The organism is Cryobacterium sp. TMS1-20-1, from assembly GCF_004402355.1.
GTDB lineage: Bacteria > Actinomycetota > Actinomycetes > Actinomycetales > Microbacteriaceae > Cryobacterium > Cryobacterium levicorallinum.
The window spans coordinates 114075-170187 of sequence record NZ_SOGF01000052.1 but is presented as its reverse complement, the minus strand read 5'-3'; the positions used below and the strand labels follow the sequence as shown (position 1 = coordinate 170187).

The window sequence follows — 56113 nt, the reverse complement described above, 5'->3', positions numbered from 1 at the left end:
CGGGGTTTATGAGGGCCGACGCACCGCGGACATCCGCTCTGAGATACCCGGCTGGACCGTGTGGGGTAACCCAATTGTGGGCGGTGAGACCGTTGATGAGGTGGGGGCGCGAGCCGACCTCGCGATCGAGGAATGCCTCGCCGCAGAGGGCCGCGTCGCCGTTTTCGCCCACGGGCATTTTCTGCGCATCATGACCGCGCGCTGGATGGGGCTGCCGGCAATCGCCGGCAAGAACCTCAGCCTCGGCACTGCGACCGTCTCCACCCTCGGCTGGGAACGCGAGAACCGGGTGCTGCAGATGTGGAACGACGCCTGCCACCTGAGCTCGATGGACCCGGTCGTCTGACGCTGCACGGACCAATACCCCTAGTCTGGGGTTAGACAGATTCTATGCGTTGGAACCGTTGTCGTCGGTGCGTGCGAACAAACATACGAGTAGCATGCCCGGAGGGATCGATCGCGGGGGTTCGGGGGGCGCCTTCTACCCGCGAGCCCGATCAACCAGAGAAACCCGATGTACAGCATCGGTGGCCACGCCAGCGCGTGGCCCTGCCCCGGCCCGCACCGTGCGGGTCCTTCGAGAGGGAAATCACATGAGCACGTTCACACAGCTTTCACCGTCGCGCAAGCGACTTCTCGGCGCCCTGCTCGCCGTTGCAATAGTCGGCGTCGGCAGCATCGGAGTCGGCGGAGCCGTCGCCGACGAGACTGCACCACGAGCCGCCGTCGACCTCGGCGAGGCCGGGACTTTTGCCGTCCTGTCGAAGTCCGGAATTACGGATGTCTACGCCTCGACCGTCAGCGGAAACGTCGGTTCCAGCCCCATCACCGGTGCCGCTATCCACCTCACCTGCCCCGAGGTACTCACCGGAACGATCTACTCCGTGGACGCCGAAGGCCCCTCGTGCAAGGTGACCAACGACACCTATCTCACCACGGCCGTTAGCGACCTCGAACTCGCGTACACCGATGCCGCCGGCCGAACGACCCCCGACTTCATCAACCTGGGCGCCGGCGAAATTGGTGGTCTGACTCTCACTCCCGGTCTGTACAAGTGGGGCACCGATGTGAACATCTCCACCGATGTCACACTGACCGGATCCTCGACCGACGTGTTCATCTTCCAGATCTCCAAGGACCTGCAGCAAGCCTCAGCCCAGAACGTGATTCTGGCCGGCGATGCGCAGGCGAAGAACGTGTTCTGGCAGGTGGCCGGGTCCGTCGCGATCGGTACGACCGCACACTTCGAAGGCACCATTCTCAGCCAAACGATGATCGCTATGAAGACCGGAGCGAGCATCAACGGTCGACTGCTGGCTCAGACGGCCGTCACGCTGCAGAGCAACACGGTCACTGCGCCCGTCGAGTAACGAGCAGGTGCGGGCGTGGGTGACGTATCGTCCCCACGCCCGCACCGGTTCAGCGCACCGGCACCCAGGTACCCTTCACGCGCTCGGTGACCAGGGACGCCCGCAACTCGGCGACGACGCGCAGGTCCGCCACCACGTGGGCGCCGATCCGCAGGGCCGACGCCGCGTCATCCGCTGTGAAACGCACGATGACCCTGGCCGCACCGGCAACGATGGTGAGGTCGGAGGCCTCCACCGTGGTGAATTCGGCCGCCGCCGCTGCGGCCCGCGGCACGACCGAGGCGGGTTCCGTTCCCGGGTGCAGGGAGTCGATACTCATGGTGACGCGATAAGAAGGCATGGTTTCAGGGTACGGGTACTGCTTTACTGATTGGGTCCCTCATCCCCAAGTTCGGAGACCCATGACTTTCACGGCCACGATCGTTGCCCAGGTTCAGCGCACCAAGCCCGATGCCCTCTGGGCCATCGCGACCGCACTCAGCCGAGAGGTCAGTGGTACATCGGCCGCGGACGCGTTCATCGCACTGCCGGACGGCGGTCGGGTCGAGGTGGAGATTGCCAAGTTCGGCGAAAGCCTGCCGTTGGCGATCGACGTCGTCGATACGCGCGGCGCGGCCGAGGCGCGGGCATCCGCTCAGAATATTCTGGACCTGCTGGAGCAGTCCACCGGCTGGCAGGTTGACCACCTGCACGACTGAAACGGATGTCCACCCGCGGCACACAGGCGCGCCGCCTAGGATCGTCGGCATGACTGAAACCCCTCCCCCCGCTGCTCGCATCACGATGTATGGAGCCCAGTGGTGCGGCGACTGCCGTCGTTCCAAGTCACTGCTCGACCGCCTCGAGGTGGACTACGACTATGTCGACCTGCTGCTCGTCGAGGATGGCGCCGACCGCGCCCGCGCCATCAGCGGCCGCACCAACATTCCGGTCATTGTGTTTCCCGACGACACGCACATGGTGGAGCCGAGCGACGCCGAGGTGCGCACGAAGCTCGTGGCGCTCGGCCGCATCAGCTGAGGGGTCTCACCCGCGTGCTACTGTCATAAATCGCAGTTACCAACGGGGGTCGCACCATGCACGCATCCATCACCCAGCCGACTCGACGCCTTCCGCTCTCGTTGTGGGTGAGCATCGTTCTGTTCGTGTTGTACAGCGTTCTGGGCATCGCCGTGTGCGTGTCACTCCCGACCGACCCCCGCCTGCTGGTTGCGCTGCTGACCGTGTCGCCACTGTTGTTCATCGGCATGGTCGTCTCGGTGGTTGACATCGTGCGCACCAGAAAGCGCGGCGACGCCGGGCAGACCTATACCCGGTTGCAGTGGGGTGGCCTCATCCTCTTGGTTGTGGCGATGCCGCTCTGGCTGGCCATTGCCATTCTGATCGTCTCGCTGATCTAGTGCGCTCCAAAGAGTTTTTCTACCGTTAACAGCCTGGGTCCTGGCGCGTCACCGCGAGCATGCTCGGCGACTGGATCAACAACTTGCCGTCGCGCGGCTGAGACGGCGGATCGCCGACAACACAGCGCTGGAGCACCCTCGAACGGATGCTCCAGCGCTTCAGCGGGCTAGTCGGTCAGCGGCGCACGATGGAGCGCAGCAGCCGCACGGCTACCGACAGGGACGCCATATCGTCCTGCGCGAGGGAGTTGACCTCCTCGAACACGCTGCGCGCCCGGCCGAGCTGTTCGGCGTTGAGTGCTTCCCAGGTGAGGAGCCGCTCGTCGGGGGTGCCGGCATCCGTTTCATCGAGCACGGACCTGGCCATGTCGGCGACCGTGGAGTACAGGTCGTCGCGCAGGGCAGCACGGGCGAGGGCCTGCCAACGGTCCTTGCGGGGCAGCTTGGTGATGCGCTCCAGCAGGTTATCGACACCGAACCGGTTGTACACCGCATAGTAGATGGCCGCGACTTCGGTGACCGGAAGGTTGGACCGGGCGGCGACCTTGGCCACGTCCAGCAGCGCGTACGCCTCGAAGAGTTCCGACCAGCGGCGGCCGAGATCGTCGGGCAGGCCCCATTCCCTGGCCTGCTCCTGCTGGGTTTCGAGGCGTTTGAGGTCGGCGCCCTGCAGGTACTCCCCGAGGTGCTCGCGCATCAGCGCGACCTGCGGCTGGTACTTTGCGATCACACCGGCGACGGGCATATTGCCCCCGTGGTTAACCTGCCAACGCACCGCACGGTCGAGCAGCCGGCGAATGTCGAGGTGAATCGCCGTCCACTTCGCGGTCGGGAACGATGACGGCAACGCGTTGAGCTCGTCGACCATCTCGTCCAACTCGAAAATCTCCCGGAGGGCCACAAAGGCCCGCGCGATCGTCGCCTGGTTCGCCGACGTCTCCTCCATCGTGCGGAACGCGAAGGTGATGCCGCCCAGGTTGATCATGTCGTTCGCTACGACCGTCGCGATGATCTCCCGGCGAAGCGGATGCGTATCCAACTCGGCATCGAAACGTTCAGACAGGTGCGTCGGGAAATACCGGCGCAGGGTGCTGCCGAACCACGGGTCATCGGCCAGATCGCTGTCGCGCAGCGCGTTGGCCAGTTCGATCTTGGCGTAGGCCGCCAGCACGCTGAGCTCGGGGCTGGTCAGCCCCTGGCCCTGGTCGAGGCGCTCGCGTAGCGTGGCCGTCGTCGGCAGTGCCTCAAGCTCACGCTGCAGGTCGCCGGATGCTTCGAGCCAGTTCATCAGGCGCTCGTAGCTCGGGCTCCAGTTGTTGACGAGGACCCGGTCGTTGAGCAGCAGAATGTTCTGATCGACGTTATCGACCAGAACCAGGCGGCCGACCTCGTCGGTCATCTCGGCCAGAAACTCGGCCCGTTCGGCGGGGTCGAGCTTGCCGGCGGCGACCATACGGTCCACGAAGATCTTGATATTGACTTCGTGGTCGGAGCAGTCCACTCCGGCCGAGTTGTCGATCGCGTCCGTGTTGAGAATGACGCCATTGAGGGCAGCTTCGATGCGCCCGAGCTGGGTGAAGCCGAGGTTTCCGCCCTCACCGACGACCTTGACTCGCAGGTCCTTGCCGTCGACGCGAATGGAATCGTTGGCCTTATCGCCAACCTGCGCTGCGGTCTCGGTGCTGGCCTTCACGTAGGTGCCGATTCCGCCGTTGTAGAGCAGATCGGTCGGGGCCAGCAGAATTGCGCGCAGCAGCTCCGGCGGGCTCAGGTGCGTCGTGCCCTCGGGCAAACCGAGCACGACCTGTACCTCGGCCGAGATCGGAACAACCTTGGACTGGCGCGGAAAGACGCCGCCGCCGGCGCTGATCAGGTCGGTCGCGTAGTCGGCCCAGGAGGAACGCGGCAGTTCGAACAACCGCTTGCGCTCGGCAAAGGAAAGCGCCGGGTCGGGGGTCGGGTCCAGGAAGATGTGGCGATGGTCGAAGGCCGCGACGAGCTTGGTGTGCTTGGAGAGCAGCATGCCATTGCCGAACACGTCGCCGGACATGTCGCCGACGCCGACCACGGTGAACTCCTCGGACTGGGCGTCGACGCCGAGCTCGCTGAAGTGGCGTTTGACCGACTCCCATGCGCCCTTGGCCGTGATGCCCATCTCCTTGTGGTCGTATCCGACCGAACCGCCAGAGGCGAAGGCGTCGCCGAGCCAGAAACCGTACTCTGCGGCGAGTTCGTTGGCGATATCCGAGAACGAGGCTGTTCCCTTGTCGGCCGCGACGACGAGGTAGGTGTCCGCGTCATCGTGGCTGACCACGCGGTTCGGCGGAACAACCCGTTCACCCTCGGGCGTTGCCACGAGGTTGTCAGTCAAATCGAGCAGCCCGCGCACGAAGGTTTGGTAGCTCGCGATGCCCTCGGCCATCCACGCCGCCCGGTCCAGTGCCGGATCTGGCAGCTTCTTGGCGAAGAATCCGCCCTTGGCGCCGGTCGGCACAATGACGGCGTTCTTGACCGTCTGCGCTTTGACCAGTCCGAGCACCTCGGTGCGAAAGTCCTCGCGGCGGTCGGACCAGCGCAGGCCACCCCGGGCAACCTTGCCGAACCGCAGGTGCACGCCCTCGACGCGCGGCGAGTACACCCAGATTTCGTACATCGGTCGCGGTGAGGGCATCTGCTCGATCTGCGACGGATTGAGTTTAATGCTCAGATACGGCTTGTACTGGAAGAAGTTGGTGCGCAGCGACGCTTCGATCAGCGTGATCAGGGTGCGCAGCACCCGGTCGGCGTCGAGGGTCGCGACCTGCTCCATGGCCAGGGTGAGCTGGTCGCGCACGTCGGCGACGCGCAGCATCCGCTCATCGTCGGCGAGATCTGGGTCGAATCGGGCTTCGAATAGTGACACCAGGCCACGCGTAACGGCCGGGTTGGCGAGCAGGGCGTTGGCGACGAAACCGTAGGAGTTGGTGTTGCCGATCTGGCGCAGATATTTGGCGTAGCTGCGCAGGATGACGACGCGGTGCCACGGCAGGCCGTCCTGCAGCACCAGGCGATCGAGGCTGTCGGACTCGATGGCTCCGCTGATCGCAGCACCGAACGAGTCGGCCAGCAGGGTCCCGGTCGCGATCGGGTCGACTCCGGCCGGGTAGTGCAGGCCCAGGTCGTACAGGTAGAAGCGGCGCCCGTCAGCGGTTTCGATGTCGAACGGCACCTCGTCGAGGACTTCGATGCCAAGGTTCTGCAGAAACGGCAGAATCTGGCTGAGGCTCTTCGGCTCGGTCATGTACAGCTTGATGCGGGCGTCTTCGGCGGGGTCACCGACACTGTGAGGCCGGTAGACGTGCAGTCCAGGGCGGGTGCGCGGGTCAGCGGATGCTCTCACCGGCGCAGCGCAGGCCTCGAACCGCCCGATGTCTTCGAGGGCATCGGCAATTTCATAGTCGACCCGGTAGCTATCGGGAAAAGCTTCAGCCCAGACAGCGGCCAGGCGCTCGGCTTCCTCGACCGAGTGTGTTTCGCGGAGTTCGTCGCTGATCCCCTCGGGCCAGGACCGCACGGCCATGGCGAGACGGTGTTCCAGGGCGGCGGCGTCGACTGTGTCGGCGGCGACATCCTTGGGCAAGCGGATGCGATAGAACAGTCGCGCGAGTGCCGATTCGGTCATGCGCGCTTCGAAGTCGAGGGCCTCCGAGTGGAAGGTCTCCTGCAATTCCTTCTCAATGCGCAGCCGCACGGCAGTGTTGTAGCGGTCACGCGGCAGGTAGACCAGGGCCGACATGAACCGGCCGTAGATGTCGGGGCGCAGGAACAGCCGGGTGCGTCGGCGCTCCTGCAGACGTTGGATGGCGAGCGATGCGGTGATCAGGTCGGGGACTTCGATCTGGAACAATTCGTCACGCGGGTAGGTTTCCATAATGCCGAGCAGGTCTTTGCCGCTGTGCGACTCGAGCGGAAAACCGACCTCGGTCATGACGGCCTTGACCTTTTCGCGCAGCACCGGCACGGCCGTGACCGAGCTCGTGTAGGCGCTCGCGGCGAACAGGCCGATGAAGCGCTGTTCTCCCTTGACCTGACCGGCGGCGTCGAAACTCTTGATGCCGATGTAGTCGAAGTAGGCGGGGCGATGCACGGTGGAGCGCGAGTTGGCCTTGGTGATCACCAGGGCGGTGCGCTCGCGCGCTTTCTGCCGGCCGGCATCCGTTAGATGCTGAATCTGGTGACGATCGTCGGCGGAACGCAGCAGGCCAAGGCCGCTGCCGTCGATCAGGGTGAGGACGTCTTCGCCGTCCCGCGTCTCGAGGTTGTATTCGCGGTAGCCGAGAAAGGTGAAGTTGCCCTCGTCGAGCCAGTGCAGCAGCTGCTGGGTTTGGGCGAGGTCCTTGACCTGATCGGCGCCGACGACCTTGTCGAGGGCGTTTGCGATCTGCATCGCCTTGGTGCGCATGAGCGGCCAGTCCGCGACGGCGGCGCGAACATCGCCGAGAACGGCTGTCACGCCAGCCACCAGCAGGGCCTGCTCCTCGTCGCTCGCACTGTCGATCTCAATGGCGATCCACGATTCGAGGTGCGAGGCGTCATCGCCGGTGGCGATCAGGTGGGCAATATTGGGCATCGCCGAGGTATCACCGCTGGAGACGCCAACACCGGCCGGAATGCGGTTGATGTCGACGAGTTCGTTGCTGGCCTTGCTGCGGGCCACGATGAGCAGCGGGTGCACGACGAGGTGGATGGCGGAGTGCTGGCGCACCAGCTCGGCGGTGACCGAATCCACCAGGAAGGGCATGTCGTCGGTGACGATATAGATGACGCTGCGTCCGGGCTCATTCTGAATCTCGACCGATGCCGTTTTGGGCACCCGGTACTGCGCGACCTTCCAATGGGCTCGCGCTCGGGCTTGCAATACTGGCGGGGAATAGTGCGCCGCGTCTTCGTCCGTCAAATGCTCATAATAATCAGTTATGAACGACTCGAGTGTGGGGTCTACCGGGGCTAGACCCGTAGGGGTGAAACCAGACGACATCGAAAAAACGCCTCCATCAAATATCTGCGCGGGGCTCCTGCAACGGGTACTTCGGTGTACCCCGTCGAACTCAAACGTGGAGTTCCCTTACTTTCTCATCGTAGCGCTGGCCCCAGCGCCCCAGCCGTGCCGCCGCAGAACCTGCGGCGGCACGAAAGAACTGATGAGCGGCACGATCTTCGCTACGGTTTGTGTCGACGGCGGTCGGTCAGTACCAGCCGACGGACTGCGAGTGCGACCAGGCCGCACACGGCGTTCCATAGGAGGAGGCCTTGATATAGCCCAGGCCCCAGCTGATCTGCGTCGTGGCGTTGGTGGCCCAGTCGGTGCCGGCCGACGCCATCTTACTGCCCGGCAGCGCCTGCGGAATGCCGGTCGCACCGCTGCTGGAGTTCAGGGCCGAGTAGGACCAGCCCGATTCCTTCTGCCACAGCCGGTCGAGGCAGCTGAACTGATCCTCGCCCCAGCCATACTGGGAGGCGGCCATTGAACGCGCTGTGGCGCGGGCACCGTCGACGGTATTGCCGCCCGCGAGGGACTCCATTCGAGCGGCTTCAGCGGCGGCGGCCGCAGCGGCCTCGGCTGCAGCAACTTCGGCTGCGACCCGGTCGACTTCGGCGGTGGCCGCCGCAACTGCGACGGTCTGCGTCTTCGCCTGAGCCGTGAGGTCTTCGAGCTGGTCGATCGGCATGATCTCGTAGCTGGCGAGCGAGCTGGCTACCGAGGTGAGGGTGGAGGCATCCACTTTGCTCACGCTGGCGGCAATGACCAGGTTGGCTTGCGAGAGGGCAGCGGATGCGCTGTCGCGGCTGAGTGCCTCGCCGCGCTGGGCGTAATAGTCGAGTTGTTCGATCTGGCGGCCGGTGCTCTCGGCGAGTGCGGTCGTGGCTGCAATGCTGTCTTGCTTGGCATCAGCCGACTGGGCGGCGAATCCGCTGCCGGCGACGAGGCCGGTGACGACCAGCACGGCACTGGCGGCGAAGATAATCTGGTGCCCGCGTTTTGGGGAATTGCGGACCGTACGGGCATGGGAAGTTTCGGAGTTTTTTTGGCGCATATCCTTCATCGGGAGCGAGAACTCGGCGCTAGGTACGCCGGCTCGCCGGGTTTCGGGCTCGCGCGCTTCGGGTCGGCGCGGGCAAGGTCGCTAGCTTGCACCGCTTTTTTGAACGAAACCTCACGATTTTCTCCGAATACCCTGACTTTCGGTCACGATCGCTCAGCCGTGACATACTTTGCGACCCGCGCGGCACTCGATGGCTCCACGAACGCCTGTTTCGAGCGGTTAGGCGCGGGTGCAGTCGAGAGCGAAAGGGGACCTATTGGACCGATCCCACAGGAGGATGATTCAGTTCTGCAGGAATCAGCAAGAACCCTGCGCGAGCGGACGCCGTTCGGAGCTGAAAATCAAAAGCAGCCATGCTCCGACAATCCGAATCGACTTCGCGGGCGACTTTCGCTGTCGCTAGTTGCACGGCGTCGTAGGCGCGCAATCCATGGATCTCAGTCAACCGCGCGGCGTCATCCAGGATGCCGGATGTGATTCGGATGGGTGCCAACACGGCATCCGCTCCGAATAGATCATTTTCAAACAACCTGACCAAGATCAACGTGTCGCTGGCCGGGAGGCCGTTCGTGCGGCTTTTCCGCCATAGCGCGGCGGGTACTTCGACACGGCAGAGCTGACTGACAGTGACTGCCTCCAGAGAGCGAACCATCTCGCTGCCGACCTCGTCGGCGTACAACTTGACGATGGCGGACGTATCGGCGAAGACAGTCATTCCCGCATCGTGGAGACTATTTCGGAAAGCGGAACACCCGAACCGGCCGCGGCACGCGCCCGCGCGATCTCATCGCCAGACGGACGAGGCCCGTTCGGCGTTCCCGTGGCAAGCAGACCAGCTGCACGAAGCCGATTTCTTAGTCGTGCTGCGAGGGGATCGCTCTCATCGCTCTGTGCCGCCACAGTCATCACCCTGTTCAGGAATTCATTCATGCTCAGACCCTCGGCCAAAGCCAGGTTTTGGACCTGCTTGACCAATTCATCGGAGGTTCGCCACGTCACCTGTGCCATACACCAATTCTAGCTCCAGTGCAGGCATGCCTGCACTGGAGCTCCGCGGCTGTCGTCATTGGGTTTTGGGCTGAGGACGGAGCAGCACGCGGCCCTGGATCCGATCGACCCGACGCTCGATCACGGTGCCGACCGGCCAGAATTCGGCAAAGCTAATGAGTTCGTCGACAATTTCGCTCACGGTGCGCATGTAACAACACAGGCACCATCCGCGGGCATCAAAACTGGCCGCAAGGGCATTTTCATAGTCGATGCGGGTGAGGTCGGGGAGGTCCGTCACCAGCGCGGTTGTCGTTCCACGATCCGAACTCAGCCCACGAAACGATCGGCCGCACGGGCACTTGCCGTCCGGCTTGCGCCGGCTCTCGGGACATGCGTCGAGCATCCAGACCAGCTCACCCTCGACGCAGTCTGCGTAATCACTTCGGCGAGCGCCCTGTGTTGCCTTTGTAGCTACCAGCACGAGCATTGCCTTCTCCACATTCTCGGCACGAGTGTCTCTGAGTAGATACTGACGACGTTAGAGGCACCCACCTACATTGCTGAATGGCACCACAAATGCCGGCGAAGGTTCGGCGGCATAACTCCTGTATCTCCAGGCAGCCGCGCGATGTCAAGCTGTGTGGAGTCACTTGGCTTAGTTTTTGACGATTTTGTCGGGACGATGATTGATCCCGACGATGCCGGCTGGGGCTGGGGTTGTGGGTCGTGCACGGAACCGTTCTGGATGCTTGCGGTGGTATCTCTGCAGAGCGAGGTCGCGCTTGAAATGGGCCCGTCGCCACGAGCCATCGTGGACTTCCTGCGGCGAGAACAACGCGAAACCGGAGTGTTTTTGGCTGGTGTTATACCAAGGCACGTAGTCGTTCAAGTGGTCGCGAGCGGACTCAAGGCTGTCGAACCCCCGTGAAAATCTCACCGACGCTGACCGACGCTGACCGACGTGAGTGCCACGTCAACAGAGACTCGATCCAACCAGGCCAGCACCACAGGATGCGGGCTCGAACGAAGCGGCTCAGATACAACGTTGGCATCAAGCACGATCATGAGAGATCGAGTTCGCGACCCGTCGTGCGCGCCGGCAGGTTCAGGTCGTCCCCGCGGAATTCCGCGGTCGCAGCTACCCATGCTCGGGCCAAGTCGCCGCCGATCACCGCGGCGCTCAGAATGGCTCGGACTTCCGCTTCCATGGACTGGTTGTGTGCGGCCGCGCGGACTTTCAGTCGGCGCTTTACCTCGTCATCAAGATTGCGAACGGTAATGGCGGCCATCATGACTCCCTTCCACGGAGTGCTTTCACTGCTAGCGAAAGAGCAGGAGGTAGTACAGGAGAATCAGTGAAATGCTCAATATGGCAGGACATCCCGGATCGTTCTGCACCGTTCAAACTGCCAGCCGATTCCTTCCGAATTCGACAACTCTTGCACTGCGGCTCAGACTTGAACCACCCACCGCATTCAAAGGAGAAGCCGTGTCCGTCCTCTCTGACGCCCGTGCACTTGCCGGCGACATCGCCGACCTCCGCCACCGCCTGCACCAGGAACCCGAAATCGGGCTGCAGCTGCCGCGCACCCAGGAGAAGGTGATCGAGGCCCTCAGCGGCCTTCCCTACGAGATCACGCTCGGGACCGACACCACCTCGGTGACGGCGGTGCTGCGCGGAACCGGCGCCGGCGCATCCGCTTCTCGGCCCGTAGTGTTACTGCGCGGCGATATGGATGCGCTCCCGATTCAGGAACGCACCGGGCTTTATTTCAGCTCGCGCATCGACGGCGCCATGCACGCCTGTGGGCACGACCTGCACACCTCCATGCTCGTGGGCGCGGCGACGCTGCTCGCCCACCACCGCGACCAGCTCGCCGGCGACGTCGTGCTCATGTTTCAGCCGGGCGAGGAAGGCTTCGACGGAGCCGGAGTGATGATTCGGGAGGGCGTGCTCGACGCCGCCGGGCGCCGCGCTGACGCCGCCTACGGCCTACACGTTCTCTCGGCCGGGGCCCCCAACGGGCAGTTCCTGAGCCGGTCCGGCACCCTCATGTCGGCCAGCGATGGCCTCACCGTCACGGTGCACGGGGCCGGCGGGCACGGTTCAGCGCCGCACAATGCGCAGGATCCGGTGACCGTCATCGCCGAAATGGTTACCGCCCTGCAGGTGATGGTCACGCGCCAGTTCGACATGTTCAACCCGGTGGTGATCTCGGTCGGCGTGCTGCAGGCTGGTACCAAGCGCAATATCATTCCCGAATCGGCGCGGCTGGAGGCGACCGTGCGCTCCTATACCGAGGAATCACGAGCCAAACTGGCGCGCGTCGTGCCGCGGCTGCTCGAGGGAATCGCGGCGGCGCACGGCCTCGAAGTGTCCGTGGACTACGTCACCGAATACCCACCGACCGTCACCGACGAGGGCGAAACCGCCCGGGCCGAACGGGTCGTCGGCGAACTCTTCGGCGGCGAGCGCTTCACCCGCATGGCCAACCCGCTCAGCGGCTCCGAAGACTTCCCGCGCGTGTTGCAGCAGGTACCGGGAACCTTCGTGTTCCTCTCCGCGCTGGGTCGTGAAACGGATGCCGCCGCCTTCAACCACTCCCCCACGGCCACCTTCGACGACGATGTCCTGGCCGACGGCACCGCTCTGTACACCCCAGCTGGCGTTGTCACGGGTGGCCGAGTTGGCGGGCTTGGAGTGACTACGAGACTCCAGCTGTGACTACCGCCGAGTTTCGCAGGAAGAGGAACGGAAAGCCTGGACAACCATTGGGCAAGCACCTACTAGGTGCGCCAGGGTGGTTCGGGGCTCGGGGTGTTGGCTCGGTGTGATTGGGCGGGGCGCCAGGTTTGCGTTGGGTCCCAGAGGAGTGGGCCGCGTACCTGGGGTCGGCCGTTGATCATGCGGATGGTCCAGCCGTTGGTGTCGATGGTGTGGTGGTGGAACCAGCACAACAGTGTTCCGTTGTCGACGTTGGTGGGTCCGCCTTTTGCGGCAGGGTGGACGTGGTGCACTTCGGTCCAGCGGGCGGGGATGGTGCAGCCGGGGATGATGCAGCCTCCGTCGCGCGCGGCGATCGCGGCGCGTTGTTTGGCGGTGAAACACCGCACCTTGTCGCCGAGGTAGAGAATGGCGCCGTGGTCGTCGATGATGACGCTTTGGGAGCCACCGGTGCAGATGGTTTCTTTCACTCTGCGCATCGAGATAGGCGCGTCGATGCCATCGATCCAGCCAACACCGCGGTCGTTGTCGAGGTCGCTGGCGTTGATGTGGATCATGACGTTGGGGGCGGCGCCGCCCATGGTGGGGGTTTTCGGGTCGCGGGCGGCCGCTTCGAACACAGTGCGGAGGATGTCGGCGCGTTTCTCACCCGCGGTGCGGTGGTCGCCGTCGAAGCGGGTATCGCCGGTGAACGGGTCGGCATTGAAGCGCTCACCGTCGAGGCCGGCGTCCGCGTTCGGGTCGTCGACGTCCAGGCCGTTCAACGCGGTGACGGCACCGTCAGCCGGATCGGTGGGTTCAAACCGCGGCGTACGCGACCGAGCCGATAGATGAGTGTCGAAGAAGGTGTCCATGATGCCGCGCAGCTCGGGGGTGACGTCGGCCCGCAGCGGGTAGAGCCCGTTGCGCAGCTGCCCGAACGTGAGGGTACTCTTCGCCTCCACCGCGTCGTCGTTGGGGGCGGTGCCGTCGGGGTCGAGCCGCCCCTGCCACTCCAAAGCTTGCGCCCGCAGCAGATCCGGCGCGAAACGAATGCCCGCCCCCGGCAGCCCGGCAGTCTCCGGAGTGATCGCCCCGGTCGCGGAGGCCACGAGGGCACGTTCGACGTGGTCGAGGTCGTCCTGCAGCACCTTCCCGTGCAGGGCGGTGAGGGTGGTCGCGATGATCTCGGCCGCCTCGATGCCGAGGTCGCCGCTACCCAGCGCGTCGGCGATGACCGGGTAGCGGGCGGGGACCGGCAGGCCCAGCGGCGTGCGTTCCACCGCTGTCTCGCCGAGTTTCAGGCGCCGCTTGGCCTCACGGCCGGAGATGCCGGCGAGCTGGGTGATGAAATCTACCTTGGTGCGGCATCCGTTTCGGTAGGCCAGCGAACCGTTCCCGAGGTCGGTTTCGGCCCGCGCACCGATGTCGGCGGTCGACCGTAGTCTGGCCCCATCAACCTTGCGGCCGAGACCTTCGAGCGCCGCGAGCACCGCAACCGCTTCGGAGTCATCCAGATGACCGAACCGCACCCCGTCTAACGCTGCTGCCAGAATGGCAGCTGCCTGAGCAATCGCTGCGATCCGGGAACCCTCGGACTCCGGCAGTGCACCAGCTGCGGCCGGCGGGGCGGTAAGGGTCATGGCGACGGTGCCTCCTTCACCCACAATTATACCGCGAATCGCTCTTAAAAACGAGAACATCTCATAAATATAGTGAGCAATTATAAGAATTACTTACGCCCCCGTGCTCGGCTTGTCACAGGTGTTGTTACTCGTGGCCGCGTCGACCAGCCGGTTTTCCGGCCTGTTCCTGACGATTGGCTCGATCGGCGCCTTCACCGCCATCTATGTGTTGACCACCGGCCGACGCTCGTGGGCCGTCATTCCCACACGCAAGATTGCGAGTGTCGTTCTGGCCGGGGCGCTCGTCGCGGTCTTCGTCGGTTCGTCGCTGGCACCGGCATCCTTCGACGCGAACCTGGCCAGCACGAGTGCGCAACCGACCGCAACGGCCACCCCTTCCGCGACGCCAAGCCCGACTCCGAGCCCGACGCCGTTGGCATTCAACGTCGAAGCGCCAGCCGATCCGGCCACGAGCACACCGGAACCGGATGCCGCGAGCATCGTTCTGGCCGATACGTCAGGGACCGACACCACAGCGGTGGCGCTGCTGGCGACCCTGCCGATCAAGGGCCGCGCGCCCAAGACCGGCTACGACCGCAGCGGCAGCTTCGGCACGGCCTGGCTCGACGTTGACCAAAACGGATGCGACACCCGTAACGACATCCTCGCCCGCGACCTGACCAACATCGCGAAGCAAGGCGGCTGCCGGGTCGTGACCGGCACGCTGACCGGCCCGTACACGGGAAAAACGATCAACTTTGTGCGAGGAACGGCGACGTCGTCGCTCGTGCAAATCGACCATGTGGTGGCGCTATCGAATGCTTGGCAGACCGGTGCCCAGCAACTGAGCCAGGCCCAGCGAGTGTCGCTCGCGAACGATCCGCTCAATCTGCTGGCCTTGGACGGACGCACGAACTCGAGTAAGGGTGACGGCGACACGGCCACTTGGTTGCCGCCGATGAAACCGTACCGATGCGCTTACGTGGCACGGCAGATTTCCGTGAAGGCGACCTACGGGCTATGGGTGACGCAGGCCGAGCACGACGCGATGACCCGTATTTTGACGGCTTGCCCCGACGAACGGGCGACGGCATCCGTTTTTGCGCCGCCACCCGCTCCCGTTGTCGTCGTCCCCGTGCCGGTTGCCGGGCCTGCGCCCATGGTCGTGGTGCCCGTTCCGGTCGCCGTCGAGCCGGCGCCCGTGGAACCGGTTGCACCGGCACCCGCCAGCGCCTACTACAAGAACTGTGACGCGGCGCGTGCTGCTGGAGCAGCTCCGGTACACACGGGGGACGACGGGTATGGGCGCCACCTCGACCGGGACGGCGACGGCGTCGGCGTCGGCGTCGGCTGCGAAAGCTAGCTGACCAGACGGGCCAAACCAGCCGTCATGGCGTGCGCAATCCCCAACCATAGAGCGGATGCCGCCCCGCCGGTCTGCCCGGTCGCCTCCGCGTCGACGGCCACCGCGACCGCCCGCTCAGAACCCGCGACGCCCCGCGAACAGCGTGTGCAGCAGGGGGACGACCGACGCGATCATTAATACGGTGCCCAGCACCGCGTCATCCGCTCGCAGCAGCACGCCGGCGATGAGCAGGGTGCCGAACAGGAGCGCCGACACGGCTTGCCGCAGGGTGCGCTCGAGGCGGGCGACGCGCTTCTCGAGGCCCGGGCTGGCAACCGCAATGGAGCCGTCTTCGATCCGGGTGATCAATCCGTCGAGGCGCTTGGGCAGGCGAACGGCAATGCCGACCGTCTCCGTCGCCTGCTTCGCGATGTCCTGCACGAAGTTGCCGCTCTCGTCGCGCAGCAGCTGCGCCGCGTAGGGCTCGACGGAATCCCAGAGGTTGAAAGCGGGATTGAGCGCGCTGGCCACGCCGGAGGTGAGCGACATGGCTCGGATGATGAGCAGAAAGTTCTCGGGCAGCTGGAACGGCAGCGAGCGCACCACGTCGCCGAACTGCACCGCGAATTCGCGGAACTCTCGCGGGTCCACCTCGCGCAACTCGGCGAAACCCATGCCACCAAACCGGGCGAACAGAGTGGTCATGGCCCGTTCGAGCTCGGTCGTCTCGGCCGAGGGAAGGAGCACGCCGACATCGTTCATGGCATTGACCAGGCCGCGCCCATCGCGGGAGGCGGCTGCAATGAGCATTTTGCGCAGCCCGGTGCGCGTGCTGGTGGGCACCTCGCCCATCATGCCGAAGTCAATGAAGGTCAGTTTCCAGCCGCGCTCGCTGTCGGCGTCCGGGGTGACGAAGATGTTGCCGGGGTGCGGATCGGCGTGAAAGAAGCCCATCGTGAACATCTGGTCGAACATGACCTCGGCGAAGACCGGAGCCACCTCAGCCGGGTCGATGCCGGCCTTGATCAGGGCGTCGACGTCGGTGATCTTGATCGCCGTGACATCTTCGAGAGTGAGCACCTTGCGGGTGGTTCGTTCCCAGACGACACCGGGAACGCCGACTCGGTCGTCATCGGGAAAGGCCGCTGCGAATCGTTCGGAGCTACTCGCCTCGTGCAGGTAGTCGATCTCTTCGAGGCTCGTCTGTGCGAACTCTTCGACCAGCGCCGGCATGTCGACCCGGTTGGAGACGAGTTTCACATGGCTGAGCCAGCCTCCCACTTTGCGCAGCGCGGCAAGGTCGACGTCGATGATTTCGTCGATTCCCGGGCGCTGTACCTTGATAATGACCCCGTCGAGCCCCGTGTCAGCAGCATCGAGCGCGGTAAGCCGGGCTCGATGCGCTTGCCCAAGGGATGCAGCCGCCACCGGCGTCTCGTCGACCGACGTAAAGGCCCGTTCGAGCGGCATGCCCAACTCCGCCTCGACAGCAGCGCGAATGGCCCCAAACGATACCGGCGCGACTTCATCCTGCAGCCCCTCGAGCTCTTTAGTGATCTCGGGCGGCAGCACGTCAAGGCGCGATGACATGAACTGCCCGACCTTGATCATGAGACCGCCGAGGTCGGCCGCGAGCACGTGAAAACCCTTCGCGAAGCGCTGCATCCGCTTGGAGCGTGTGCGCTCGGCGATCTTCACCAGCCCGATGCGAGGCAGGAACAACTCGAACCACCACGTTATGGCGAGATACCAGCTGGCAAAACGCAGAATGCGGCGGTATCGGGCGCGCATGTTGCCCGCGCCCGAATTCGAATCGTAGCTACCTCGACGAGCCAGCGGCACCCGTCAGTCCTGGGCGAGGATCGAGTAGAGCTTGCGACGGGCGTCGTCGAGCACGGTTACAGCCTCTTTGATCTGTTCCGGCGAGCCGGTGCGACCCACCTGAGCAGCAGCCTGGGCGAGTTCGATGCCCGCCTTCGGCAGCGCCGTGTGGCCGTGTGACCCGGTGGAGCTCGTCGCTGCCCACGGGGCGCTCGTGTCGGCGTCAGCGACTGCCGCGCGACCCTCCTCGGTGAGCGAGTAGATCTTGCGACCGTTGTTCTCTTCGGCGCTGATCAGGCCCTCATCAGCCAGTAGCTGCAACGTGGGGTAGACCGAGCCGGCGCTGGGCTTCCAGGTGCCGCCGCTGCGCTCTTCGATTTCGTGGATGATCTGGTAGCCGTGCATCGGCTGCTCCGCCAGCAGGGCGAGCACCGCCGTGCGCACCTCGCCGCGACCGGCTCGGGTGGCCGTGCCTGCCTGCTTCTCGAAGCGGGAGCGGAACTGTTCCATGGCCTGCCAGATGCCGTCCATGTTGGCGGCGTTGAACCCGCCGGTGGGGAATGTGTTGCCCATGATTGCCTCCTCGGTATGACGTGCGAACGATATACAGCGATAGGTTCAACGATACCCAGCGATGGCCTCGAGCGTTACCCCAGAACGGATGCTCAGGGCTGGCTCCCAGACACCGCCGACCGATCACCGCACCTCTGTGTCAGGCGCCGTTTGCGTGCCTCAGCGCCAGCATCCGCTTGGAGCGTGCGCGTTGGAACAGCAGGAGAAATGCGACGAGGGCCGCGGCACCGACCGCGCTGGCCACCCACACGTACCAAGCCTGCCCGGCTATCGCGAACAACACCAGGCCAACGGTGATCACCAGCGACATTATGGCCAGGGTGAGGTAGCGTCCGTCGGCCTTCTCAAACGGATTCCGCAGCTCGAGTGGCGGCTGGGTCAGCGGTTCCCAGACAACAATAAAGAACGTGGCCACCGGCCCGAGAAACAGCGAGAGAACGAACCAGTTCCAGCGGGAACGGTTCTTCTGTTCGGCCAGGCCCGCATTCACCAGGGCCAACACCAACCACCCGCCACCGTTCAGCCACCAGTTGTTTTGCTGCACAGCCTGGGTGACGATCTCGCTTACGAAGTTGGGCATGCGTCATGCTCCCACGAATGGCGTCTCACTCGCCACGGCCAGGCCCGAACATATTGCGCCCCATGATGTCGGCGCCCGCGGTCGCTATGGCGGCGTTCTCGTCGGACCGCTCGAAACGCCAGCGGGCCAGTCGTTCGCCGCCCTCGCCCAGCGGATGCTGCAGGCTCTGATTCACGCCGGCCGCGTAGCCGTCCTCCGAGACCATCATGTCGCAGGTCACTGTCATGTCGTGCGCTCCTCTCTGTGTGGTGCGAAACGCTTATCGCGGCGTTCGCAACCGAATTGCACCCTTGGCGGTTGACGGGTCGACCACGACGCCGCCCTGGGTGATCTGTAATTCGCCGCGGGCGACCAGACGTCGTGCGGCTCGTCGGGCCGGCTCCATCAGGTCGCGCCACTCCTCGCCGCCGATGGCGCGCGCCGCGTCAGACGGACAGATCGTGGCATCCCGTGCGCTTTTGTGCAGCAATGACACGATGGTCGTTTCGAGCTGGAGGTCTGTCGTGTTGACCCCGTGTGAGCGGCAGGCTGCCGAGCAGTACTTCACCGAGTCCCAGTTGTGAGCCCACTTCGCACGCCACTCGATGCGTCGCCCACACGACGCGCAGGTCTTATCCGCCCGGTCGGTTACGGGGTCAGCATCGGCACGGTGCCGTTGACGGTGGGCCATGGCCTCTATCTTGCCCGGAGTCCTGCAATCGTGCCACGCGTGTCTCCCGCACCGTGCCCGGCACGGGCGACCTGCGAGAATGGAACCACCATGAAGACCCTTCTCAACATCATCTGGCTCGTGCTGTCAGGCTTCTGGCTGTTCCTCGGCTATATGCTGGCAGCGGCAATCATGTGCATTCTCATCGTGACGATCCCCTGGGGAATCGCCGCGGCACGCATCGGCGTCTACGCGCTCTGGCCGTTCGGCAAGACCGTGGTCGACGCCCCGGGCGCCGGCGCCGCGTCACTGTTCGGCAATGTCGTCTGGGTGATTCTGGCCGGCTGGTGGATCGCCCTCGAGCACCTGCTCTCCGGCATCGCCCTCTGCGTGACGATCATCGGCATCCCGTTCGGCATCGCCAACTTCAAGCTAATTCCGGTCGCGCTCATGCCGCTCGGCAAGCAGATCGTCGACACGCCCTAACAAAGCGGATGCCGCCTGCTCCGTCGCCAAATCACGCCGGAGCCGGCGAACAACCGGAAGTCAGCGCAGCGGAAACGCACCCGCCAGTCGGGCCAGAGCGGCCTCCCCCACGATCGGAATTCCGTAGTCGCGGGCTTTGCGCGCCTTGCCCGAGAGCGAGTCCGGGTCGGCGGCCACGAGCAGTGTGACCTTTTTGGTCACGGCAGTCTTCGGCGCGAAGCCGCGGGCCAGCAACTCCGACTCCCAGTCGCTTTACTGCCCAGCGCCTAGAACCGCGCTAGTCCCTTGTGTCGAAACGACTCGATCACAGCGTCAGCGTATTGTCACGCTATACGCATAGCAAGACCGTACAGAAGCGATCCAGCCTGTCAGTCCAGGAGATCAGCGCACTGCGATTCGCTCCCCCAGTTTGGGCTCCCGCTCTGCACTATCGGCCTGCTGGTGCAAACGCCCCGGACATCAGGTCAATCTCGCCCTCGGCGATGCCCAGACGGCGCGCTTCGGCTGCCCACCCCGAGACCGCGTGGGCTACGTCCGCGAGTATGGTCTTGGGGCTCTGGACTCGAAAATACGGTGCTACTTCAAGAAGAGTGTCGGTGTTCGCGGCGTATGTGTCAAAGTCGATGGCTGTCGACAAATGTTTCGGTCCCGGTGTTGGGTTGGGATTGAGATCGAAAACCGGCGACAAATTCCAACTGCCTTGGGAGTCGGAGCGCAAAAATCCATGATTGCGCAGATGGTCGTCGGTGTTCGAAATAAGGATGGAGAATGCAATCCTCCGCCAGAGTTCAATGAGCTCAGTCGTGGCCGACGATGATGACCGCTCGATGACTTCTGCGATTTCTAGATAGCTGCGCCGTTCACCGTCGACCGCTTCGAGCATGGTCATGGCGCTCGCGTACCCGATTCGGCGTGAGCCCTGCCGATCGAACCGGTTGAGGAGAAGGACATTGCGACCGGCCACCGTCATCAACTCGTTGGACGGTGTGCTGATACCGGCGCGGGAGGCGAGCGTGAGGGATAGGTGCTCCCAAGCCATGACATCCCATTCGTCACTGCCCACACGCGGAAATTTTGCTATCAACAGCTCGCCTCGACCGTTTACCACGGCTGCCTTGGGGCGTGCACCTCCGATCGAGCTCCCGGCTCCCAGCAGCAAGCGCAGTGCTTCGTCATCTGGATTTTCGCTTTCCACTGATTCGACGGCACGAAGGAGCTGCGACAGGTCAACGAGGTGCGGCACACTTTCGGCCGCTTCTGCCTGCCACTCATCGATGCCAGGAATGCGGAACCGAATAGCTCCTTGGCGTAGGTCATCCCTGACTCCGAGGGTGAAGTCGAGTTCGCCGAAGCTGCGCTCGGTAACACCACTTCGGGAAGCGCGACGGCGTTCAGACCGTTCGAGGAGTCTGCGTCCCCACCGGTCAGGGGCGCAATCGGTGAATGCGCCGAACAGGTGGTGGCCATTCGCTGTATTGAACGCGCCGGAAGACAGTGGAAGGGCAGGGTCTACAGCGTAGGCAGCAGGCCGCGCCAGATACTCAGGCTCGTAGGTAAACGTGGCGCTCTCGGAGCCACGCCGACGATGGGAATAGACGGTTCCGGCGCGCACGTCTACGCCGCCCAGCTGCACCCAGACTTCGGCGTCAGGCATCCGACACGGACTTCGGCGTGCTCTGCCGCACTCGCTGCGGCAGAATCTCTTCGGACCGGAGCCGGCCCACATCGCTGCGGTACGGGTCGGCGCTGTTGACGACTGTGTCCATGATTCCGAGGGCTCGGAACACGCGCAGCGCGGTCTCGAGGCTGACGCCGCCGGTACCGGACTCCAATTTTGCGAGGGTGCTGCGGCTTATGTCGGCGCGATCTGCGACTTGCTCCATGGTCAATCCCAAAAGCTTGCGCCAGGTTTGAGTGTCTTTTCCGAGTTCGCGGATGGCTCGCCGAACAGGAATCGGTGTCATTCGTTTTTCAGCCATAACAGTCATCCCCTCATATGACCAGTATTCTACACATTGGGAAAGATAATGTAGAGAATACGAGTCATTAAATGGTCAGAATCATCGATGGTCACACTATGCAATCTCCTCACCCCGGCCTGCGCTTTGAGAACCAGCTCGGGCGGTGAGTCTGGCCGAGGCCGTACGGCGCTTTATAGTGCCCCGCGGTCAGCAGATTCCAGTCAGCGATCAGCGCAGCGGAAACGCACCCGCCAGCCGGGCCAGGGCGGCCTCCCCCACGATCGGAATTCCGTAGTCGCGGGCCTTGCGCGCCTTGCCCGAAAGTGAGTCCGGGTCGGCGGCCACGAGCAGCGTCACCTTTTTGGTCACCGCACTTTTCGGCGCGAAGCCGCGGGCCAGCAACTCCGACTCCCAGTCGCTGCGGGGTCGGGTCATCTCGCCGGTCAGCACCACGAGGTCGCCGAGGTGCAGTTCGAAGTGTGTACTCGTCACGGTGACGACTGCCGTTTCCGGCTGGTCGAGCGCGGCGTCGAGGGCATCCGCTGAGATGTCGAGCAGGTTGGCGACGTCGACGAGGTCGGCCATCTCATCCGTTGAGAGCACGCCATCGGCCCAGGCGATGCGGGCGAGCGCGGCGAAATACTCCCCGTGCAACAGCTCGCAGCGGTGACGGCTGAGGCCGAGCTCCTCGGCGAGCTGCACGAGCGCCTGCGCTTCGTGCGCCGAGAGCTGCCGGTCCAGCAGGCAGCGGTCCAGCAAGGCGAGGTAGTCCTGGTGTTCGGCCGGCCCGGTGATCTCGGGCAGTCGCAGGCTGACGCGTTCCAGAAAAGCGGATGCCGTCTGCTCTGTCGCGAAATCCGGCCGCGGGTACCATGGGCGCTCCGGCAACGACAGGGTCGGCCAACGGTAGGCGGCGGCACGGTGAAGGGCGTCGGCCCACAGGATCGGATCGGCGGCACCGGTGATGTAGTGGCTGAGCAGTTGGGCGGTGGCGAAGGTGTCGACGGAGGCTCGGTGGGCACCGGTGAGATCGATGTCGTAGGCGGCGCAGCAGTCGGCGAGCGACCGGCCGGTGCCGGGTAGAAAGTCGCGGGCGAGCTGCATGGTGCACAGGCTGATCACCGGTTCGAAAATCGGGTAGCCGGCGCGGGCGAGTTCGGCGAGTAGAAAGCGGGTGTCGAAGGCGGCGTTGTGGGCCACGATGACGCGGCCGTCCAGCAGCGCCACGAGCTGTGGAGCAATCTCGTCGAAGCTAGGTGCGTTCATGACATCGGCGGCGCGCACGCGGTGGATATCCTGACGCCCGAGGTCCCGCCCGGGGTTGATGAGCGTCTCCCACTGCCCTTCGATCTGTCCGTCAGCGCTGACATGCGCGACGGCGACCTCGATGGCACGATCGTGGCCACCCGCGAAGAGTCCGGTGGTCTCGAAGTCGATGACGGCGAAACCGGGCATGGTACTCCTGAGCTGAGGGTGGTGGTTCCTTGACTGTAGCGAGGAGGCAGGCGCAACCGCGGCCCACAGACGAGGGGCGTCAGCGGTTGCGGCGGTGAAGCCGTTTAGCCCAGGCTCGCTCGGTGGGCCGCCGCATCGAACTCCGCGGTGAGCTGCGGAAGTTGCAGCGCCTTCAGTGACGCGGCGAAGGCTCGTTCAAACGCGGCAGCATCCTTCGAGCGGATGCCGTAGAGCCGACTCACCCACTCCCCCACGTGCAGCTCGATCCGGCTCCAAAGCAGGCCGCGGGTGACGGTGACGATCTCGACATCCTCGACTGCGGTCACGATAGGGACGCCGCCCAGGGTGACCGTGACGGTGCCGCCGTGGAGTTCGATTTTCCAGTCGCCGGAGCTGGTGAGAGCCTTGCCCCAGGCGGATGGCTGCCAGGTTGGCGGCATGCTGGCTGTCCTCTCGCTAGCTCGACGCGTTCGATCCGGTTGCAGGACGCGGCTGAATGGCCGTGCATTCCAACAATGGTCCTGACTACGCGAGGCGGGCTTCAACCCGCACTTCGAACTCTAGTTGACACGTAGCCGGCCCGCGGCCCTCGGACAGGGCCGATTTGGGAGGGGTTCTGGCGAATCAGAGCGCCTCGGCTTCGTGGGTGGAGAGCTGCCGGTCGAGCAGCAGCGGTCGAGCAGCGCGAGGTAGTCCTGCTGTGACGTCGAAGGCTGCGTTGTGGGCCACGATAACGCAGCCGTCGAGTAGCACCACGCGCTACTGGTACACGTCCCGACGATGGCCGACGGTGACCACGACCACCACCAGAATGTCGTTGCGAATGGTGTAGATAATCCGATAGCTGCCCACCCGCACCCGATAGCCGTCACGTCCTTGCAAGGCTCGCGCCCCGGGCGGGCGAGGGTCTTCACCCAGCAAGGCAATGGCACCCTGCACCCGACCGCGGTCCTGCGGATCAATTCGTCGCAAAGATTCAACCGCTGCCGGGCGCAATTCATTGCGGTACTTGCTCACACCCAGCCGAGATCCGCTTTGACCTGCTCCCAGGGAATGTTGTCGCCCTCGTCGGCCATCGCCACATCGAACGCCGCGATATCCTCAGCATCGTCAAGCGCTTCTTGCATGCGCGCGTACTGCTCAGGGCTCACCAGCACAGCAGCGACTTTTCCGCGACGCTCCAAGAAGACGGCCTCTGAGCTGGCCTGGGCAATCAACTCGGGTAGGCGCGCCCTGGCGTCGGTGACGCTTGACTTCGACATGCCTCAAATGTACATCCGCGTGATGGGGATGTACATGTGCAGATGTGCAGCCGGGCGCACGGCAAAGGCCAGACGGCGTTCGTTAGGCGCCGTCCGCGTGCGCTCGTGCCGCCATCCGCTGTGCACGGGCACGTTGAAAGAGCACGAGAAGTGTCACGAGGCCGGCGGCACCGACACCGCTGGCGGTCCACACGTACCAGTCGTTGCCCCGCACACATTGCGGCCGCGCCCACCAGAGGTCAGGCGGCCGCCCCAAGAACTTGGTCATAACCGTTCGCGAAAGACAATGTCGCTGGATAACCGGTTGTCAGCGGTTGCGACGGTGCGGCGTGAACGGCTTGCGGTACGCGCCGACCGGCTTCACGACCGGCACCGATTCGCTGCCGTCGAGCGCCAGCGTCGTCTTGCAGCGCGGATAGCGGGCGCAGCCAAGAAAGGGGCCGCGCTTACCGGTGCGCTCGACCATGAACCCGCGACCACAGCGTGGGCAGACGATGGACTTCAATTCCTCGCCGATCGCGTTGGTGCGCAGCACGCCCTGGTCGCGAATGAGCTCCATCACGAAGCGGGATTCACGTTTGTCGATGGTGACCAGCAATGCGCTGCGCCGGGCGCGGGTCAGCGCAACATAAAACAGGCGCCGCTCTTCAGCCTTCGGAAATTCTTCGGCCTGCGGCATAGCGAGGCGCAACACCGGGTCGTTGGGGATAGTGCTCGGAAATCCCCACTTTCCCGACACCAGACCGGCAATCACGACGTAATCAGCCTCCCCTCCCTTTGAAGCGTGGATGGTCGTGAACGACATCTCGAGCAGGTCAGAGAGGTGTTTACAGCCGTCCAGATAACTACTTTGGTGGCGGTATCGACCGAGCACGAGCACCGACACCTTGCGCCCGTTCGCACTGGGGATGGCGCCGCTGGCCACCCGGCCGTGCAGCTCAGTCAAACGATGACGGATGCCGGCCGCTACGGCCTTGTCGGCTTGCAGCGTCATGATCTCCACCGTGGGTGCGAACTCGGCGGTCGACGAAACGACGCTCTTGGTGATTTGCGCCGGATTCTGCAAAACGAGGGTGCTGGAGACATCCGCTATGGATTGCGGAAACCGAAAGGTGCGCTCGAGGCGCATGATGTCGCTCGGGCCGAACCAGCTCTCGAAGCCGGTCATGACCGAGAGGTCGGCTCCGGCGAAGCGGTTGATGCTTTGCCAATCATCACCGACCGCGAATAGGTGGCGGCCGGGTGCGTCGACGAGCGCCCGAGCCAAACGGGCGCGGGCGAAGCTGGCGTCCTGAAACTCGTCGACCATCACGAGTTCGTAGGGGCTCTCCCAATCGCCGTTTTCGAGGTGCTGCGCGGCAAGGGTGAGCATGTCTTCGAAATCGATGCAGTCATCCGCACGGAGTTTCTCGTTCCATTCTCGGCGGATTACCGCGAATAGTCGCAGAAACGACGCATCGCGGTAACGCACGGGGCCATGAGCCTGTTCGGCCAGGCGAGCGCTGAGCTGTTCGTCGGTGAGACAGTTGCTTTTTGCGTGCAGGAGGAACGTGCGAAAGGTGCCGAGCAGAAGGGCGTTTTCGACGGGCTTCTGGCCTACGGCGAGGCGGCCAGCGTCGGGCTGCAGCGTGATACCACGCTCCGTCAGTTCGTGACCCAAGTTGGTCAAGGCGTTTCCGCCCCAGAGCTCCGCCATGGTCGTTTCCAGAAGGGTGGTGCCGTTGCTGCGATGGATGCGCCGCTTCCATGCCACACCATCGAGATAGTCCTCGAACGGCGACAACCCATCGGCATCAATTGCCCAATGCTCGTGGTATGCGTGGATGGCCGGGTAGAAAAAATCCGGCCGGTACTGCGCGTGCTCGGCGTCGACGGTTTCGATTTCGTAGCGCTGCTCGTAGACGTAGTCAACGCCGTTGAAGAACAGCCAGTCGGCGATCATGCGCTCTCCGGCGCTCTTGACGGTTTCACCCTGCGACGTTTTGAAACCCTCACCGGGATCGGACTTCGCCCCGTCATCATCCGGGTAATCGGGGGCAAGCACGGCGCGAAAGAAGTCCCACTCCGAACGAAACACGACGTCGGTCGCGCGCAGCCGATCCACGATCAAGCCGAGCTGTTCGATATCACCGCCGCCGTCGAGCCAGGGCGCCAATGACGACTTCCGCCCGGTGGCCTGGCCGATGATTTCGAGCCCGAAGGCGTGAAAAGTGCGGGCGACGACCTTGTCGGCATCGAGACCGAGCGGTCCGAGGCGGTCGCGCGTGCGCTGTTGCAGTTGTTTGGCCGCCTCCTTGTTGAAGGCCAGCATGAGAATCTTGTCGGCCGGAATGAGGTTGCGGTGCAGGGCGTAACCGGCCTTGGCGACCATGGTGGAGGTTTTGCCCGAGCCCGCCGAGGCGACGACCAGCATGCGGTTGTCGAAGCAGATCACGGCGCGGGTCTGCTCTGGGGTCAGCGGCGAGGATTCCACGCTCTCGAAGAACTCGCGACATTCATCCGTTTCGGACTCGAGGTGGTTCTGGTTTTCCCTCGCGATCACGTCGAGCACGTCTTCTGCCCACAGAGCGATCGTGTCGGCGATGCCGGCGGTCTGCTCGGCGATATGGCTGCGCAACAGGGACTCATCGAGCAGATGACAAAAGCCCACGGCGGTCTTGCGCGCAGCCCAGTCAGTGCTGAATTCGGTGGTGAGCCACCCCTTGGTCTGCAGGTGTTGGCTGAGGGCGGCGGTAAAGCTGTTCAACCAGAGCGTTGCCTGATACGCCGCCGCATCAAATTCCGCGATGAGCTGCCGCAGGTACAGCGACTGGCGCGACGCGGTGAACGCCTGGTCAAACGCTGCCGCGTCGGTAGAGCGGATGCCGCGGAGCCGGGTACCCCGCTCCCCCACCTGCACATCGATCCGGCTCCAGAACAGTCCGCGGGTGACGACCACGGTCGACACGTCCTCGACCGCGGTCGCGGTCGCGGTCGTGTCACCGCCGACGGTGACGGTGACGATGTCGTCGTGGAGCGCGAGTTGCCAGTCGCCGGACTTGGTGAAGGCTTTGCCCCAGGCGGACGGCTGCCACGTCGGAAGTGCGTGTTTGGTCATCGGGACTTGACCAGGAGCTTGATCGTGCGTGCGCCGAAGCCGATGAGGGCAAGCGGGATTGTGAACATGAGGAACGTTTGGGCCAGGGAAGTCATGCTTGCGATCGAGGCCGTGGGAACGTTCGAGGCGCTCATCCCATATTGCTGCGCGACGTAGCCGACCCCGGCAACGAGAACGTTGAAGCCCAGCGCCATCCAGAAGAGCTTCAGGCCGTTGTGCCGAAATACCTGCACGATACCGTCAAGCAGCCAGGAGGCAACGAACGGCAAGATTCCCGCCCACAACTTCACGGCTGCCACTCCTGCGAATTGCGATGCAATCATGGACGAGAAAATGGTCGACCTCCGGGTTACTACATCTCTGTCACGTCGGATTCATCCCGGCGTTGTCTGCTCACCGCACGTTTCCGTGAAACAGCGACCTATCGAACATGGGGCATTTGCGCGTAATCCGAACTGTAGCGACACATTGTGGCGTCCCGCGGCCCTCGGACAGGGCCGATTTAGGGAGATTCTGGAGCATCAGAGCGCCACGGTCTTGATCCCCGCCGACAGGCCCGCAGATCGCTCATCGCGGGACGGCGCTAGCGCTCACGTAGACGTCGGCGGGCATTTCTCGTTGGAGGTCCCAGGTGATGGCGATCGGCTTTTCGCCTGCATGCTTGAGGTAGTTGACGCGACCAAGACAGGTGTACGTGCCGACCATTCCCTCGTCGTCCTTACCGTCGTGGCGGGTGAAGAGCAGAACGTTTGAACCGCCGGGCCTGCCATTTATATAGCGGCTTCCAGTCGCGCTCTCGACGGTCGTCCCATTTTGAGATTCCCAGTGGAACCGGGAGGCGTTGAGGGCATAGTCGCGGTACATCGTGTTCGGCGAAAAGTCCTTTTCAGACTTATGGAGCGTCACGAGTAGGGCATCAGTCAACGTCTCGGCGCACCAGGCCACACCCTCACGGTGGCTGTCGACGCGGCCGCCCGTCTCCAAGTTTGCGTAGCCGAGTGCTGCCAGAATCTCTTCCCGGCGATACGAAGCGTGGCTGAACATCGGCACGTCTTCCAGCCCCTTCCCGAGGGCGAGCGGCACCCGCCGGGAGGCATCCGCGCTAAAGGCCACGATCTGCTGAATCTCCGAGCAGACAGTCCGCGTGGCCCGAAGCTGAATCAACGCAGCCTCATAAGACGCGAAATTGTTACCGTCCGGCCACAAAGTGAAGACAAGCATGCGCGCATATCGCTGGTCCCGGACGGACAGCTCCGCGTAGGCCGGGCACCCCGGTGTCGAGAGCCGAGTGTAGGCATCCGCTCGCTCGGGGTCGTCGACGTGCACGAAGGCAACCATCCGTTTGAGAAGCTGTTCCTCGCTTTCAGACATGACTGCGTCGTCACCAATCGGCCCACTCAAACCGGCCTCTCGGGACAAATCGGTCCAGGTCCACCTGCTATAGATCTCGCGAATCCCCCGCTCGGCGTCTTCGAGGTACTCCGCGAGCAGGTATTCGTGTACCGACGGACGGGTCGATGCGTGTGAGCGGATGTCCGCAACGACGTCTTTCTTGAATTTGAGCTGCGAGCTGATGCTTTCCAGGACGACCTTGCGCGCAACCCGGTCCAACACAAGTTGCGACCCCGATGGCAAGAACGGGAACCCTGCCGCGGCCTCGCGCCTAAGACGGCTGCGGCCAAAGCCCGTCAACGCCCGATAGCGCGTATCGAGACGATATTCGCGGCGGTGCTGACCGATGTAGTCGAGCACGGTCAAAACTGCCTTGCCTTGCGCACGTCTTAATCCACGTCCGAGCTGCTGCAGAAAAATCGTCGGGCTCTGAGTGGGGCGCAACATCAGGATCGTGTCGACGACCGGTATGTCGAGTCCCTCATTGAGCACGTCCACCGCGAAAATGCAGCTGATCTCGCCGTGGCGTAGCCGACGCAGTGTCTCTTCGCGTTCCGCCGACGGAGTCGCGCCGGTAACACATGCCGACGTAATATTTGCCTCGTTGAACTTGCGTGCCATGTACGCAGCGTGGGCTACGGAGACGCAGAATCCGATTGCTCGCATCTGGTGAACGTCCGACACTTTGTCCGCCAGCGTCACCAAAATCTTGGCGGTCCGAGCATCGTTACCCGTGTAGACCGCGTCGAGGCCAGCGTCGCTGTAACTACCTCGCTTCCACTCAACTGACCTGAGATCGACGTCGTCTGAGATGCCGAAGTAGTGGAACGGGACCAAAATGTCAGCTTCGAGGGCGTCCCAGAGCCGGAGTTCGGCCGCGGCACGGCCGGCGAAGAAATCGTTCTTGACGTCGACACCATCCGCGCGCTCCGGCGTGGCGGTGAGACCGAGCAGTTCCTTGGGCTGGAGGTGTTTCAGCAGGCGCCGGTAGGTCTTCGCTTCGGCGTGATGGAATTCGTCGATGATGACCACGTCAAAGTGTTGGGGATGGATGTTCTCTACCCCGTAGGAGTTCAAGGACTGCACACTCGCGAAAACGTGGTTCCACCGCTCGGGCTTGCCCCCGGCGACAAACAGCTCCCCGAAGGTGCCGTCCATGAGAATTTGGCGGAAGACTCGTTGTGTCTGTTCAAGGATCTCCTTCCGGTGAGCGACGAACAGGATCGTCAGGTCAGAACCACGGGCCCGAAGCAGGTTCTGGTAGTCGAGCCCGGCGACGATCGTCTTGCCGGTACCGGTCGCGGCGATAATTAGGTTTCGGTGGCGACCGTGCACGTTTCGCTCGGCCTCGAGCGATTCCAGCATCGCCTGCTGGTACGGGTACGGTCGGACCTCAATGTTCGAGAGGTCGATGGAATCGCCACGGCCGTAATTCGCGCTGCGCCCCAATGCCATGTCGAGGCGTTCGGAATCGCGGTCCGGATCGTAATTCTCAAACGATGGGTCGTTCCAATAGCTGTCGAACGTCGCCGAAAATTTATGGATGAGCGCCGGCGTGCTGATCTGCGAGAGCCGTACGTTCCACTCCAGCCCGTCCACGAGGGCGGAGTGGGAGAGATTGGAACTCCCGACGTACGCCGTGTTGAAACCGGTCTTCCTCCGAAAAAGCCACGCCTTGGCATGCAAGCGGGTGGACTGGGTCTCATAGTTCACTTGCACTTCAGCGCCAGACTTGGCCACGAGCTTGTCCAGCGCCTTGCGCTCGGTCGCTCCCACGTAGGTCGTCGTGATGACTCGGAACGGAATCTTGCGATCGTGAAGTTCGATGAGAGCGTCTTCGAGAACACGGATGCCGTGCCAGCGCACGAAGGCGCAGAGAAGGTCCACCTCATCTGCGCTCGCAAGCTCGGCCCGCAATTCAGCGCCCAGACTGGGCTCGTCTCGAGCATTCGTGAGAAGGGCCGAATCGCTCAGCGCTGTCGCCGGGCGCTCGATCGCTTTTGCGCTGGCGCCGGGAGCGCTCAGCTGGAGCAGCTGACGCAACTCCCCGGGTTTAAAAGATTCATCGGACTGCAGGTCGGCGAGCACGCGGTTGACGAGCGCAACCCGATCAGCGGGATCGATGCCGGTCAGCGCCCGACGGGCAGCATTGGCGATGAATCGGGCGAGGAACTCGGGGGCCTCCGCGTCGACGATTTTATCGGTCGTCTTTCTTGCAGTCTCGGCGCGTACGGCGAGTTCACTCGTCAGGGAACCGGTGATGAGCGTCTCATAGAGCCCGAAGGGCATCGGTTGGGTCATTGGGTAATTTTCCGAAGATCCGCGAGGTCGGCCCGTGCAGGCTCATGGTCGCGGCTCGTTCTCGCACGCACACGTCTCATGTGGCAATCCCCCAAGTATTTCTAGCGCCTGGTACTTCTGCCTAAGACCATAGCAACGACCAGGCATTGGACTCCGTCCAGCACCACCTTGGTGTTCGGGCGCCGTCTCTCAGGCCCGTGGCTGGCACAAATTCCGTTTCCTTTGTGGCATCAGAAATTTCCAGTGACGTTCTCCGCCAGCGCTATTAGCTGTGGAAGAGCAACGAATACTCCGATTGCGGTCACCGTCGCAATGCTGAGCAGCTTCCAGATGATGCGCCGAACGAGCGCAGATCGAAACTCGCCATCCAGCTTGGTGTACTGCGCCATTAGGTTCGGAGTCGGTGCCGACGTAGTGGGCGACCAAGTCGTCGACGCATCGACTATCACCGCGAGCTCGACCAGATCGGCTTCGGCGAGGTCGACTGGCCGTTTCAGAAGCCAGCGCCGTAAGTAATTCGCATCCAGAACGTGGACTTCGTCGGGCCTCTTCTTGATCGTGATCGACGCGGGGCTGACCAGCGCGATCACGGCCTGCACCGGCGGGAGCTGTGGCATCCGCTCGTGAAGTATTTTGGTGACGCGCGTGGCCTCGAATTTGGAGTTTCGCAGGTAGGGCTGCTTTTGGCCGTTGACCAGGAACACCCGTTCGGCGATCCAGATCTTCTTGCCGCGATGGTGCTTGGTATTGAAGGTGAAGATGCCGCCGGGGCCGATCACGAGGTGGTCGATATCGGCGCCGGCTTCGCCGATGGGGAGAGCGTGGACGACTCGCCACTCGGGCGGGAGCCGGCTGAGAATTCTGCCGACCTCGATCTCGCCCTGGGCGCCGCGGTACCAGGCGACGCTGTCGGCGGCCAGCGGGGAGACGCCCCAGAACCGGGCGAAGCGCGTGCGCGGCGGCATCGACAGCTGCTGGTGGAGCAGCTCTTCGATGACCGATTGGGCGGCGATTCGATGGCGCATGCCCGGTAGCTGTGTTGTCATTCATCCCCCGATGATTAGTGCCACGTTAGCGAATCCGACACCGAGCCAGTCTGCGCTAGGCGAGAACCGCGGCGAGGTGCTGGTAGGCATCCACTTGATGTGTTGCACGCCGGATGCGCTCGGCCGGATCTCTGTGCCAGAGCGCCTGAGCTCCCGGATGGTAGGTGGAGATGACGGTGAGTTCATTGGCCGTATTCGGCGCGCGCCTTAGCACCCGGTGCCACGATCTGAGGGCGTCTCCGCCCTGAAGCAACACGACCTGCACGGCTGGTGCCAGGTGGAGCATTTCGAGGATTGTGTCAACGCCGGCCTCTAACTCGGCGGCCTTGGGGGCTCGATTGATGAACCAGGGGTAGGCGTTCCACGGCAGAATATCGCAGGCACTAACGCCGACTGACGCGAAGCGCGCGCACTGCCGTTCAGCGGTTGGGTCATCGTTTTCGATGCTGATGAACCCACTGCCCTTGTCTTTGCGTGTGGCAGGGCCTGGATCGCGCAGCACGGAGAGTACGCGAGCGTTAATGCCACCGTGGATCGGTGCGACGTAAGGAACCCAGAGGTCTGGCGTGCTGATCTCGTCGACGTAGTCGTTGATCGGCTTGATGTGCCGATCGAAACGATGCTTCACCTGCTCAGCGAGGTAGGCGGGTTCCTTCATGCGTCGGGTCATGGGGTAAACGTACCCGGGGTTGCTGCAGTTCGCGAGGCTACCCGGGTGTTTGGGCCGCCCGACTGAGGCACGGGTCACTAGTCGGTCACTAGCAGGCAAGGGGCGAGAGTCATTCGCGCGTTCAGAAGTAAGAGTCCCTCCGTGCTCGCGATTGAGCTTCGCGTGACTGCGATAACGGCGGCGAACCCGCAGTGAGCCGGGCGACAAGCCCGGTCACTTTCGCCAGGGTCGTGACGCAACGGGGATCATCCGCTGGTGAATTGGGCGAGCCGATCACGGTTGCCGCTCAATCGGACGGAGGCGTGCCCAGTCTGGGCATCAGGATCGGAGGCATCGGCGTTGTGATGCGCGCCGGCTTTCCCGCTGCCAGATTCTGCGCCTGGCCACGAATGTAGCCCGGCACGTGTTTCGAAATCGACTGGTGCGCGGGCAACTCCCGCGTCGCTGCAATCACGGCGTCCAGGGTCTGAGCGATGACCTCTCGGGCGCGCGAAGACTCGAGGCCCCAGGCACAGGCCTCGTCGACCAGGTGATCGAGAGTGACCCGCGTGATGACGCGTTCGCCGCTGATGGACATCGCCAGCTCCAGCGGTGCCTCAAACCCGAGAGCGAGCGGCGCGGCATCGTAGAAGGGAGCCAGTTGTGAGCGGCCATCATCAAAGCGGAGGAGCGAAAAATTCTTCGCATGCGCGTCGGTGTTGCCGGCCGCGACGTTGAGCACTGTGTATCGAAGCAGCTTCTCGCGGTCTGGTTCTGTGCGGTCGAAGATGCTGCGGTCGCGGTCGAGCACCGAAGCGATCGCGGCCAGGCTGGCACCGCGGTTGCTGCGCTCGAACTTGTCGTCCCCGCCCCACGGGAGCGCCAACGCCTGCGCCAAGTCCTCCTGATGAATTCGCTCGATGCTGGAATTCGTGATTCGTCGGTCATAGCGCTCGACGACCAGCACCGGCGTCTGGCCGATCGTGTCCACCCACGAATCGAAGTGAAGGAGGCCGAGCGCCCGAGCGACACCCAACACGTAGTTCTCACCCTCGACGAGATGGCGATTTTCTTCGGAGACCGGTTTGAGGATGTGGGTGGAGGGTTTCGTACCGTTACCCGCGATCCAGCGGCCATCAGAACGGGTGAGGGCGAGTTTTCGTTGAAAGCCGGGCAGCGCGGAACCGCCGCCGCCAAGAATGTAGCCGGCCGCCTGGCTCAGCAACTGCACGAGTTCGGACTCCTCGAGCAATCGGGGTTGCCCTGTCACGCGGCCCGCGCCGATCGTGAGCGCGCCGATGAGGTCTGCCCCGACAGCACCGAAGATACCGATCAGGTCGTTGCTGCGCACCTGGAGCGCATTGGCCAGTAGGTCGAGCCAGCGCCCCTCCGGCAGCAGTGCGCCGAAGAATGACTCCGTGGTGTCGACATTCGACGTGCCGACGGGGAGGGAGGCCGACAGCGGCGTCGAACGCAGGGGCCACCGCGCGAGGGCGTCGTTGCTCCAGTCGAACAGGGCGCGACCCCGGGGTGCGTGGGTGAGGTCGCCGATGTGAGTGCCATAGAGCTCCACGCGCAGGGCGGGGTCACTCATCATCGACCGGCGACGTCGACTGCGCCGAGAGGGCAATTCCGAGCTTGGCCAGGATCTCGAAGTACCGCTCATCAGCCCTCTTGGGCTTTCCGGCCTCGAGTTCGGAGACGTAGCGCTGGGTTGTGCCGAGGGCCACCGCCAATTGCCGCTGGGTCATACCGTGCTGAAGACGGATGCGCCGCGTGAAGTCGCCGAGGTCAACCGCCGACCGAATTTGAGCGATCATCGCACCTCCGCTTCGTTATTACCGAACGGTAGTAGCCTAGCATTCGATTACCGATAGGTAATGAACGGAGTGCAATTACCTTTCGGTAATACGGCTCTTAGACCGCATGCTCCGCGAGAATCGACTCCAGCGTCCTGCCCAGATATCGCGGCTAGCGTCGAGCGCGTTGGCGTTGGCGTTGGCGTTGGCGTTGGCGTTGGCCGGTACACAGGACTCATGAATTACACAAGATACACAGAGATATACAAGGCGCACAGCGGATGCCATGGGGTCGGTCCCTGACAGCACCGAACGCAGCTGGACACCCCAGGAACCCGGCCGTAGCGCAATCGTCACGAATGTGTACACATTCGAGACCACACATCGTCGACTCTATACATGACCGCTGCCGCCGCCTTTTCTGTTCTTCCGAGTCGAGAGGTCCGCACCGAACTTCCGAAAGCCCGAGAACGATTTCGTGCTGAGCCTCGGGTCAGGTAACCAGGACAAACCCTGAGCCGAAGTAAGGAGTCTTGCCAGACTCGATTAGGGGCAGGGGATCTTGGTGTAGCGGCGACCCTTGTTATCAACGAAGGTTCCGTTGTTGCCGTAGGCGCGGCATCCGGTGTAGTTGTCGACGCTGGGGACGGCGGGCGCAACGTAGGGCGCGACGTAGGGGGCAACATACGGTTGCTCGGCGGCCCACTGGGCGGCGAGAGCTTTCGCGTCGGCGGCCGCTTGCGCATCGGCGGCGGGCGGCGGCGGCTGGGAGGCTTTGCTCAGGTTTGGCTGGGCACAATAGAAACCCCAGCCAAACCGAAGGGCCCCCAATGAGCAATTTCCAGCGCATTCTGAGCATGGCAGCCAAGGCCCTTGACCAGAAAGGGCAGCCGTCCTCCGGCGGGTCAGGCAAGACGGATTGGCGCGCGATGGTGCGCACCGCAGCCGACAAGGTCACCGGAGACAGCAGGCCCCCGGCGAACAACGAGCAGCGCAGTGCAGCTCCCCTTGCTGGTTCGAACGTGAGCGCGCAAGACCGCGCGGCTATCGCCCGTTACGACTACCTGCTGCAGACCGCGCAGCCGCAGCAACTCGAGCAGGTGCACCGCGACGCGTTCGCGCGGCTCACTCCGACGCAACGCGACGAGGTCAATTCCCAGTTGCGCGCAGAGCTGCCCGCCAACGAATACCCGGCATCGTCCAGCCCGGACGACCTGGCCCGGTCGGCCACCCGCGGCGAAGCCCAGAATCCCGGGTTCCTGAAGAAACTGTTCGCGAAGCCGTCCGGCCGAGGAGTCGGCGGCGCTCTGGCCGGAGTCGCTGTCGGGCTCGGGGCCGGCGGGCTACTCGCCGCCGTCGCCGGTGGCGCGGTGCTCAGCACTGTGGCCGGGCCTCTTCTGGAACAGGCGGCCGGCTTCGGCGTCGATTTCGAGAACCTTGCCGGCGGTCTTGAGGGAGTCACCCAGGGCGTTGATTTGGAGAATCTCGCCGGCGGTGTCGAGGGAGTCACCCAGGGCGTCGCCGACGGCGCGGGCGAGTACGCGACCGGGCTGAACGAGCAGGTGAAAGATCTGGGATCGAACTTTGAGATCCCCGGTCTCTCAGCACTCGGCAACCTGTTTGGCCGCGACTAGGCGGTACCGACAAAGCTGGCTACCAGCCGACACGGACTCGGCCGGGGTCTCAGCCCCAAGGCTCTCGTCTTCTTCCTCGCGTTCATGCCGCAGTTCATCCAGCCGGAACAGCCGCTGCGCCCCCCAATATCTCGTACTGACCGTCAGCGTAGTACTGATCGACATCGTCGTGATGTGGCTGTTCTTCGCGGTGGCGGCGAGATCGTTCCAGCGCTTCACGAACACCACTCGCGGCCAGCTCATTCTCAACCGCACGTTCGGCCTGCTGTTCATATCCGTCGCGCTGCTGCTGGCACTGATGCACTGAGCGGGTATACCCGGGCGCGCCTGACCATCAGCGCTCTCGGAATGAGCCAGCCGGTCGTCGTCGGGTCCCCGCGCGGATCGCCGAGCAAGCCTCCGCCCGACCGGTTCCCTACAACGCGAGCGCCGGCTCCCCCAGCGCCCGCATGACCGAGTACAGGTCGGCTTTTCCCTCGAAGCCGATCCCGGGCAGGTTCGGCATCGTGATGAAGCCGTTTACTACTTCCGATCCATCAGGAAAACCGCCGAAGGGCTGGAACAGGTCGGGATAGCTCTCGTTACCACCGAGGCCGAGGCCGGCCGCGATGTTGAGGGACATCTGGTGGCCGCCGTGCGGGATGCAGCGCGAGCGGGACCATCCGTTCTGCTCGAGCATATTGAGGGTGCGCAGGTATTCCACGAGCCCGTAACTGAGCGCGCAGTCGAACTGCAGCCAGTCTTTCTCGGGTCGCAGGCCTCCGTAGCGAATGAGGTTGCGGGCGTCATGCATGGAGAACAGGTTCTCGCCGGTAGCGATGGGCTTGTCGTAGGCGGCGGCAACCGCCGCCTGCGCCTCGAAGTCCAGGGGATCGACGGGCTCTTCGTACCAGAACAGGTCGTACTGCGAGAGCGCCCGAGCGTATTCCACGGCGGTCGCATGGTCGAAACGACCGTTGGCGTCTACGGCCAGTCGCTGATGCGGTTCAAGCATGCCCAGCACGGCTTCGATGCGCTGCAGGTCGTCGGCCAGCGGCGCTCCGCCGATCTTGGCCTTCACTACGGTGTAGCCGCGGTCGAAATAGCTCTGCATCTCATCGGTCAGGCCGGTGAGGCCGCGCCCGGGCTGGTAGTAGCCGCCGGCGGCGTAGACGAAGACCTCACGGTTGGGCGTTCCCGTACCGAAACGCTCGGCCAGCAGCTGAAACAGCGGCTTCTCCTCGATCTTGGCCACGGCATCCCAGACGGCCATGTCAACCGCGCCCACCGCGACGGATCGCTCACCATGCCCGCCGGGCTTTTCGTTGGCCATCAGGGTGTTCCAGATGCGTTCCGGTTCGAAGTTGTCGCGCACCGGGTCGAGCAGGTCGACCGGGTCGGCCTCAAGCAGGCGCGGCAACAGACGCTCGCGAATGATGGCACCCTGGCCGTAACGCCCGTTGGAGTTGAAGCCGTAGCCCACGACCGGGCGGCCATCGCGCACGACGTCGGTGACAACGGCGACCACGCTCAGTGTCATCTTGCTGAAGTCGATAAAGGCGTTGCGAATCGGCGAGCTGATCGGCATGGTCTGCTCGCGCACATCAACGATTCTCATCGCAGAACAGCCTCGGCCGTCACTGTCGCGAAGGCGGCGGCGAGGGCATCAGAGACCTCTTCGGTGGTGGCGCGTCCGCCGAGATCGGGAGTGCGCACATCCGTTTCGAGCAGCACGTGGCCCATGGTGTCGACGAGCGCGGCGCCCGCTTCGGGGTGGCCGAGGTGGTCGAGCATCATCGACGCCGCCCAGACCTGACCGAGCGGGTTGGCCTTTCCTTGACCGGCAATGTCCGGTGCCGAGCCGTGCACCGGCTCGAACATCGAAGGGAACTCGCCCTCGGGGTTGAGGTTGGCCGAGGGCGCGATGCCGATGCTGCCGATGATGGCCGCGCCGAGGTCGGTGAGAATGTCGCCGAACAGGTTGGAGGCCACAATTACGTCGAAGCGGCCCGGGTCCAGCACGAACAAGGCTGCGAGGGCGTCAATGTGGTATTCCGAGATCTCCAGCAACGGATGCTCCTGCCCGAGTTCGCGCAGAATCTCGTCCCAGAACGGCATGGTGTGAATGATGCCGTTGGACTTGGTGGCGCTGGCGAGTCGTCCCTCGCGCTGTTCGGCGAGGTTGATGGCATAGTTCATGGCTCGGGTCACGCCGAATCGGGTGAAGATCGATTCTTGAATAGCGACCTCCTGCGGCAGGCCGCGGTAGAGGCGACCGCCGCTTTCGGAGTACTCGCCCTCGTTGTTTTCGCGCACCACCTGAAAGTCGATGCCCCCGGCGGGCACCTTGCGCAGTGGGCTTTCAATACCCGGGAGCAGCTTGATGGGACGCAGGTTGATGTATTGCTGGAAGGCGCGGCGGATGGGTATGAGCAGGCCCCACAGCGAGACGTGGTCTGGTACACCGGGAAACCCGACCGCGCCGAGCAGGATCTGGTCGCACTCGGCGAGCTGTTCGATGCCATCGGCGGGCATCATGGCGCCGGTGCGGGCGTAGTACTCGCAGCTCCAGTCAAAATTTTGCCATTCGAAGGCGAACCCGAAACGGTGGCCGGCCAGCTCGAGCAGGCGCTGTGCGGGGGGCATCACTTCGGTGCCGATTCCGTCGCCGGCAATGACGGCAATGCGGTGGGTGAGAATGGTCATGGGGTTACCTCCGAGTTTGGATAGTTCCTTTGGGAAGGGTGAAGATCTGAATGCTCCACATTTCTTAGGCGCCGGCGCCCGAACCACCCTCGTGCACGCTCACGGTCGGCTCGATGCCGTCGGCACCGACCACCTCGCGCCAGGCCTCGAACCCGCCCTGGAACGCTACGATTCCAGCCTCGGGCAGCGAGATCTCGATCGCTTCCAGAATCTCGGTCGCCGACACCCCGAGGTCCAGAGCCACCCGGATGTGGCTTTGGATGTGCCCCTTCGCCGCGCGCATCACAGTGAGGCTCACGATGAAGATGAGCTCCTTGGTGCTCCGGTCCAGGGTGCGCTGGTCGAGGTACGCGGCCGACACCAGGTGGTTCGCGGCCTGCAGCACCGGAAAATCCTGTTTCGCCATCACCTTGTGGTAATCGAGCACATAACCACGCTTGCGGGCCATCTCGTCGATGTAGTCCTGCGGGTTCTTAGACATGAACTGCTCCTTCTGATTCGGATCGAATTGCTATGGATCGAAGCTCGACCTGGTTGACAACTTCGACATAACGCACGACCTCGGTGTGGTCTAAGGGCACAGTGTGGTCTGACGGCACGGGGTCACCGAGCACCCGGCGGGCCTCGGCGAGCACCCCCACGGTCGTGTCCGTGATCGGCGTGCTCATTCCGGCACCGAGCGCCTGGGCGATCGCCACGTCCTTGAGCATGAGGTCGAGCGAGAAACCGGAATCGAACGTGCCGTTCAGTACGTGTTTGGCGTACTTCACCTCGGTGGCCTGGCTGCGCCCGGTCGACGAATTCACTACGTCCAGCATTACCGCAGCGTCGATGCCGAAGCTGCGCGCCACCGTGAAGATCTCGGCCGCAGCCGCGAGATTGGTGGCCGACAACAAATTATTGAGCGCCTTCGCGGCGTGTCCGGACCCGCTCGGCCCCACCACGGTGATGCGGGTGCCGAGCGGAGCCAGGTGCTCCATCGCCCGCTCCCGATCAGCCGCGATCCCACCCACCATGATCGACAGCTCCCCGATGCTGGCCTTTGCCACCCCGCCGGACACCGGGGCATCCACGAACGCGATCCCGGCGGAAGCGGCCTGCGCGGCCAGCCGTTGCGTGCTCGCCGGCTCTGACGAGCCCATGTCGATCACGAGGGCACCGGGCCCGAGCTGGGCGAGCAGCGCTACCACGACGGATTCGACGATGCGGCTGTTGGGGAGCATCAGGATCACCGTGCGGATGCCCGCCGAAAGCTCCTCGAGCCCGGCCAGTGCCCGACCGCCCACCGCGGCGGCGAGCGTGGCGCTCGCCGCCGCATCCACGTCGTAGAGCAGCACGTCACGACCGGGCGCGTAGCGGCGAACCATCGGGTCGCCCATTTTGCCGAGGCCGATGAACAGTGTGGTCATAATGTCTCCTTTGACAGTGTGGAAAAGTACAGTGCTCACGCCACGGGCACCGGGGGCGGAGTGGTTCGAGCCAGCACCACGGCGATGTATCCGGCCAGGATCTGCACCGCGCCCACAATGATCCACAGCGCTACCTCGGGCACCGCCGCGTAGAGCAGGCCGAATGCGAGCGGTCCGGCACCGCTGCCGATGTAGGTACCGATCTGCATGATGCCCGTCGCGCTTGGCGTAGCCGGACCGGCCACGCGGGACACCACAAAGTGGGTGAGTCCGGGCCAGCCCCAGCCAATGCCGAGAGCCAGCAGCATGCCCACCACGAAGGTCCACTGGGTGTCGACGGCCATGAGCAGCACCCCCACGCCGCCGACGCACATCATGGTGGCCACGGTCGCGAGCGCGAATTTGCTGTTCGCTCGATCGGCGATCCGTCCCACGATGACGCGCACGGTGACGCTGAGCAAACCGCCTACGCTCAAGAGGATGCCCGCCCACGCTAGCGGCAGGCCGCGCTCGATGCCGGTGATCACCGCATACGCGGTGACGGCGCCGGTGGCCGCGGCCGAGAGTGTGGTGACGCTCGTCATAAGCAGCAGATACTTCATGAGCGCCGGCGTCAGCGGCACATGTGAGCCGCCCCGTCGATGGCGCGAGAGCTCCCCGCGTGGCACCGACCACCAGAACAGCACGCCCACCGCAAGCGCGAACAGGCTCGCCAGACCGAACCCCCAGTGCCACCCCAAGGTGAGCGCGAGCGCGGGCACGGCCAGCCCGGCCAGGAACGCGGAGAACGGGATCGCCGATTGCTTGATACCGAACGCGGTCGCGAGCATGCCGCGCCGCACCCGCAGGTTGATCAGCTGATTCGCCGCCGGGTGGCTGATGCCATTGGATACCCCACCCACTGCGGCCCACACCAGCAGCCAGGCCCACGACGGCACCAAAAATGCGGCGCCCGCGAGGCTCAGCGCTCCGACCACCACCCCGAGCAGGGTTGCCGAGCGAATGCCCAACCACGACACAAGCCGGCCGGCCAGCAGGGACATCACCGCGGCCGCACCCCAGTAGCTGGCCACCGCCACGCCGAGCACCCACTGTGGCGCCGGCACATCGCGCTGGATCTGCACGAACAGGGCGCCAAGCAAGAACACCGGCAGCCCGCCAGTGATGGTGGCGCCCACCGCGAGCACCACCGCACGGGAGCCCGACTCGCGCCGGCGCATCACTTATGCACGAGAGGCAGTGAGGGTATCTCTGGACACTGCTACGCCTCCGCCGAGCACTGTGGAGTCGTCGAGCTCGGACACGCTTGCGGCCAGTGCCTTCGCCGCGGGCGCCCCGATCAGCCCTTCCGCCTTCTGCACGATGTCGGCCCAGGTTGCCCGGTCGCCCGGCGCCCCACGGAAGGAATTTTCGCTCTTCTCGATCACGGTTCCGTTTCGGAGCACAACCTGCACTTCGGCCTGCCACCGAGCCGGGAATGCGGCCTCGAGCGAGTCACTGCGATAGCACTCGACCTTTTCCATCCACTCCATGAGCTCCGCGGCCACGGCAGGTGCGTCGTCGAACTGGTCGACAGTGGCGCGCCCGGTTGCGAGCGCGACCGCCGCGCCGAACGGCATACTGAACTGGGCGTCCACCGGCGTGTTGACCACGAGTTTGCGTGCCGCGGGCTCAGAAACGAGCGAGGCACCGGCCCGGATCACGCCGACTCGGATGCGTGCGACATCGTCGATGCCGAGCTCAGGGTTCTGCTCGCGAATGTCGCGCAGCAGATCGATGTTGCCGTGCATATAGCGGCAGCAGGGGTAGAACTTGATCGAGGTGTCGAGCGCGCTACGGCCGAATTCGAGCGCCAGCTGTCGGCCCTCGACCACGCCCGCGCCGTACTGCACGAGAAAGCCGTCTCGGCCCTCGATGGCCGTGGCCGGTGCGGTGAATCCGGCGGCGGCGAGCTTCGCAGCGCGAATACCCGTGGCCGCGGCATGCCCGGCGTTGAGCCGTTTGGTCCAGGAGCCGTCGGCCAGAAATTCGAGCGAGCCAGACGCCATATTCGCCGCCAGTCCGAGGGCATGCGCCGTCTGCTCCACCGTGAGACCGAGCAGCCTGGCCGCCGCCGCTGCGGCACCGAGGCAGCCGGCCACCCCCGTAGGGTGAAAGCCGCGCCCGTAGCTCTCGCGGGCACCGAGCAGCACGCCCAACGTGCACATCACGTCGTAGCCCACGATGGCGGCCCGCAGTACCTCACCGGTGAGCGACTGCCGCGTGCTGGCGAGAGCGAGCACTGCCGGGAAGATGACGACGCCGGGGTGCAGCGAGGACTCCTCGAAGGTGTCATCGAGTTCGAGGCCGTGTGCGGTGATGCCGTTCACCAGGGCGGCGCTTTCCACCGTGGCGAAGCCGCTCGTACCAGCTCCATCCACTCCGTGCAGGGCGGCCGGGAAGAAGGCCGTCGGCTGCTCCGATATTTCGACGGCAGCGCGGGCAGCCACCGCCGAGTCGCGGTGAAACCCGCCGCCGGTGATGGCGTGGTAGTCGAGCAGCAGCAGCCGCATCCACTCTGCAAGCTCGGGCGACACTGTGTGGTCGGCCACGGCGTGGGCGGCGAGACGGTGTGAGACGGTACTCATGTCGGTGCCTTTCATAGCAATCACGGCAGCAGGCGGGTGGGGCTGAGTCCCACGAAGGTGCGGTCGTCTTTCTGGAAGAAGTCGTTTCCTTTGTCGTCGACCACCAGGAAGGCGGGAAAGTTCTCGACCTCCACGCGGAAGACGGCTTCCATGCCGAGCTCGGCATAGTCGATGACCTCGACCGAGCGGATGCAGTCCTGCGCCAGCCGCGCGGCCGGGCCGCCAACCGAGCCGAGGTAGAACCCGCCGTTGGCGTGGCAGGAGGCGGTGACGGCGGCGGAGCGGTTGCCCTTGGCGAGCATCACCAGCGAGGCCCCGAGCGCCTGAAACTCGGCCACGTAGCCGTCCATGCGGCCGGCCGTCGTTGGCCCAAACGACCCCGACGGCATTCCCTCCGGCGTCTTGGCCGGGCCGGCGTAATAGATGGGGTGCTTGAGCAGGTAGTCGGGCACGCCCTCGCCGCGCGCAATCCGCTCGCGAATCTTCGCGTGCACGATGTCGCGACCCACGATGAGTGTGCCGGTCAGTGAGAGCCGCATGCTCACCGTGCAGGCACTGAGCTGGGCGCGAATCTCCGCCATGGGCACCGTGAGGTCGATGGCAACGGATGCCGACGCGTCCGTTATTTCTGCCAGCCCGGTGCTCGGAATGAACCGGGCCGGGTCGCGTTCGAGTTCTTCGAGGAACACCCCCTCCGGGGTGATACGGCCGAGGACCTGACGGTCGGCCGAGCATGACACCGCGATCGCAATGGGCAGCGAGCCGCCGTGGCGCGGCAGGCGCACCACCCGCACGTCGTGGCAGAAGTACTTTCCGCCGAACTGGGCGCCGAAACCGAGCTGGGTCGTGAGCTCGAACACCTTCTGCTCGAAGTCTTGGTCGCGATAGCCGTGTCCAGCGTCGCTGCCCTGCTCGGGCAAGGTGTCGAGATAGTGGGCCGAGGCGAGCTTCGCGGTTTTCAGGGCGAATTCTGCGCTGGTTCCGCCGATCACGACGGCGAGATGGTACGGCGGGCAGGCCGCGGTTCCGATGCTTTCGATCTTCGCCTTCAGGAACTCGAGCATTCTCTTCTCGTCGAGGATCGACTTGGTCTCCTGATAGAGGAAGGACTTGTTGGCGCTGCCGCCACCCTTCGCCATGAAGAGAAACTCGTATTCCAGCCCCTGCCCGAGGCCGATCTCGATCTGCGCGGGCAGGTTGTTCTGCGTATTCGCCTCGGTCCACATATCGACCGGGGACATCTGGGAGTAGCGCAGGTTGAGGTCCTGGTACGCCTGATAGACGCCGTGGCTGAGGCTGCGAGCATCCGTTCCGTCGGTCTGGATGCGATGGCCCCGCTTGGCGGAGATGATGGCCGTTCCGGTGTCCTGGCACATGGGCAGCACTCCGCCGGAGGCGACGTTGGCGTTCTGCAGCAGGTCGAGTGCCACATATCGGTCGTTCGCCGAGGACTCCGCGTCGTCGATGATGCGGCGCAGCTGGGCCAGGTGGGTGGGACGCAGAAAGTGGGCCAGGTCGCGAAAGGCCGCATCGGCGAGGGCCTCGATCGCGGACTGGTCTACCTCGAGCACGGCCTCCTCTCCGATGCCGCGCACCCTGTAGCCGGCCACGTCGAGGCGGCGCATCGGGGTGTCGGTGGGACCGAGCGGCAACTGGTCGACATAGCTGAACTCAGCCATCACAGCACGCCCGCGCCGGTGAGCTCGTCGATGGCGGCGGCGCTGTAGCCGAGGGCACCAAGGATCGACCGGGTGTCGGCACCCACGTCGGGCACCCGGTCCATGCGCACCGCCTGCCCCACCACGGTCACGGCCGGGAGTAAAGCCCGCACTTGTCCAGCCGAAGTCTCGACGGTGCGCCAGCGGTTTCGCGCGCTGAGCTGCGGGTGAGTGAGTACGTCTTTCACCTCGCGCTGACGTGCAAAGGCCACCGTCGACTCGGCGAGGCGGCGTTCCATCTCCGGCCCATCGTGGGAGGCGAAGACCGCATCGACCACGGCATGCAGCTCGGTGCGGTGCGTCAGGCGCACACTGCTGGTGGCGAAGCGCTCGTCGTTGATCAGATCCGGCCGTTCCAGCACACCGGCGCAGAACGACGCCCACTCGCGGTCATTCTGCACCGAGAGCACGACGTCCACGCCGTCTCCGGCCCGGAACGTGCCGTAGGGGGCGATCGACGCATGGCTGGTGCCGGCACGGGCCGGGGCGGTTCCGCCGTATTCGGTGTAGTAAAGGGGAAAGCCCATCCACTCGACCACGGAATCGAAGAGGCTCACCTCGACCTCTGACCCTTCACCGGTGCGCTCGCGGTGAAACAGGGCGGTGAGAATTCCGGAGAGGGCGTACATGCCAGCGCCAATATCCGCCGTAGGAATACCAGTCTTGGCGGGAGCCTCCGCGGTGCCCGTGATCGCGACGAGTCCGGCCTCGCTCTGAATCAGCAGGTCATAGGCCTTGGCGTCTCGGTAGGGACCACTACTGCCATATCCGCTGATGGAACAGGTAATCAGGGTCGGGTAGCGCTCGCGCAACTCGGCGGCGCCGAGACCGAGGCGAGCCGCCGCATCCGGTGCCAGATTCTGCACGAAGACGTCGGCGGTGGCAAGCAGCTCGTGCATTATCGCCAGGGCCTCTGGCCGTTTCAGGTCGAGGGCGAGGCTCTCCTTGTTGCGGTTGAGCCAGACGAAGTGGCTGGACAGCCCGTTCACCGTTTCATCGTAGCCGCGGGCGAAATCGCCTGTGCCTGGACGTTCGATCTTGATCACCCTGGCACCCTGGTCGGCGAGGTGGCGGGTGGCCAGGGGAGCAGCTACGGCGTGTTCGCAGGAGATCACCGTGATGCCCTCGAGGGGCAGAGTCTGGGACATATTCAACCTTCAACGCTGACGATAAAATGCATGATTCTCTAAACAATGTATCATTTTGAAACGGAGGCATCTACCCCTCGTCCGGTGGATGCGGTTCGGATAGAGTGAAGCCTTGGACCGTCACCCCGCGAAAAATGCAAGGAAATCTGATGGGAATCACCGAGGCGCCCCCCACAAAGCGGGATCAGATCGTCGACGAACTGCGACGCCTAATTCTCAGCGGAAATCTGCCCCGCGGCGCAAAGCTGCCCCAAGATGAACTAGCCCGCCAGTTCAGCAGCAGCATCACCCCGGTGCGCGAGGCGCTGCGCGCCCTCGAAGCCGAGAACCTCGTGGTGAGCGAACCTCGGCGCGGAGTGCGGGTTGCCGGCATCAATTTCGAGCGGGCCAAAGCGACTTATATTATTCGTCGGCTCACCGAGAGCTACGCTATGCGGCGCGCGGCGATCCGACTCTCCCCGCTCGAACTGCGCCAAGCCGAACTGCTGCTCGCCGAGCTGAACGCGGCGACAGCCCGGCACGATTCGGATGCCGCCCGCCAACTGAACAAGCGCTTCCACTTCTTCTTCTACGAGCGGTGCGGTATTCCGAGTCTGGTCGAAGAGATCGACGTGCTCTGGCGCGTATTCCCGTGGGACCTATTACTCGACTCCCCCGAGCCGTCCGAAGACTCCGAAACCGAGCACCGGGCCATGCTCGAGGCCGTGCGCGCCGGCGACGCCGAGGCGGCCGGGCTGGCCCTCGAGCATCACGTGTCGCGCAGCTTCATCGCCCTGAACGCGCGCTATACCGGCAAGCCGCCCGCCGACCCGTTCGACATCGCCAACGACTGACGCGCGGCTCATCGGCCGGGGCGACGGATGCCGCATGTTGCGCTGGGCGCAACGCCCGGACACGTTCACGTTTGCGCGGCCTCTGCCCCGCGGCGGGCGAGGATGCGCTCTGCCCGTACGATGACCGGGCGGTCGATCATCTGCCCGTTCACCTGGGCTGCACCCCCGGTGGTGCCCATCACGCTGCGTGCCCAGTCGATCTCGGCCAGCGTGGAGCGGAACGCGGCCGCCACCGGTTCGAGCTGGGCGGGGTGGATGCAGAGCTTGCCGCCGAAGCCGAACTGCCGGGCGAGGGCGGCCGAATCGGTCACTGCCCCGGCGTCACTAATGTGCACGCTCGGCGAGTCAAGCGGCGCATCGAGGCCGGCCGCGCGCGAGGCGACGACGATAGCCGACCGCGCGTAGTCGAGCACGCGGTCGCCAGCACCGGCGTTGATATCGAGGGCGTAGTCGATGGCGCCGAAGGCCAACCGAGTCACGCCCGGCACCCGGGCCAGCTCGGGCGCGTTCTGCACGCCGGCGGCGGACTCAATCAGCGCCACGAGTGCGAGCGGCGGCCCGGCGACCCCGGCAAACGCGGCCGCGACCTCGCGGAGCAGTTCGGAGTCTTCGGCCTTGGGCACGACGAGGCCGAGCAAACCGTGGCCGGGCCGCGCGGCGAGGTCACGGAGAGCTGCGAGCTCCGCGGGCAGGCTCACTGCCCCCTCGGCGTTGACGCGCACGAGGGCGCGAACCGGGTCAGGGCCGGCGGCAAGGTGCTCCAGGATGGCTGCCAGGGCATCCGCTTTGGACTCGGGCGCGACGGCGTCTTCGAGGTCGATAATCACGACGTCGGCCGCTGAACCGGTGGCCTTGCGAAAGCGCTCTGGCCGGTCGCCGGGCACGAACAGGGCGGTGACGGCGCTGGCCGTGGTGATACGGGACATGGTGTCTCCTGGATTGATCGGCACGAGACCGGTGACGCTCAGTACGAGCGGGGCAGGCCGAGCACCTTGGTGGCCACGAAACTCTTGATCAGGTTATTGCTCACCGGAGCGGTCTGGAACATGCGTGTCTCGCGGAACTTGCGCTCCACGTCGTACTCGTCCACGAAGCCGTAGCCGCCGTGGGTGTCGAGGCACGCATTGGCGGCGGCCCAGCTGGCCTCCGAGGAGAGGTGCTTGGCCATGTTGGCCTCGGCGCCGCACGGCGCGCCAGCGTCGAAGAGGCGGGCGGCTTCGTAGCGCATCAGGTCGGCCGCGCGCACCTTCATGTAGGCGTCGGCAATGGGAAACTGTACGCCCTGGTTGCTGCCGATCGGGCGGCCGAAGACCTCGCGGCTGTTCGCGTAGGCGCTGGCCCGGGCACTGAACCAGTAGCCGTCGCCGATCGCCTCGGCCGAAAGCAAAATGCGCTCGGCGTTCCAGCCGTCCAGTACGTAGCGGAAGCCGCGGTCGACCTCGCCGATCACCGCGCTTTTGGGCACCCGCATGCCGCGGTAGTGCACCTGATTCGTGGCGTAGTTGAACATGGTACGCACCGGGATGGCTTCAAGGGTGTGCGGCTGCTCGGCACGAACCTTGCGCAGGTCGACGAGGAACAGGGTGAGACCCACGGTCTTGTCGGCGCCTCGGTCGCTCGTGCGGGCCAGCACCATGGCCAGGTCGGAGTCGTTAATGCGGCTTGTCCAGTTCTTGTGGCCGGTGATCACGAAATCATCGCCATCGGCCTCCGCGCGGGTGAGGATGCGCGTGGTGTCCAGGCCAGCGACATCCTCGGTGACCGAAAACGCCTGCAGTCGCAGCCGGCCGGCCGCGATCTCCGGCAGATAATCGGCTTTCTGGGCCGCTGTGCCGTGGCGTAGCAGCGCGCCCATGATGTACATCTGGGCGTGACAGGCGGCGGAATGACCGCCGGAGCGGTTGATCTCCTCCATAATCACGCTGGCCTGGGTGAGGGAGTAACTGAGGCCGCCGTACTCGGTAGGGATGAGGGCGCTGAGCAGGCGGGCCCGGGTGAGGGTCTCCACGAATTCCTGCGGGTAGCTGCGGTCGCGGTCGCTCTGGCGCCAATACTCGTCGGGGAAGCCGGCGCAGAGGTCCCTGGTGAACTGGCGAATTTCGTCGAGCGACAATCCCGGCGAGGCCTGCCGGGTGGCCGGTGCGGTGTCGAGCAGGTCTGTCATGAGGGCTCCTTGTCGAGTATCGGGCGGACCGGACGTTAATAGAGTACATAATATATTGAAACGGCGCCAGAGGTATTTGTCGTGCTTTGAGGAAGCAAATAGCTTGACTTGTCTGTGTTTCTCGCAGAAACTACCCCTAATAGATAATATATTCTGTACAAGGAGATCGACTCATGGCCGAGCACACCCTGACCCCCGAATCCACCGGACGCGTCGTCGCGGGCTGGACCGGACGCCTTTGGGAAGACTTCGCCGTCGGCGATATCTACTACCACCCGTTGGGTAAGACGGTCACCGAGGGTGACAATCAGATGTTCACGTTGATGACGCAAAACGTGGCCAAGACGCACATCGACAGCAACTTCGCGCTACGCACGGAGTACAAGCTGCCGCTCGTGAACTCCACCTTCATCCTCGCGCTCGTCACCGGGCAGTCCACCATCGACCTGTCGATGAACGTGTTCGCCAACCTCGGCTGGGACGAGGTACGAATGCCCAGCCCGGTCTTCGAGGGCGACACAATCTACTCGCGTTCCAAGGTGCTGGCTACGCGCGCCTCGAAGTCGCGCCCTCCCCTAGGCCTCGTGACCGTGGCGACCGAGGGCTACAACCAGAACAGCGTGATCGTGATGAGCTACCAGCGCACGTTCATGGTCTACCGCGAGGGGCACCTGCCCGATTTGGAGGATACCCGCCCGAACGAGGCGAGTCTGCCGGCGACGCTCGAAAAGAACTAGAGGATGCGCGCGCTGCCGCTGGCCGGGCTCACGGTCGTCTCCCTCGAGCAAGCCGTCGCCGCGCCGTTCGCCACTCGGCAGCTCGCCGACCTCGGCGCTCGAGTGATCAAGGTAGAGCGGGACACCGGAGACTTCGCTCGCGGCTACGACGAGACCGTGCACGGCATGTCGAGCTACTTCGTGTGGCTCAACCGCAGCAAGGAAAGCATCGTGCTCGACCTGAAGAGCGACTCGGGCCTGGCCGTGCTGCGTGAACTAGTTAGCCGCGCCGACGTGCTGGTGCAAAATCTCGCTCCGGGGGCTGTGGAACGGCTCGGTCTCGGACCCGACGAGGCCCTCGCTTTCAACCCGCGGCTAATCCACGCCTCTATCTCGGGCTACGGCCGCGGCGGTAGCTATGAGCAGAAGAAAGCCTACGACCTGCTCGTGCAGTGCGAAGCCGGCCTGCTCAGCGTCACTGGCACACCCGAGGACCCTGCCAAGGTCGGCGTCTCCATCGCGGATATCTGCGCCGGCATGTACACCTTCTCGGGAATCCTCACCTCGCTGCTGCAGCGCGCCACGACCGGGCGCGGCGACGTGCTCGAGGTATCGATGCTCGAGGCGCTCGGCGAGTGGATGCAGCAGCCCTACTTCTTCGCCGAGTACGGCGGTACTCCCCCGCAGCGCAACGGCGCACAGCACGCGTCGATCGCGCCCTACGGCCCGTTCGATACCGCGGACGGCACGGTCTTCTTCGGTATCCAGAACGAGCGCGAATGGGCGGCATTCTGCACTGATGTGCTGAAACGCCCGCTTCTCGGAGCGGACCCAAATTTTCTGGGCAACGCCCTGCGGGTGCAGAACCGGCCAGCGCTGCACGCGGTGATCCTCGATGTGCTGACCACCCTCACCTCCGTGGAGGTGCTCGCTCGACTGGACCGCGCGAACATCGCCAACGCGCAACTACGTAGCATGCACGACTTCTCGGCGCACCCGCAGCTGGCCGAACGCGGCCGATGGCAGAACGTCGACTCACCGGTGGGGCCGGTGCGCAGCCTGATTCCGCCAGTGACGAGCCGTGAGACCGGGTTTCGCATGGACCCGGTGCCGGCGATCGGGCAGCACACCGAGCAGATCCTGGCTGAGCTCGGGCTCGCCCCTTGAACCAAGCATCGTGACCCTGGCTCGGCCCCGGTGATGCCGTAACTTAGGAGTGACCCTGCCCGAGAAAGGACCCGCGATGGCCTCCCGCCGCCCCGCGACCCGCGCGCGCCCCCAGCTGAGCGATGAGGCCTCAGGCTACGTGCGCGGCATGATCATGTCCGGTGAGTTGCCGCCCGGCACGGCCGTGCGCGCCGAGACCATCGGCGCGGCACTCGGCATTTCCACCACGCCGGCACGCGAGGCGCTGCAGGCGCTGCGGGTGGAAGGTTTCCTCGAGCTCGTGCCCCGGCGCGGGTTCCAGGTGGCCGTGCTCACCGGGCAAGACGTTCGGGACCTGTTCACCGTGCAGGCGTTGATCGCGGGCGAGCTCGCCGCACGGGCCGCCGTCGCCGCCACTCCCGAAGATCTCGCCGAACTCGAGGCCCTGCACCACGAGCTGATCGCGGCGTCCGTGCGCGGCAACCTCGAGCTGCTCGAGGAGAAAAACCACGCCTTCCACCGAGAAATCAACCTGATCGCCGGTGCTCCCAAAATCATCTGGGCGCTCGGCCTGATGACGCGATATGTGCCGAGGCGATTCTATTCGAGCATCCTGGGCTGGCCCGAGGCCACCGCCGACGACCACGCCCAGCTGCTGGCAAGCATCCGCTCTCATGACGCGCAGGCCACCCGCGTAGCCATGCAGACGCACGTCGAGCACGCCGGCGAGCTGCTCGCCGCCCACTTCGACGAGCGTACGTCGGAATCGGCCTAGGCTCACGAAACGCTCGGGCCGCCCGACTGAGGCGGGCGGGCCGAGCCATACATTAGAGCGCGAAGGTCGACAGCTGCGGCACGAACGTCACGATGACGAGCGCGATCAGTAGCACGCCGACGCTTGGCAAGCATGCCTTCGCCACTCGAAGAATATTCATTCCCGTGAGCCCACTCGCCACGAACAGGTTGAGTCCGAGCGGTGGAGTCATCATGCCGATCTCCAGGTTAAGCACCATGATGATGCCGAAGTGGATCGGGTCGACGCCGAGCTCCATCGCCACCGGCAGCAGTACCGGGGCGAGGATAAGAATGGCGCTCGAGGTCTCCATGAACATGCCGACCACGAGCAGCAGCACGTTCACCATGATGAGGAACATCACCGGCGTGAGTTCTGACGCCAGCAGTGCCTCACTCACTTGGCCCGGAATGCGTTCGGCTGTGAGCACGAAGGAGAATAGGATTCCCGATGCCACAATGAACATCACCATCGACGATGTCCTTGCCGACGCCATCAGAATCGACGGCAGGTCCTTGAGCTTGATCTCCTTGTACACGAAGATCGACACGACCAGGGCGTAGAACACGGCCATGGCGGCGGCTTCGGTGGGGGTGAAGATGCCGGCGTAGATGCCGCCGAGTACAAAGAGAGGCAGAAACAGGCTGAGTGAGGCATCACGCAGGGCCGTGAAACGTTCGTACTTACTCATGCGGATGGCGTGAAGGCCCATGCCGTATTTTCTGCGTCGCGAGATGACCACGGCGAGGATGAGCAGCCCGATTCCGGCCATGATGCCCGGCCCGATGCCGGCGACGAAGAGGTCGCCGATCGACTGTTCGGTGGAGATTCCGTAGACGATGAGCGGAATCGACGGGGGGATCAGGATTCCGAGCGACCCGGAGGTCGTGACGAGCCCGGTGGAGAAGTCCTTGCCGTAGCCGCTCTTGATCATGGCCGGAATGATGAGCGTGCCCACGGCAACCACGGTCGCCGGGCTCGAGCCGGAAATGGCCGCGAAGAACATGCAGGCGAGCACGGCCGTCATGGCCAGGCCGCCGCGGAACTGGCCGACGAGGGCATTGGAGGCCGCGATCAAACGCTTACTGATTCCGCCGCGGCTCATGAGGTTCGCCGCCACGATGAAGAATGGGATCGCCATCAAGGGGAACGCATTGAGCGCGTTGAAGAGCCGCTCGGGAACCTGGGTGAGCGGGATGGCCGTGAAGAAGTAGAAGTAGATGAATGATGTGAGCCCCATGGCGACCGCGATGGGTGCAGACGTGAGCAACAGGGCAAACAGGATAACCAGGAGGGCCAGCAGTCCTTCGATCACAGTTTCGCCTCCCCTTCTCCCAGGCCGAGCGCTTCTTCTTCGCGCTGGAACTCGCTTTTATCTCCATCAACAGATGCCGGCAGGCCGCGAATGAGCCGCACCAGAATCTCGATCGCGCGCAGCAGCATCAGGGTGAAGCCCAGCGGAACGGCGACTTCGACTACCCACAGCGGCAGCTTGAGCGTGGGGGTGACCGTGGTGGTCGAGAACGGCTCGAACAACAGTAACCAGGCGAAGAAGCCCACGATCGCGAGGTAGGCGATGGTGACCAGAATGCCGAGGATGTCCATCCGGCGTCGGCCGATCCTACCGAGGAACGGTTCAAAGACCTTCACGGCGATGTGTTCGTTGTGGCGCAGGGTGATGACCGCACCGAGGAAGGTGGAATAGATGATGAGGTAGACGATGGTCTCCTCACCCCACCAGAGGTGAATATTCAAGATGGCCCTGAGCAGTACCTGGGCGATGGCAACAAGCGTTGCCACCGCCAGACAGGTGCACACCAGGAAGTTTTCCACCCGGGTTAGAGCGTGGCTGAACCTGAGAATGGGGGCGTCCTTACGATGGAGGGGCAGCACGACGAAACCCGTGCCGGCGGGTGGAAACGAGGCGGGGCTAGTTGCGGTTGGCGAGCAGCTCGGCGACGATGTCCGGGCCGAGTACCTCGGAGTACTCTTCCCATACGCTCGGGATGACCGTGGCCATCAGGGCATCGCGTTCGTCATCGGTCAGCTGGATGATTTCGGTCGATCCCTCGGCAATGATCGCCTGCTTGGCCTCTTCATTCACCTGCGCCGCGATCTCACGGTTATACGTGCTGGACTCGTCGACAGCGTCGAGAACAAGCTGCTGGAGGTCATCGGGCAGCGACTCGAAGAAGTCATTGTTGATAGCCGGAATGTAGCCGATGTAGCCGTGGTTCGATTCGGTGATGAAGTCCTGAACCGTGTGCATGCTCTGCGTTTCCATGTTCGACCAGGTGTTCTCCTGACCGTTGATGACGCCCTGTTCAAGCGCGCTGTAGACCTCGGCGAAGGCGAGGATAGAAGGGATGGCGTCCCAGGTTTCGAACTGACTCACCAGCACATCGGCCGGCTGGATGCGAAAGCTCAGCCCGGCCATGTCCGCTGCGGCCCGGATCGGAACGTTGGCCCCCATCTGTTTGAAGCCATTGTCCCAGAGACCGAGCGGCTTAATCTTCGCCGCGCGCAGGTCCTCGTTCTCGAAGATCGCCTTGCCCACGACGGAGTCACGAGAGGCGATCTCTGCGATGTCCTCGCTGCTCTCAAACAGGAATGGCAGGTCGAGCAGCTGCAGCTGCGGGGCGAGAGTGGTGAACTTGGCACTCGCCGGGGCGATCATCTGGATGCTGTTGGACTGCAAGGCCTGCAGCTCATCCTTGTCGCCGTACAGCGAAGAGTTGGGGTACAGCTCGACCTCGATGCGGCCATCCGAGGATGCCTCGAGGATCTCCTTGAATTTCTCGGCGGCGGCGCCTTTAGGCGTGTTCGTCGTCGTCACATGGGAGAAGCCGATCGTGTAGACCTCGTCCTCGTCTCCGCCCGACGCGGCAGACCCACGGGCGGATGAACAGGACCCGAGAACGAGGACGACTCCGAGCGCGATGGCCGTTGCCCCGATCAGGCGGGATTTACGGGTATGTTGTTGCATTGTTTCTTCCTTATCGTCATTGATGAGGCGATACGTGACGAGCATTGCGTCAGGTTCATCCAGAACGACGCTATCAAAAAAAATATGTTCCGAACCAAAATAATGCATTATTTTTATAACGAATGCATTGCTGCGGCTATCGAGTGGTGTTCACCTGGCAGGCGTTCAACGCTGTTTCGACAGCATCAGGTGAGGTGCCGACCGCACCGACCTGGGCCAGTATCTGCGCTGGTGACGCAAGCGGAGGCATCCGCCGTACCCGCGCTACGCTGACGTGTGCAACTTTCCCTATGGCTGGCCCTCGTGGGCGCCGGCGTGCTGATCAGCTTCACCCCGGGCGCTGGCGCGATCAACACCATGAACAACTCGCTGACCAGTGGGTTTCGCCGCTCGATCTGGGGAATTTTCGGGCAGCAGGCGGCGCTCGTCGTGCACGTGATCGTGGTGGCGCTCGGCGTCGGGGTGCTCGTCACCAGCTCTCCCGTACTCTTCAACGTCATTCGGTATGCCGGGGCCGCCTACCTGGTGTTTCTGGGCATCCGTTTAATTCTGCAGAAACCCGACCCGTCTCGAGACCTGGCCGCACCGCGAGCCAGGGAACTCGCCTGGTCGATGTTTCGCCGCGGCCTGTGGGTGAACCTGCTCAACCCCAAAGCTCTCGTGTTCTTTCTCGCGTTCATGCCGCAATTCATCCAGCCGGAGCAGCCGCTGCTCCCCCAGTATTTGGTGCTGACCGTGACCGTAGTGTTTATCGACGTCCTGGTGATGTGGTTCTTTTTTGCGGTGGCGGCGAGGTCATTTCAGCGGTTCACGAACACGGCCCGCGGGCAGCTGATTCTCAACCGCACGTTCGGCCTGCTGTTCGTGGCTGTCGCCCTGCTGCTGGCGCTGGTGCACTGAGGCGGCTCAGGTGACACGATCGAAAGTCGCCGTAACCCAACCGTGACCGAAGTATGAGAGCGCTCTCTTGACGGGAATCCTGTCCGCGCACTAGTCTCAAACCACTGCTCCTGAGAGCGCTCTCACGCTTTGTCAGAGTCCATTTCAGATCTGGGTAGCCCACACACAAAGGAGTGACCGTGAAGCTTTCTGCGCGCACCATTTTTGCCACCGTCGCTGGCGCAGCATCCATTGCCTTGCTGGCAACCGGATGCTCGGCCGACGCCGGCACCCCCGAGAGCGCCGACGGAAAAGTCGAGCTGACCGTCGCCACGTTTAATGAATTCGGCTATGAAGACCTGTTCGGCGCCTACGAGGCATTGAACCCCAACGTGACCATCGTGCACAAGAAGGCCGCGACCACCAACGAAGCCCGCGACAACCTCACCACCCGGCTCGCCGCCGGCAGTGGCCTGAGCGACATCGAAGCCATCGAAGTGGACTGGCTGCCCGAACTGCTGCAGTACCCCGATCAGTTCGTCGACCTCGCCGCCGCCGAAGTGGACGGCCGCTGGCTCTCCTGGAAGACCGACGCCGCCACGACTGCCGACGGCCAGCTGATCGGCTACGGCACCGACATCGGCCCCGAGGGCGTCTGCTACCGCGCCGACCTGTTGGCCGCCGCCGGCCTGCCCACCGACCGCGCGGCCGTGGCCGACCTGCTCGGCGACAGCTGGGAGAGCTACTACGCCGCCGGCGCGCAGTTCGAAGCGGCCGGAACGAACGT

General features: G+C 64.2%; 57 protein-coding genes and 2 pseudogenes (2 of these 59 only partly in view). 16 read left to right on the top strand and 43 right to left on the bottom strand.

What is annotated here, in order from left to right; genetic code table 11:
• On the top strand, window positions 1-346 hold the 3' portion of the coding sequence (locus E3O45_RS12085) for a histidine phosphatase family protein (protein ID WP_134443618.1). The gene continues 254 nt to the left of window position 1, outside the view; only the last 346 of its 600 coding nucleotides appear in the window; its start codon lies off the left edge, out of view; it ends in the stop codon at window positions 344-346.
• A gap of 247 nt (window positions 347-593) precedes the next feature.
• The gene (locus tag E3O45_RS12080) at window positions 594-1370 is read left to right on the top strand and encodes an ice-binding family protein (protein WP_134443617.1); all 777 of its coding nucleotides are present in this window, start codon (window positions 594-596) and stop codon (window positions 1368-1370) included.
• 49 nt (window positions 1371-1419) lie between these two features.
• Here E3O45_RS12080 and E3O45_RS12075 read toward each other — a convergent pair whose 3' ends face one another.
• Window positions 1420-1710: a hypothetical protein gene (locus tag E3O45_RS12075; RefSeq protein WP_134443616.1), complete on the bottom strand. Its 291-nt coding sequence runs from the start codon at window positions 1708-1710 to the stop codon at window positions 1420-1422.
• Between the two features lie 61 nt (window positions 1711-1771).
• Here E3O45_RS12075 and E3O45_RS12070 point away from each other — a divergent pair, with 61 nt between their 5' ends.
• From E3O45_RS12070 to E3O45_RS12060, 3 genes are read left to right on the top strand one after another with little or no spacing between them, the layout of a single operon-like run.
• The gene (locus E3O45_RS12070; protein ID WP_134443615.1) at window positions 1772-2068 is read left to right on the top strand and encodes a hypothetical protein; all 297 of its coding nucleotides are present in this window, start codon (window positions 1772-1774) and stop codon (window positions 2066-2068) included.
• Between the two features lie 49 nt (window positions 2069-2117).
• The gene (locus E3O45_RS12065; RefSeq protein ID WP_134443614.1) at window positions 2118-2390 is read left to right on the top strand and encodes a glutaredoxin domain-containing protein; all 273 of its coding nucleotides are present in this window, start codon (window positions 2118-2120) and stop codon (window positions 2388-2390) included.
• Window positions 2391-2446: 56 nt separating this feature from the next.
• Window positions 2447-2770, top strand: a complete 324-nt coding sequence (locus E3O45_RS12060) for a hypothetical protein (protein WP_134443613.1) — start codon at window positions 2447-2449, stop codon at window positions 2768-2770.
• Window positions 2771-2945: 175 nt separating this feature from the next.
• On the opposite strand, the gene E3O45_RS12055 is transcribed toward E3O45_RS12060, so the two are convergent.
• The 6 genes from E3O45_RS12055 to E3O45_RS12030 form a co-directional block, all read right to left on the bottom strand.
• Complete coding sequence (locus E3O45_RS12055) at window positions 2946-7787, bottom strand: NAD-glutamate dehydrogenase (RefSeq protein ID WP_134443612.1); 4842 nt, start codon at window positions 7785-7787, stop codon at window positions 2946-2948.
• A gap of 208 nt (window positions 7788-7995) precedes the next feature.
• Complete coding sequence (locus E3O45_RS12050; protein ID WP_134443611.1) at window positions 7996-8844, bottom strand: hypothetical protein; 849 nt, start codon at window positions 8842-8844, stop codon at window positions 7996-7998.
• Window positions 8845-9106: 262 nt separating this feature from the next.
• Window positions 9107-9568, bottom strand: coding sequence for a type II toxin-antitoxin system VapC family toxin (locus E3O45_RS12045; protein ID WP_134443610.1), 462 nt, complete (start codon window positions 9566-9568; stop codon window positions 9107-9109).
• Complete coding sequence (locus E3O45_RS12040) at window positions 9565-9861, bottom strand: transcriptional regulator (RefSeq protein WP_134443609.1); 297 nt, start codon at window positions 9859-9861, stop codon at window positions 9565-9567. Before E3O45_RS12040 ends, E3O45_RS12045 begins: the two co-directional genes overlap by 4 nt.
• 55 nt (window positions 9862-9916) lie before the next feature.
• On the bottom strand, window positions 9917-10330 hold the full coding sequence (locus E3O45_RS12035; RefSeq protein WP_134443608.1) for a hypothetical protein: 414 nt from the start codon (window positions 10328-10330) through the stop codon (window positions 9917-9919).
• Between the two features lie 574 nt (window positions 10331-10904).
• Window positions 10905-11135: a toxin-antitoxin system gene (locus tag E3O45_RS12030; protein WP_198418255.1), complete on the bottom strand. Its 231-nt coding sequence runs from the start codon at window positions 11133-11135 to the stop codon at window positions 10905-10907.
• A 197-nt stretch (window positions 11136-11332) separates the two neighbouring features.
• On the opposite strand from E3O45_RS12030, the pseudogene E3O45_RS12025 reads away from it, so the two are divergent.
• Window positions 11333-12548 (top strand): annotated as a pseudogene (locus E3O45_RS12025) (M20 family metallopeptidase).
• An 82-nt stretch (window positions 12549-12630) separates the two neighbouring features.
• Here the strand turns inward: E3O45_RS12025 and E3O45_RS12020 are convergent.
• Window positions 12631-14190 (bottom strand): HNH endonuclease signature motif containing protein, encoded by a 1560-nt coding sequence (locus tag E3O45_RS12020; RefSeq protein WP_166789486.1) that lies wholly within the window; start codon window positions 14188-14190, stop codon window positions 12631-12633.
• A gap of 103 nt (window positions 14191-14293) precedes the next feature.
• On the opposite strand from E3O45_RS12020, the gene E3O45_RS12015 reads away from it, so the two are divergent.
• Entirely contained in the window at window positions 14294-15535 is a 1242-nt protein-coding gene (locus E3O45_RS12015; protein ID WP_241985337.1) for an HNH endonuclease family protein, read from the top strand.
• 117 nt (window positions 15536-15652) lie between these two features.
• Here the strand turns inward: E3O45_RS12015 and E3O45_RS12010 are convergent, their stop codons facing one another.
• From E3O45_RS12010 to E3O45_RS11990, 5 genes are all read right to left on the bottom strand, one after another.
• Window positions 15653-17308, bottom strand: coding sequence for an AarF/ABC1/UbiB kinase family protein (locus E3O45_RS12010; RefSeq protein ID WP_134443606.1), 1656 nt, complete (start codon window positions 17306-17308; stop codon window positions 15653-15655).
• Between the two features lie 54 nt (window positions 17309-17362).
• The gene (locus E3O45_RS12005; RefSeq protein WP_134443605.1) at window positions 17363-17911 is read right to left on the bottom strand and encodes a PadR family transcriptional regulator; all 549 of its coding nucleotides are present in this window, start codon (window positions 17909-17911) and stop codon (window positions 17363-17365) included.
• A 139-nt stretch (window positions 17912-18050) separates the two neighbouring features.
• Window positions 18051-18491, bottom strand: coding sequence for a hypothetical protein (locus E3O45_RS17790; RefSeq protein WP_198414390.1), 441 nt, complete (start codon window positions 18489-18491; stop codon window positions 18051-18053).
• 25 nt (window positions 18492-18516) lie between these two features.
• Window positions 18517-18717 (bottom strand): hypothetical protein, encoded by a 201-nt coding sequence (locus tag E3O45_RS11995; protein ID WP_134443604.1) that lies wholly within the window; start codon window positions 18715-18717, stop codon window positions 18517-18519.
• Between the two features lie 33 nt (window positions 18718-18750).
• A complete protein-coding gene (locus E3O45_RS11990; protein ID WP_134443603.1) occupies window positions 18751-19161 on the bottom strand; it encodes a DUF2256 and DUF3253 domain-containing protein in 411 nt (136 codons plus the stop codon).
• A 90-nt stretch (window positions 19162-19251) separates the two neighbouring features.
• Here E3O45_RS11990 and E3O45_RS11985 point away from each other — a divergent pair, with 90 nt between their 5' ends.
• On the top strand, window positions 19252-19626 hold the full coding sequence (locus E3O45_RS11985; RefSeq protein WP_104133257.1) for a YccF domain-containing protein: 375 nt from the start codon (window positions 19252-19254) through the stop codon (window positions 19624-19626).
• Between the two features lie 60 nt (window positions 19627-19686).
• Here the strand turns inward: E3O45_RS11985 and E3O45_RS11980 are convergent, their stop codons facing one another.
• The 17 genes from E3O45_RS11980 to E3O45_RS11905 all read right to left on the bottom strand — a co-directional run bounded on the left by E3O45_RS11980 (window position 19687) and on the right by E3O45_RS11905 (window position 35419).
• Window positions 19687-19827 (bottom strand): hypothetical protein, encoded by a 141-nt coding sequence (locus E3O45_RS11980; protein WP_241979057.1) that lies wholly within the window; start codon window positions 19825-19827, stop codon window positions 19687-19689.
• Between the two features lie 226 nt (window positions 19828-20053).
• Complete coding sequence (locus tag E3O45_RS11975) at window positions 20054-21238, bottom strand: type II toxin-antitoxin system HipA family toxin (RefSeq protein ID WP_241985336.1); 1185 nt, start codon at window positions 21236-21238, stop codon at window positions 20054-20056.
• Window positions 21239-21272: 34 nt separating this feature from the next.
• Entirely contained in the window at window positions 21273-21605 is a 333-nt protein-coding gene (locus E3O45_RS11970) for a helix-turn-helix transcriptional regulator (protein ID WP_134443601.1), read from the bottom strand.
• 210 nt (window positions 21606-21815) lie between these two features.
• Window positions 21816-23042 carry an exonuclease domain-containing protein gene (locus E3O45_RS11965; RefSeq protein ID WP_134443600.1) on the bottom strand — a complete coding sequence of 409 codons (1227 nt, stop codon included), beginning with the start codon at window positions 23040-23042 and terminating at the stop codon, window positions 21816-21818.
• Window positions 23043-23146: 104 nt separating this feature from the next.
• Window positions 23147-23482 (bottom strand): hypothetical protein, encoded by a 336-nt coding sequence (locus E3O45_RS11960; protein WP_134443599.1) that lies wholly within the window; start codon window positions 23480-23482, stop codon window positions 23147-23149.
• Between the two features lie 184 nt (window positions 23483-23666).
• Entirely contained in the window at window positions 23667-23798 is a 132-nt protein-coding gene (locus E3O45_RS18230) for a hypothetical protein (RefSeq protein WP_255452981.1), read from the bottom strand.
• Between the two features lie 3 nt (window positions 23799-23801).
• Window positions 23802-24059 carry a type II toxin-antitoxin system RelE/ParE family toxin gene (locus E3O45_RS11955; protein ID WP_134443598.1) on the bottom strand — a complete coding sequence of 86 codons (258 nt, stop codon included), beginning with the start codon at window positions 24057-24059 and terminating at the stop codon, window positions 23802-23804.
• The gene (locus E3O45_RS11950) at window positions 24056-24304 is read right to left on the bottom strand and encodes a type II toxin-antitoxin system Phd/YefM family antitoxin (protein ID WP_134443597.1); all 249 of its coding nucleotides are present in this window, start codon (window positions 24302-24304) and stop codon (window positions 24056-24058) included. The genes E3O45_RS11955 and E3O45_RS11950 overlap by 4 nt, the downstream gene beginning before the upstream one ends.
• A gap of 82 nt (window positions 24305-24386) precedes the next feature.
• Window positions 24387-24572: a hypothetical protein gene (locus E3O45_RS11945; protein ID WP_134443596.1), complete on the bottom strand. Its 186-nt coding sequence runs from the start codon at window positions 24570-24572 to the stop codon at window positions 24387-24389.
• A 39-nt stretch (window positions 24573-24611) separates the two neighbouring features.
• Complete coding sequence (locus E3O45_RS11940; protein WP_134443595.1) at window positions 24612-27401, bottom strand: UvrD-helicase domain-containing protein; 2790 nt, start codon at window positions 27399-27401, stop codon at window positions 24612-24614.
• On the bottom strand, window positions 27398-27691 hold the full coding sequence (locus E3O45_RS11935; RefSeq protein ID WP_134443594.1) for a hypothetical protein: 294 nt from the start codon (window positions 27689-27691) through the stop codon (window positions 27398-27400). The genes E3O45_RS11940 and E3O45_RS11935 overlap by 4 nt, the downstream gene beginning before the upstream one ends.
• 277 nt (window positions 27692-27968) lie before the next feature.
• Window positions 27969-31094, bottom strand: a complete 3126-nt coding sequence (locus E3O45_RS11930; RefSeq protein WP_134443593.1) for a DUF3427 domain-containing protein — start codon at window positions 31092-31094, stop codon at window positions 27969-27971.
• 230 nt (window positions 31095-31324) lie between these two features.
• Window positions 31325-32140 carry a nuclease-related domain-containing protein gene (locus E3O45_RS11925; RefSeq protein ID WP_134443592.1) on the bottom strand — a complete coding sequence of 272 codons (816 nt, stop codon included), beginning with the start codon at window positions 32138-32140 and terminating at the stop codon, window positions 31325-31327.
• Between the two features lie 55 nt (window positions 32141-32195).
• Window positions 32196-32810, bottom strand: coding sequence for a uracil-DNA glycosylase (locus E3O45_RS11920; RefSeq protein ID WP_134443591.1), 615 nt, complete (start codon window positions 32808-32810; stop codon window positions 32196-32198).
• A 286-nt stretch (window positions 32811-33096) separates the two neighbouring features.
• Entirely contained in the window at window positions 33097-34383 is a 1287-nt protein-coding gene (locus tag E3O45_RS11915; RefSeq protein WP_166789485.1) for a type II toxin-antitoxin system HipA family toxin, read from the bottom strand.
• Window positions 34376-34609, bottom strand: coding sequence for a helix-turn-helix transcriptional regulator (locus E3O45_RS11910; RefSeq protein WP_092448833.1), 234 nt, complete (start codon window positions 34607-34609; stop codon window positions 34376-34378). Before E3O45_RS11910 ends, E3O45_RS11915 begins: the two co-directional genes overlap by 8 nt.
• A gap of 525 nt (window positions 34610-35134) precedes the next feature.
• A complete protein-coding gene (locus E3O45_RS11905) occupies window positions 35135-35419 on the bottom strand; it encodes a hypothetical protein (RefSeq protein WP_134443589.1) in 285 nt (94 codons plus the stop codon).
• On the opposite strand from E3O45_RS11905, the gene E3O45_RS11900 reads away from it, so the two are divergent.
• Window positions 35419-36222, top strand: a complete 804-nt coding sequence (locus tag E3O45_RS11900; RefSeq protein ID WP_134443588.1) for a hypothetical protein — start codon at window positions 35419-35421, stop codon at window positions 36220-36222. The genes E3O45_RS11905 and E3O45_RS11900 overlap by 1 nt on opposite strands.
• Window positions 36223-36270: 48 nt before the next feature.
• Window positions 36271-36529 (top strand): annotated as a pseudogene (locus E3O45_RS18075) (LysE family transporter); the annotation flags it as partial.
• A 108-nt stretch (window positions 36530-36637) separates the two neighbouring features.
• Here the strand turns inward: E3O45_RS18075 and E3O45_RS11890 are convergent.
• From E3O45_RS11890 to E3O45_RS11855, 8 genes are all read right to left on the bottom strand, one after another.
• A complete protein-coding gene (locus E3O45_RS11890; protein WP_134443587.1) occupies window positions 36638-37819 on the bottom strand; it encodes a mandelate racemase/muconate lactonizing enzyme family protein in 1182 nt (393 codons plus the stop codon).
• Entirely contained in the window at window positions 37816-38901 is a 1086-nt protein-coding gene (locus E3O45_RS11885) for a tartrate dehydrogenase (RefSeq protein ID WP_304988992.1), read from the bottom strand. Before E3O45_RS11885 ends, E3O45_RS11890 begins: the two co-directional genes overlap by 4 nt.
• A gap of 70 nt (window positions 38902-38971) precedes the next feature.
• Window positions 38972-39388, bottom strand: coding sequence for a carboxymuconolactone decarboxylase family protein (locus tag E3O45_RS11880; RefSeq protein ID WP_134443585.1), 417 nt, complete (start codon window positions 39386-39388; stop codon window positions 38972-38974).
• On the bottom strand, window positions 39381-40316 hold the full coding sequence (locus tag E3O45_RS11875; protein ID WP_134443584.1) for an NAD(P)-dependent oxidoreductase: 936 nt from the start codon (window positions 40314-40316) through the stop codon (window positions 39381-39383). Before E3O45_RS11875 ends, E3O45_RS11880 begins: the two co-directional genes overlap by 8 nt.
• Before the next feature lie 35 nt (window positions 40317-40351).
• Window positions 40352-41494, bottom strand: coding sequence for an MFS transporter (locus tag E3O45_RS11870; protein ID WP_166789484.1), 1143 nt, complete (start codon window positions 41492-41494; stop codon window positions 40352-40354).
• 45 nt (window positions 41495-41539) lie between these two features.
• Window positions 41540-42943 carry an MmgE/PrpD family protein gene (locus E3O45_RS11865; RefSeq protein WP_166789483.1) on the bottom strand — a complete coding sequence of 468 codons (1404 nt, stop codon included), beginning with the start codon at window positions 42941-42943 and terminating at the stop codon, window positions 41540-41542.
• Window positions 42944-42963: 20 nt separating this feature from the next.
• The gene (locus tag E3O45_RS11860) at window positions 42964-44622 is read right to left on the bottom strand and encodes a FumA C-terminus/TtdB family hydratase beta subunit (protein ID WP_134443581.1); all 1659 of its coding nucleotides are present in this window, start codon (window positions 44620-44622) and stop codon (window positions 42964-42966) included.
• Window positions 44622-45809: a CaiB/BaiF CoA-transferase family protein gene (locus E3O45_RS11855; protein ID WP_134443580.1), complete on the bottom strand. Its 1188-nt coding sequence runs from the start codon at window positions 45807-45809 to the stop codon at window positions 44622-44624. The genes E3O45_RS11860 and E3O45_RS11855 overlap by 1 nt, the downstream gene beginning before the upstream one ends.
• Before the next feature lie 149 nt (window positions 45810-45958).
• Between E3O45_RS11855 and E3O45_RS11850 the strand changes: the two genes are divergently transcribed.
• Window positions 45959-46642, top strand: a complete 684-nt coding sequence (locus tag E3O45_RS11850) for a GntR family transcriptional regulator (protein ID WP_166789482.1) — start codon at window positions 45959-45961, stop codon at window positions 46640-46642.
• Window positions 46643-46707: 65 nt separating this feature from the next.
• Here E3O45_RS11850 and E3O45_RS11845 read toward each other — a convergent pair whose 3' ends face one another.
• Both E3O45_RS11845 and E3O45_RS11840 read right to left on the bottom strand, forming a co-directional pair.
• A complete protein-coding gene (locus E3O45_RS11845; RefSeq protein WP_134443578.1) occupies window positions 46708-47568 on the bottom strand; it encodes a CoA ester lyase in 861 nt (286 codons plus the stop codon).
• A gap of 38 nt (window positions 47569-47606) precedes the next feature.
• On the bottom strand, window positions 47607-48806 hold the full coding sequence (locus tag E3O45_RS11840) for an acyl-CoA dehydrogenase family protein (RefSeq protein ID WP_134443577.1): 1200 nt from the start codon (window positions 48804-48806) through the stop codon (window positions 47607-47609).
• 173 nt (window positions 48807-48979) lie between these two features.
• Between E3O45_RS11840 and E3O45_RS11835 the strand changes: the two genes are divergently transcribed.
• The 3 genes from E3O45_RS11835 to E3O45_RS11825 all read left to right on the top strand — a co-directional run bounded on the left by E3O45_RS11835 (window position 48980) and on the right by E3O45_RS11825 (window position 51443).
• On the top strand, window positions 48980-49543 hold the full coding sequence (locus tag E3O45_RS11835) for a MaoC family dehydratase (RefSeq protein ID WP_134443576.1): 564 nt from the start codon (window positions 48980-48982) through the stop codon (window positions 49541-49543).
• Window positions 49544-49546: 3 nt separating this feature from the next.
• The gene (locus E3O45_RS11830) at window positions 49547-50689 is read left to right on the top strand and encodes a CaiB/BaiF CoA-transferase family protein (protein WP_134443575.1); all 1143 of its coding nucleotides are present in this window, start codon (window positions 49547-49549) and stop codon (window positions 50687-50689) included.
• Window positions 50690-50765: 76 nt separating this feature from the next.
• Entirely contained in the window at window positions 50766-51443 is a 678-nt protein-coding gene (locus tag E3O45_RS11825) for a GntR family transcriptional regulator (RefSeq protein WP_134443574.1), read from the top strand.
• Between the two features lie 52 nt (window positions 51444-51495).
• Here the strand turns inward: E3O45_RS11825 and E3O45_RS11820 are convergent, their stop codons facing one another.
• From E3O45_RS11820 to E3O45_RS11810, 3 genes are all read right to left on the bottom strand, one after another.
• A complete protein-coding gene (locus E3O45_RS11820; RefSeq protein ID WP_134443573.1) occupies window positions 51496-52776 on the bottom strand; it encodes a TRAP transporter large permease in 1281 nt (426 codons plus the stop codon).
• The gene (locus E3O45_RS11815) at window positions 52773-53261 is read right to left on the bottom strand and encodes a TRAP transporter small permease (protein ID WP_166789481.1); all 489 of its coding nucleotides are present in this window, start codon (window positions 53259-53261) and stop codon (window positions 52773-52775) included. Before E3O45_RS11815 ends, E3O45_RS11820 begins: the two co-directional genes overlap by 4 nt.
• A gap of 130 nt (window positions 53262-53391) precedes the next feature.
• Window positions 53392-54447 carry a DctP family TRAP transporter solute-binding subunit gene (locus E3O45_RS11810; protein WP_166789480.1) on the bottom strand — a complete coding sequence of 352 codons (1056 nt, stop codon included), beginning with the start codon at window positions 54445-54447 and terminating at the stop codon, window positions 53392-53394.
• A 276-nt stretch (window positions 54448-54723) separates the two neighbouring features.
• Here E3O45_RS11810 and E3O45_RS11805 point away from each other — a divergent pair, with 276 nt between their 5' ends.
• Together E3O45_RS11805 and E3O45_RS11800 are read left to right on the top strand one after the other, a co-directional pair.
• The gene (locus E3O45_RS11805) at window positions 54724-55347 is read left to right on the top strand and encodes a LysE family translocator (RefSeq protein WP_134443570.1); all 624 of its coding nucleotides are present in this window, start codon (window positions 54724-54726) and stop codon (window positions 55345-55347) included.
• Between the two features lie 179 nt (window positions 55348-55526).
• Window positions 55527-56113, top strand: partial view of an ABC transporter substrate-binding protein gene (locus E3O45_RS11800; protein WP_134443569.1) — the 5' end (the start) only. The gene runs 688 nt beyond the window's last position; only the first 587 of its 1275 coding nucleotides appear in the window; the start codon lies at window positions 55527-55529; its stop codon lies beyond the right edge, outside the window.

Coding starts and splice junctions, on each gene's coding strand:
- E3O45_RS17790 (WP_198414390.1), bottom strand. CDS start 18,491: ATGCCCAACTTCGTAAGCGAGATCGTCACCCAGGCTGTGCAGCAAAAC.
- E3O45_RS12040 (WP_134443609.1), bottom strand. CDS start 9,861: ATGGCACAGGTGACGTGGCGAACCTCCGATGAATTGGTCAAGCAGGTC.
- E3O45_RS11970 (WP_134443601.1), bottom strand. CDS start 21,605: ATGGCTGAAAAACGAATGACACCGATTCCTGTTCGGCGAGCCATCCGC.
- E3O45_RS11960 (WP_134443599.1), bottom strand. CDS start 23,482: ATGCCGCCAACCTGGCAGCCATCCGCCTGGGGCAAGGCTCTCACCAGC.
- E3O45_RS12055 (WP_134443612.1), bottom strand. CDS start 7,787: ATGTCGTCTGGTTTCACCCCTACGGGTCTAGCCCCGGTAGACCCCACA.
- E3O45_RS11810 (WP_166789480.1), bottom strand. CDS start 54,447: ATGCAACAACATACCCGTAAATCCCGCCTGATCGGGGCAACGGCCATC.
- E3O45_RS11880 (WP_134443585.1), bottom strand. CDS start 39,388: ATGTCTAAGAACCCGCAGGACTACATCGACGAGATGGCCCGCAAGCGT.
- E3O45_RS11825 (WP_134443574.1), top strand. CDS start 50,766: ATGGCCTCCCGCCGCCCCGCGACCCGCGCGCGCCCCCAGCTGAGCGAT.
- E3O45_RS11985 (WP_104133257.1), top strand. CDS start 19,252: ATGAAGACCCTTCTCAACATCATCTGGCTCGTGCTGTCAGGCTTCTGG.
- E3O45_RS11940 (WP_134443595.1), bottom strand. CDS start 27,401: ATGACCAAACACGCACTTCCGACGTGGCAGCCGTCCGCCTGGGGCAAA.
- E3O45_RS11925 (WP_134443592.1), bottom strand. CDS start 32,140: ATGACAACACAGCTACCGGGCATGCGCCATCGAATCGCCGCCCAATCG.
- E3O45_RS12030 (WP_198418255.1), bottom strand. CDS start 11,135: ATGATGGCCGCCATTACCGTTCGCAATCTTGATGACGAGGTAAAGCGC.
- E3O45_RS12070 (WP_134443615.1), top strand. CDS start 1,772: ATGACTTTCACGGCCACGATCGTTGCCCAGGTTCAGCGCACCAAGCCC.
- E3O45_RS11990 (WP_134443603.1), bottom strand. CDS start 19,161: ATGGCCCACCGTCAACGGCACCGTGCCGATGCTGACCCCGTAACCGAC.
- E3O45_RS11840 (WP_134443577.1), bottom strand. CDS start 48,806: ATGACAGACCTGCTCGACACCGCACCGGCCACCCGGCAGGCCTCGCCG.
- E3O45_RS11950 (WP_134443597.1), bottom strand. CDS start 24,304: ATGTCGAAGTCAAGCGTCACCGACGCCAGGGCGCGCCTACCCGAGTTG.
- E3O45_RS11945 (WP_134443596.1), bottom strand. CDS start 24,572: ATGACCAAGTTCTTGGGGCGGCCGCCTGACCTCTGGTGGGCGCGGCCG.
- E3O45_RS12010 (WP_134443606.1), bottom strand. CDS start 17,308: ATGCGCGCCCGATACCGCCGCATTCTGCGTTTTGCCAGCTGGTATCTC.
- E3O45_RS11860 (WP_134443581.1), bottom strand. CDS start 44,622: ATGGCTGAGTTCAGCTATGTCGACCAGTTGCCGCTCGGTCCCACCGAC.
- E3O45_RS11835 (WP_134443576.1), top strand. CDS start 48,980: ATGGCCGAGCACACCCTGACCCCCGAATCCACCGGACGCGTCGTCGCG.
- E3O45_RS11900 (WP_134443588.1), top strand. CDS start 35,419: ATGAGCAATTTCCAGCGCATTCTGAGCATGGCAGCCAAGGCCCTTGAC.
- E3O45_RS12060 (WP_134443613.1), top strand. CDS start 2,447: ATGCACGCATCCATCACCCAGCCGACTCGACGCCTTCCGCTCTCGTTG.
- E3O45_RS12050 (WP_134443611.1), bottom strand. CDS start 8,844: ATGCGCCAAAAAAACTCCGAAACTTCCCATGCCCGTACGGTCCGCAAT.
- E3O45_RS12075 (WP_134443616.1), bottom strand. CDS start 1,710: ATGCCTTCTTATCGCGTCACCATGAGTATCGACTCCCTGCACCCGGGA.
- E3O45_RS12020 (WP_166789486.1), bottom strand. CDS start 14,190: ATGACCCTTACCGCCCCGCCGGCCGCAGCTGGTGCACTGCCGGAGTCC.
- E3O45_RS11830 (WP_134443575.1), top strand. CDS start 49,547: ATGCGCGCGCTGCCGCTGGCCGGGCTCACGGTCGTCTCCCTCGAGCAA.
- E3O45_RS12045 (WP_134443610.1), bottom strand. CDS start 9,568: ATGACTGTCTTCGCCGATACGTCCGCCATCGTCAAGTTGTACGCCGAC.
- E3O45_RS11930 (WP_134443593.1), bottom strand. CDS start 31,094: ATGACCCAACCGATGCCCTTCGGGCTCTATGAGACGCTCATCACCGGT.
- E3O45_RS11865 (WP_166789483.1), bottom strand. CDS start 42,943: ATGAGTACCGTCTCACACCGTCTCGCCGCCCACGCCGTGGCCGACCAC.
- E3O45_RS11995 (WP_134443604.1), bottom strand. CDS start 18,717: ATGACAGTGACCTGCGACATGATGGTCTCGGAGGACGGCTACGCGGCC.
- E3O45_RS12005 (WP_134443605.1), bottom strand. CDS start 17,911: ATGGGCAACACATTCCCCACCGGCGGGTTCAACGCCGCCAACATGGAC.
- E3O45_RS11965 (WP_134443600.1), bottom strand. CDS start 23,042: ATGCCCGGTTTCGCCGTCATCGACTTCGAGACCACCGGACTCTTCGCG.
- E3O45_RS11855 (WP_134443580.1), bottom strand. CDS start 45,809: ATGTCCCAGACTCTGCCCCTCGAGGGCATCACGGTGATCTCCTGCGAA.
- E3O45_RS11875 (WP_134443584.1), bottom strand. CDS start 40,316: ATGACCACACTGTTCATCGGCCTCGGCAAAATGGGCGACCCGATGGTT.
- E3O45_RS11910 (WP_092448833.1), bottom strand. CDS start 34,609: ATGATCGCTCAAATTCGGTCGGCGGTTGACCTCGGCGACTTCACGCGG.
- E3O45_RS11850 (WP_166789482.1), top strand. CDS start 45,959: ATGGGAATCACCGAGGCGCCCCCCACAAAGCGGGATCAGATCGTCGAC.
- E3O45_RS11920 (WP_134443591.1), bottom strand. CDS start 32,810: ATGACCCGACGCATGAAGGAACCCGCCTACCTCGCTGAGCAGGTGAAG.
- E3O45_RS11915 (WP_166789485.1), bottom strand. CDS start 34,383: ATGAGTGACCCCGCCCTGCGCGTGGAGCTCTATGGCACTCACATCGGC.
- E3O45_RS11890 (WP_134443587.1), bottom strand. CDS start 37,819: ATGAGAATCGTTGATGTGCGCGAGCAGACCATGCCGATCAGCTCGCCG.
- E3O45_RS11845 (WP_134443578.1), bottom strand. CDS start 47,568: ATGTCCCGTATCACCACGGCCAGCGCCGTCACCGCCCTGTTCGTGCCC.
- E3O45_RS12065 (WP_134443614.1), top strand. CDS start 2,118: ATGACTGAAACCCCTCCCCCCGCTGCTCGCATCACGATGTATGGAGCC.
- E3O45_RS12080 (WP_134443617.1), top strand. CDS start 594: ATGAGCACGTTCACACAGCTTTCACCGTCGCGCAAGCGACTTCTCGGC.
- E3O45_RS12035 (WP_134443608.1), bottom strand. CDS start 10,330: ATGCTCGTGCTGGTAGCTACAAAGGCAACACAGGGCGCTCGCCGAAGT.